The organism is Catellatospora sp. NPDC049609 (assembly GCF_040675365.1).
Lineage (GTDB): Bacteria > Actinomycetota > Actinomycetes > Mycobacteriales > Micromonosporaceae > Catellatospora.
In genome coordinates, this window is the sequence record NZ_JBFAOU010000041.1 from 1 (window position 1) to 51,651 (window position 51,651).

40 protein-coding genes are annotated in these 51,651 nt (G+C 73.3%); 24 read left to right on the forward strand and 16 right to left on the reverse strand.

Annotation, left to right across the window (positions count from 1 at the left end; all coding sequences use genetic code 11):
• Positions 1–131: 131 nt before the first annotated feature.
• The 4 genes from AB0J67_RS14320 to AB0J67_RS14335 form a co-directional block, all read right to left on the reverse strand.
• Positions 132–416: a hypothetical protein gene (locus tag AB0J67_RS14320; RefSeq protein ID WP_363481435.1), complete on the reverse strand. Its 285-nt coding sequence runs from the start codon at positions 414–416 to the stop codon at positions 132–134.
• Between the two features lie 116 nt (positions 417–532).
• Positions 533–1,861, reverse strand: a complete 1,329-nt coding sequence (locus tag AB0J67_RS14325) for a M23 family metallopeptidase (protein WP_363481438.1) — start codon at positions 1,859–1,861, stop codon at positions 533–535.
• A gap of 215 nt (positions 1,862–2,076) precedes the next feature.
• Positions 2,077–4,734, reverse strand: coding sequence for a ricin-type beta-trefoil lectin domain protein (locus AB0J67_RS14330; protein ID WP_363481440.1), 2,658 nt, complete (start codon positions 4,732–4,734; stop codon positions 2,077–2,079).
• A gap of 253 nt (positions 4,735–4,987) precedes the next feature.
• Positions 4,988–5,656, reverse strand: coding sequence for a DUF998 domain-containing protein (locus AB0J67_RS14335; protein ID WP_363481443.1), 669 nt, complete (start codon positions 5,654–5,656; stop codon positions 4,988–4,990).
• Positions 5,657–5,975: 319 nt separating this feature from the next.
• Here AB0J67_RS14335 and AB0J67_RS14340 point away from each other — a divergent pair, with 319 nt between their 5' ends.
• The 8 genes from AB0J67_RS14340 (at position 5,976) to AB0J67_RS14375 (ending at position 16,198) form a co-directional block, all read left to right on the forward strand.
• A complete protein-coding gene (locus AB0J67_RS14340) occupies positions 5,976–6,608 on the forward strand; it encodes a hypothetical protein (RefSeq protein ID WP_363481446.1) in 633 nt (210 codons plus the stop codon).
• Positions 6,605–9,391 carry a M48 family metalloprotease gene (locus AB0J67_RS14345; protein WP_363481449.1) on the forward strand — a complete coding sequence of 929 codons (2,787 nt, stop codon included), beginning with the start codon at positions 6,605–6,607 and terminating at the stop codon, positions 9,389–9,391. Before AB0J67_RS14340 ends, AB0J67_RS14345 begins: the two co-directional genes overlap by 4 nt.
• A gap of 176 nt (positions 9,392–9,567) precedes the next feature.
• Complete coding sequence (locus AB0J67_RS14350) at positions 9,568–9,780, forward strand: hypothetical protein (protein ID WP_363481452.1); 213 nt, start codon at positions 9,568–9,570, stop codon at positions 9,778–9,780.
• Positions 9,781–9,816: 36 nt separating this feature from the next.
• Positions 9,817–10,365 (forward strand): MauE/DoxX family redox-associated membrane protein, encoded by a 549-nt coding sequence (locus AB0J67_RS14355; protein ID WP_363481455.1) that lies wholly within the window; start codon positions 9,817–9,819, stop codon positions 10,363–10,365.
• Positions 10,366–10,378: 13 nt separating this feature from the next.
• The gene (locus AB0J67_RS14360; protein WP_363481458.1) at positions 10,379–10,918 is read left to right on the forward strand and encodes a redoxin family protein; all 540 of its coding nucleotides are present in this window, start codon (positions 10,379–10,381) and stop codon (positions 10,916–10,918) included.
• Complete coding sequence (locus AB0J67_RS14365) at positions 10,915–12,756, forward strand: ABC transporter ATP-binding protein (RefSeq protein ID WP_363481461.1); 1,842 nt, start codon at positions 10,915–10,917, stop codon at positions 12,754–12,756. Before AB0J67_RS14360 ends, AB0J67_RS14365 begins: the two co-directional genes overlap by 4 nt.
• Positions 12,756–13,322 carry a S26 family signal peptidase gene (locus tag AB0J67_RS14370; RefSeq protein WP_363481464.1) on the forward strand — a complete coding sequence of 189 codons (567 nt, stop codon included), beginning with the start codon at positions 12,756–12,758 and terminating at the stop codon, positions 13,320–13,322. The genes AB0J67_RS14365 and AB0J67_RS14370 overlap by 1 nt, the downstream gene beginning before the upstream one ends.
• A gap of 104 nt (positions 13,323–13,426) precedes the next feature.
• Positions 13,427–16,198, forward strand: a complete 2,772-nt coding sequence (locus tag AB0J67_RS14375; RefSeq protein ID WP_363481467.1) for a tetratricopeptide repeat protein — start codon at positions 13,427–13,429, stop codon at positions 16,196–16,198.
• A 106-nt stretch (positions 16,199–16,304) separates the two neighbouring features.
• On the opposite strand, the gene AB0J67_RS14380 is transcribed toward AB0J67_RS14375, so the two are convergent.
• Positions 16,305–19,862 carry a ThuA domain-containing protein gene (locus AB0J67_RS14380; RefSeq protein WP_363481470.1) on the reverse strand — a complete coding sequence of 1,186 codons (3,558 nt, stop codon included), beginning with the start codon at positions 19,860–19,862 and terminating at the stop codon, positions 16,305–16,307.
• Between the two features lie 462 nt (positions 19,863–20,324).
• On the opposite strand from AB0J67_RS14380, the gene AB0J67_RS14385 reads away from it, so the two are divergent.
• The 7 genes from AB0J67_RS14385 (at position 20,325) to AB0J67_RS14415 (ending at position 29,145) form a co-directional block, all read left to right on the forward strand.
• A complete protein-coding gene (locus AB0J67_RS14385; RefSeq protein ID WP_363481473.1) occupies positions 20,325–21,842 on the forward strand; it encodes a sugar ABC transporter ATP-binding protein in 1,518 nt (505 codons plus the stop codon).
• 67 nt (positions 21,843–21,909) lie between these two features.
• Positions 21,910–22,914: an ABC transporter permease gene (locus AB0J67_RS14390; RefSeq protein WP_363481476.1), complete on the forward strand. Its 1,005-nt coding sequence runs from the start codon at positions 21,910–21,912 to the stop codon at positions 22,912–22,914.
• Positions 22,915–22,978: 64 nt separating this feature from the next.
• Entirely contained in the window at positions 22,979–23,989 is a 1,011-nt protein-coding gene (locus AB0J67_RS14395; RefSeq protein ID WP_363481479.1) for an ABC transporter permease, read from the forward strand.
• Positions 23,990–24,022: 33 nt separating this feature from the next.
• Positions 24,023–25,207 carry a substrate-binding domain-containing protein gene (locus AB0J67_RS14400; protein ID WP_363481482.1) on the forward strand — a complete coding sequence of 395 codons (1,185 nt, stop codon included), beginning with the start codon at positions 24,023–24,025 and terminating at the stop codon, positions 25,205–25,207.
• A gap of 118 nt (positions 25,208–25,325) precedes the next feature.
• Positions 25,326–26,189: a sugar phosphate isomerase/epimerase family protein gene (locus AB0J67_RS14405; protein WP_363481484.1), complete on the forward strand. Its 864-nt coding sequence runs from the start codon at positions 25,326–25,328 to the stop codon at positions 26,187–26,189.
• 320 nt (positions 26,190–26,509) lie between these two features.
• The gene (locus AB0J67_RS14410; RefSeq protein ID WP_363481487.1) at positions 26,510–27,616 is read left to right on the forward strand and encodes a hypothetical protein; all 1,107 of its coding nucleotides are present in this window, start codon (positions 26,510–26,512) and stop codon (positions 27,614–27,616) included.
• Positions 27,616–29,145, forward strand: coding sequence for an alkaline phosphatase D family protein (locus AB0J67_RS14415; RefSeq protein WP_363481490.1), 1,530 nt, complete (start codon positions 27,616–27,618; stop codon positions 29,143–29,145). The genes AB0J67_RS14410 and AB0J67_RS14415 overlap by 1 nt, the downstream gene beginning before the upstream one ends.
• Positions 29,146–29,301: 156 nt before the next feature.
• Here AB0J67_RS14415 and AB0J67_RS14420 read toward each other — a convergent pair whose 3' ends face one another.
• Together AB0J67_RS14420 and AB0J67_RS14425 are read right to left on the reverse strand one after the other, a co-directional pair.
• Complete coding sequence (locus tag AB0J67_RS14420; protein WP_363481493.1) at positions 29,302–29,493, reverse strand: hypothetical protein; 192 nt, start codon at positions 29,491–29,493, stop codon at positions 29,302–29,304.
• Between the two features lie 101 nt (positions 29,494–29,594).
• Positions 29,595–30,518, reverse strand: a complete 924-nt coding sequence (locus AB0J67_RS14425; protein WP_363481496.1) for a LysR substrate-binding domain-containing protein — start codon at positions 30,516–30,518, stop codon at positions 29,595–29,597.
• Positions 30,519–30,604: 86 nt separating this feature from the next.
• On the opposite strand from AB0J67_RS14425, the gene AB0J67_RS14430 reads away from it, so the two are divergent.
• Complete coding sequence (locus AB0J67_RS14430; protein ID WP_363481499.1) at positions 30,605–31,909, forward strand: aspartate aminotransferase family protein; 1,305 nt, start codon at positions 30,605–30,607, stop codon at positions 31,907–31,909.
• A 15-nt stretch (positions 31,910–31,924) separates the two neighbouring features.
• Here AB0J67_RS14430 and AB0J67_RS14435 read toward each other — a convergent pair whose 3' ends face one another.
• The gene (locus tag AB0J67_RS14435) at positions 31,925–32,485 is read right to left on the reverse strand and encodes a CGNR zinc finger domain-containing protein (RefSeq protein WP_363481502.1); all 561 of its coding nucleotides are present in this window, start codon (positions 32,483–32,485) and stop codon (positions 31,925–31,927) included.
• Positions 32,486–32,573: 88 nt separating this feature from the next.
• Between AB0J67_RS14435 and AB0J67_RS14440 the strand changes: the two genes are divergently transcribed.
• Together AB0J67_RS14440 and AB0J67_RS14445 are read left to right on the forward strand one after the other, a co-directional pair.
• The gene (locus tag AB0J67_RS14440; protein ID WP_363481504.1) at positions 32,574–33,020 is read left to right on the forward strand and encodes a VOC family protein; all 447 of its coding nucleotides are present in this window, start codon (positions 32,574–32,576) and stop codon (positions 33,018–33,020) included.
• An 8-nt stretch (positions 33,021–33,028) separates the two neighbouring features.
• Positions 33,029–33,895, forward strand: a complete 867-nt coding sequence (locus tag AB0J67_RS14445; RefSeq protein ID WP_363481508.1) for a pyridoxamine 5'-phosphate oxidase family protein — start codon at positions 33,029–33,031, stop codon at positions 33,893–33,895.
• 181 nt (positions 33,896–34,076) lie between these two features.
• Here AB0J67_RS14445 and tnpB read toward each other — a convergent pair whose 3' ends face one another.
• Positions 34,077–35,408: an IS607 family element RNA-guided endonuclease TnpB gene (gene tnpB, locus AB0J67_RS14450; protein ID WP_363481511.1), complete on the reverse strand. Its 1,332-nt coding sequence runs from the start codon at positions 35,406–35,408 to the stop codon at positions 34,077–34,079.
• Positions 35,409–35,799: 391 nt separating this feature from the next.
• Positions 35,800–36,849 (reverse strand): class I SAM-dependent methyltransferase, encoded by a 1,050-nt coding sequence (locus tag AB0J67_RS14455; RefSeq protein ID WP_363481514.1) that lies wholly within the window; start codon positions 36,847–36,849, stop codon positions 35,800–35,802.
• Positions 36,850–36,967: 118 nt separating this feature from the next.
• Here AB0J67_RS14455 and AB0J67_RS14460 point away from each other — a divergent pair, with 118 nt between their 5' ends.
• The gene (locus AB0J67_RS14460) at positions 36,968–39,076 is read left to right on the forward strand and encodes an alpha/beta fold hydrolase (protein WP_363481517.1); all 2,109 of its coding nucleotides are present in this window, start codon (positions 36,968–36,970) and stop codon (positions 39,074–39,076) included.
• Here the strand turns inward: AB0J67_RS14460 and AB0J67_RS14465 are convergent.
• On the reverse strand, positions 39,039–42,203 hold the full coding sequence (locus AB0J67_RS14465) for an AAA family ATPase (protein ID WP_363481520.1): 3,165 nt from the start codon (positions 42,201–42,203) through the stop codon (positions 39,039–39,041). The two genes, AB0J67_RS14460 and AB0J67_RS14465, sit on opposite strands and share 38 nt — an antisense overlap.
• A 145-nt stretch (positions 42,204–42,348) precedes the next feature.
• Between AB0J67_RS14465 and AB0J67_RS14470 the strand changes: the two genes are divergently transcribed.
• Complete coding sequence (locus tag AB0J67_RS14470; RefSeq protein ID WP_363481523.1) at positions 42,349–43,266, forward strand: ABC transporter ATP-binding protein; 918 nt, start codon at positions 42,349–42,351, stop codon at positions 43,264–43,266.
• Positions 43,263–44,102, forward strand: a complete 840-nt coding sequence (locus tag AB0J67_RS14475; RefSeq protein ID WP_363481526.1) for an ABC transporter permease subunit — start codon at positions 43,263–43,265, stop codon at positions 44,100–44,102. The genes AB0J67_RS14470 and AB0J67_RS14475 overlap by 4 nt, the downstream gene beginning before the upstream one ends.
• Before the next feature lie 52 nt (positions 44,103–44,154).
• On the opposite strand, the gene rox is transcribed toward AB0J67_RS14475, so the two are convergent.
• Entirely contained in the window at positions 44,155–45,582 is a 1,428-nt protein-coding gene (gene rox, locus AB0J67_RS14480; RefSeq protein WP_363481529.1) for a rifampin monooxygenase, read from the reverse strand.
• 302 nt (positions 45,583–45,884) lie between these two features.
• Here rox and AB0J67_RS14485 point away from each other — a divergent pair, with 302 nt between their 5' ends.
• A complete protein-coding gene (locus AB0J67_RS14485; protein WP_363481532.1) occupies positions 45,885–46,982 on the forward strand; it encodes a nucleotide disphospho-sugar-binding domain-containing protein in 1,098 nt (365 codons plus the stop codon).
• 77 nt (positions 46,983–47,059) lie between these two features.
• Here AB0J67_RS14485 and AB0J67_RS14490 read toward each other — a convergent pair whose 3' ends face one another.
• Entirely contained in the window at positions 47,060–47,503 is a 444-nt protein-coding gene (locus AB0J67_RS14490; protein WP_363481535.1) for a DUF6188 family protein, read from the reverse strand.
• A gap of 274 nt (positions 47,504–47,777) precedes the next feature.
• Here AB0J67_RS14490 and AB0J67_RS14495 point away from each other — a divergent pair, with 274 nt between their 5' ends.
• Positions 47,778–48,194, forward strand: coding sequence for a hypothetical protein (locus AB0J67_RS14495; RefSeq protein WP_363481537.1), 417 nt, complete (start codon positions 47,778–47,780; stop codon positions 48,192–48,194).
• Here AB0J67_RS14495 and AB0J67_RS14500 read toward each other — a convergent pair.
• Together AB0J67_RS14500 and AB0J67_RS14505 are read right to left on the reverse strand one after the other, a co-directional pair.
• The gene (locus AB0J67_RS14500; RefSeq protein WP_363481540.1) at positions 48,176–48,757 is read right to left on the reverse strand and encodes a dihydrofolate reductase family protein; all 582 of its coding nucleotides are present in this window, start codon (positions 48,755–48,757) and stop codon (positions 48,176–48,178) included. The two genes, AB0J67_RS14495 and AB0J67_RS14500, sit on opposite strands and share 19 nt — an antisense overlap.
• Before the next feature lie 66 nt (positions 48,758–48,823).
• On the reverse strand, positions 48,824–49,663 hold the full coding sequence (locus AB0J67_RS14505) for a helix-turn-helix domain-containing protein (protein WP_363481543.1): 840 nt from the start codon (positions 49,661–49,663) through the stop codon (positions 48,824–48,826).
• A 130-nt stretch (positions 49,664–49,793) separates the two neighbouring features.
• On the opposite strand from AB0J67_RS14505, the gene AB0J67_RS14510 reads away from it, so the two are divergent.
• Positions 49,794–50,666, forward strand: a complete 873-nt coding sequence (locus AB0J67_RS14510; protein ID WP_363481546.1) for a hypothetical protein — start codon at positions 49,794–49,796, stop codon at positions 50,664–50,666.
• 13 nt (positions 50,667–50,679) lie between these two features.
• Here the strand turns inward: AB0J67_RS14510 and AB0J67_RS14515 are convergent, their stop codons facing one another.
• Positions 50,680–51,507 (reverse strand): alpha/beta hydrolase, encoded by an 828-nt coding sequence (locus AB0J67_RS14515; protein ID WP_363481549.1) that lies wholly within the window; start codon positions 51,505–51,507, stop codon positions 50,680–50,682.
• Positions 51,508–51,651 lie beyond the last annotated feature (144 nt).

Here is a 51,651-nt window from a genome sequence, read left to right on the forward strand (position 1 = left end):
CGGTCATCGGCCGCGACCCCGAGATCCGGCGCGTGATCCAGGTGCTGTCCCGGCGCACCAAGAACAACCCGGTCCTCATCGGCGGTCCGTTCGTCGCGCCGCCCCCAAGGGCGGAGGCGGGCGCGTGCGGTCTACTCGATCCGCTCGCCGCGCATGATCGTGCGGGCGACGGCGCGCAGCTGCGTCTCGTCGGGCTGGAAGCCCTCCGCGATGTCCTCGTGCAGGGCGCCGCGTGCCTCTTCGAGCAGCTGCCGCGCGACCTCGTCCTCGCTCTGCCCGTCGTAGCGCCCGGCGACCACGGTGGCGGCGTGCTTGAGGGCGGACGTCAGCTGGTCCTCCAGCGGCTCCTGGAGCTTGTGCTCCACGGGGTTGAGCTGGCTGCCGTCGAGAGACACGTGCAGATCGGCCATGATCATGCCTTTCAGGATCCGGGCCGCGAGCATACCCACTGGTGGCGCCGCCAACCGGGATCGACACCAGCGCGTCGGCAAGCGGCACCGTCCGCACGTCCGGGGTCGGTCCCGCGCGGTGGTCAGTTGCTGTAGATGTACTTCACTCCGGAGACGGCCATGGCGCTGGCACGGGAGGCGGGTATGCCGGTGGAGAGGTTGCGCCAGCCCATGTGGCTGCTCGCCTCGTGCACGTACCCGCCGGCGACCGTGTAGATCAGCTTCTCGCCGTTGTTGTTGGCGGCCGCGATGGACCCGCCGGACACGCCGGAGATGCCGGTCCACACGCTCGCCCAGCCGGCGTTGCTGGCCGCCTCGTACACCGAGCCGCCGTTGAGCACGTAGAGGATCTTCACGTTGCCCACGGCGATCGCGGACACCGCCGATCCGGGCACGCCGGTGTTGAGGTTGCGCCAGCCGTTGGCGCTGCTCGCCTCGTGTACGTAGCCCCCGACGATGCTGTAGATGTACTTCACGCCGTTGAGCTTGATCACCGAGATCGAGCCGCTGGAGACCCCGCCGATGCCCGTGTTGAGGTTGCGCCAGCCGTTGGCGCTGTGCGCCTCGTGCACGTACCCGCCGACCACGGTGTAGATGTACTTGACGTTGTCGAGGTTGAGCGCGGCCAGCGCCGCGCCCTGCGCGCCCTGGATGCCGGTCCACAGGTTAAGCCAGCCGGTGCTGCTCGCGGCCTCGTGGACCTGGCCGCCCTTGATGGTGTACAGGATCTTCGTGCCGCCGACCTCGATCGCCGCCGTGGCCGTGCCGGTGACGGGACCGTTGCCGCCGCCGACGCCCAGCGCCCGCCAGCCGTTGTTGCTCGCGGCCTCGAACACCTGCAGCCCGCCGTTGCAGTTCGCGCTGGTCACGTTGCGGGGTGCGGAGACGGGGCCGTTGACGTAGATCGGCCCGGTGGAGGCGCTGCCGTCGGAGGTGATCCCGGACGGCGAGCCGTTGAAGTAGGCCTCGGTCTTGCCGCCGTCGCGGGTGACCTCGTAGTGCAGGTGGGGGCCGGTGGAGTTGCCGGTGCTGCCGACCCAGCCGATCGGCGTGCCGCCGTCGACCCAGCCGGAGGTCACGGTGGCGGGCTGGAGCATGTGCATGTAGGTGGTGCGCCAGCCGCCGCCGTGGTCGAGGGTGACGTAGTTGCCGGCGCCGCTGCCGTAACCGCGGGCGGCGACGGTGCCACCGGCGGCCGCGAGGATGATGCGGCCGCTGCTGCCGCCGCCAGTGAAGGTCATGTCGATGTCGTAGTCGTCGTGACCGGAGTAGGTGGCCAGCCGCCAGGTCTCCCCGCAGGCGAACGGCAGCTGGAAGAAGGGCATCGGCCCGGCGGCGCGGGCCGGGCCCGCGCCCACCGCGAGCAGGGTCGCGCACACGCCGGACAGGGCGCGCAGCAGTGTTCTGGACAAAGGGGGGCCTCTCGTGACCGCGCGGCCGGGGGCGGCCGCGAACACCGAAGGGGACGCGGCGTATGGTCGGCGAGCGCCACACGCGGCCGGATCTTACGGCCGTCGATCTACATTGGGCGCACAGTCGCCGTACAACCGGCGCCGGCTGGGCCCCGTCGGGGTTCGGGCGGCGGGGCCGGTGACGGCGCGGGGAGCGCCGCCACCGGCCGCACGCATTACTGCTTCAGGAACTGCTGCGCGGGGCTGCCGTTGCAGTCCCACAGCTGCAGGCGGGCGCCGTTGGCGTTCGACCCGTTGGGGGAGTCGACGCAGCGCCCGGACTGCGGGTTGCGCAGCGAGCCGTTGGCCTGCGGGATCCATTGCTGCGCGCCGCCGCCGTTGCAGTCCCACAGCTGCAGGAGCGTGCCGTTGGCGGTGCCGTTGCCGGTGGCGTCCAGGCAGCGGCCCAGCGTCTGCAGGGCGGTGCCGCTCCAGGCCCACTTCTGGTCCACGGCGTAGGACTGGCAGTCCCACAGCTGGACCGCGGCCCCGTTGCCGCCGGTGTCGTCGGCGGCCACGTCCACGCACTTGCCGCCCGGACCGATGATGTTGCTCGGCGCGGTCGAGCCCCCGCCGACGCGGAACACCTGCGCCGCGCTGCCGTTGCAGTCGTACAGCTGCAGACGGGCACCGTTGGCGGTGGAGCCGCTGGGCGAGTCGAGGCAGCGGCCGGACTGCGGGTTGCGCAGCGAGCCGTTGGCCTGCTGCACCCACTGCTGGGCGCCGCCGCCGTTGCAGTCCCACAGCTGGATCAGCGTGCCGTTGGCGGTGCCGTTGCCGGTGGCGTCCATGCAGCGGCCGAGGGTACGCAGCGCGCTGCCGTCCCAGGTCCAGCGCTGGTCGCCGGAGGTCGCCTGGCAGTCCCACAGCTGGACGGCCGCGCCGTTGCCGCCGGTGTCGTCGGCGGCGACGTCCACGCACTTGCCGCCGGGGCCGATGATCCGCTGGCCGGGCGGCGGGCTGGTGTTGAGCGCCTTGGACGCGGCGATGATGCCCTGGTTGGCGGCGCGCACCCGGGCCGCGTCGAACTTCAGGATCTGCCGGTCGTACGTCCAGAAGCCGTTGACCTCGCCCTCGACGTCGAACGGCTGCGTGTAGACCAGGCCGGACAGGCCGCGGGTGTACATCAGGTTCGTCGACGAGTTGATCAGGCCCACGTACCGGTCGGTGATGGACTGGGTGCTGGTGTGCATCTCGTACGCCCCGAAGTTGCCGTTCGGGCTGTACTCGTGGCCGGGCGTGCGCAGGCCCATGCCACCGTACTCGCCGAGCACCGCGACGCGGGTCGCCGTCGGGGTGGGCGAGTCGGGTCCGACGTACATGTGCCAGTCCATGATGTCGCCGTTGCCGGGGTCGCCCTTGGACGCGCAGCAGTTGTAGCCGCTGTGCCCGTTGACCAGGCGGGTCGGGTCCTGGTTCTTGACGTTGGTGATGATGCGGCTGGTGTCGGCGAGGTTCCACTCGCCCCAGCCCTCGTTGAACGGCACGTACACCACGACGGCGGGGGAGGAGCGGTGCTCGTCGACGAGCTCGCGCAGCTCGGCCTCCCACTGCGCCTGATGGGTCGTGTTGCCCGGGTCGCCCTTGCTCGGCATGTCCTGCCAGACCAGCAGGCCGAGGCGGTCGGCGTGGTAGAACCAGCGCTGCGGCTCGACCTTGATGTGCTTGCGGACCATGTTGAAGCCCAGGTCCTTGATCTTCTGCAGGTCGGCGGCCAGCGCCGCGTCGGTGGGCGCGGTGTACAGGCCGTCGGGCCAGAAACCCTGGTCCAGGGTGCCGTTGTGCATGACGAACTGGCCGTTGAGGGTCGGCATCAGCTTGCCGTTGACCACGGCCTTGCCGACCTCGCGCATGCCGAAGTAGTGCATGGTCTGGTCGACCGTCGTGCCGGCGCTGTTGCGCAGCGACAGGCGCAGGTTGTAGAGGAACGGGTCGTCGGGCGACCAGCGCCGGGCGCTCGGCACCGGCACGCTGAATTCGGTGAAGCCGCCGGTGGCGGTGCCCACCACGGTGGTGCCGTTGAGCGCCTCGGCGTACACCGTGTGGCCGGTGACGGTGCCGCGGGTGAACACGCGTACCCGCAGGGTGTTGTTGCTCAGGGTGGGGTAGAGGTCGGCGCTGTAGATCGACGCGGTCGGGGTCGGCTCCAGCCAGACCGTCTGCCAGATGCCCGAGGTGGGGATGTACCAGATGCCGCCGGGGCTGCGGACCTGCTTGCCGCGGGCCGGATTGCTGCCCTCCGCGCCGGAGTCCGTCGGGTCGAACACGCGCACGATCAGCTCGTTGGTGCCGCCGTTGAGCTGCGGGGTGATGTCGAACTCGAACCGGTCGTAGCCGCCGGTGTGGGTGCCGACCTGCACGCCGTTGACCCACACCGTGGTGCGCCAGTCCACCGCGCCGAAGTGCAGCTGCACCCGGCGGCCGGACCAGCCGGCGGGCACGGTGAAGGTGCGCCGGTAGGTCAGGTAGTAGCGGTTGTCGTTGGCGGGGCGCTTGATGCCCGACAGCGCGGACTCGACCGGGAACGGCACGTTGACCCGCTCGGGCAGGGTCTGGCCGAAGACGGGGGCGGTGTTGGCGGTCGACTGGCTCAGCTGCCACTCGCCGTTGAGGTTCTGCCAGTCGGGGCGGGTCATCTGCGGGCGCGGGTACTCCGGCAGCGGGGTGCCGTTGAGCGCCTGGCTGGTCCAGGGCGTGGTCAGCGGCGAGGGCTGGGCGGGGGCGGCCGCGGCCGGGACCGCGGAGGCGGCCAGGCCGCCGATGGCGGTGAGGATGCCGAGGGCGCCGCTGAGGGTGGCGGACAGCAGGCGCCGTCGAGGACGTGTGCGGTGCATGAGGACTCCCAGGATCGTTGCCGGTCCTGATGAGGCGTACGCCGAAAACCTCATCGTGGTCGTGGGGGTGCGGCGCGGTTCCGGTGGGAGGCGCCGCCGTCACTGGAGCTCGCAAGCTCTATAACGTTATTTGCAGCTAATTGATACTCGTACAGATACACGAATGTCAAGGTTTCGACATAGCGTGGACACAATCCGGCGCGACTGGGAGCGCCCATCGGCGCTTTCGCGGGCGTCGGGCCGGGCTCCGGCGCTAGCGGTCGGCTGCCGCCGCCTCATGCGCGATCTCGGGACGCGGGGCGCCGTCGCCGGCACCGGGCGGGCGGCGCAGCGTCAGCAGGCCGGTGACCACGATCCAGGCCACCACCGGTGCCAGCGCCACCCGTTCCAGCACCGAGGTGAACAGCCCCCGCCCGATCGCCAGCAGCCCGAAGACCAGCGCCAGCGCCAGCGGCAGGGTAACCCCGAAGAACACCCGCGCCGTCCGGCGCAGCACCGGTTGCAGCGAGATCAGCGACACGGCGCCCATCGCCACCACCGCCAGCCCCACGGCCAGCACGCTCGCTCCGGCGTGCACCAGATCGGTGGGCGTCGACGGCTCGTACGGCGGCAGCGGGCACCCGGGCGTGCAGGACACCGCCGAGGAGACCGCGCCGAAGAAGGCCGCGGGAACCAGCAGCGCGAACACGAACGGCACCAGCCGCCGCAGCGCCACCCCGAGCAGGGCCAGCGAGGCGGCCAGGGCGAGCACTCCGGCCCGGTAGATCCCGTCACGCGGGCTGGTGGCCACCCCGCCCTCGCTGATGTAACCCCGGGTCCAGGGCTCGGGCAGCACGCCGAGCGCGTACATCACCGCGCCGGTGCCCGCGACGGCACACGCGGCCGCGACCCACGCGGCAACCCGGGACCTGTCCGAAATCATGATCCACCCTAGCCCCCGGCCCGGCGCACCGGCACATCGCGCCGCCCGGGTGCGACGCACCCGACAGTCCCCCGCGCACCCCTGGGTGCCGCATGGTGGGTGCTGCCAAGATCGCGCTGCCAAGATCGCGTCGATCTTGCGCGAAGTGTTGGGGATATGCCGGAATGGTGCGTGTCGTCCCCACAGTACGCGCAAGATCGGCGCGGGATAGGGGGTGCGGGCCGATCGTCCAAAGTGCACCGGGCGGGTGGGTGGATCCGTGGTCCGGGTGGGGGAACGTGTCTTCCGCGGGGTTCGGGGGCGCGGTTAGGGTCGATGGGTGACGAGCCCGCCCGAGCGCCTCACCCTCCGTACGCTGCTGCGCCACATCGTCGCGACGCGGTCGCCGGGCGAGCTGCACGACGTTGATCTGATCATCGACGCGGCCGCGGCGGCACCGGGTGCGTCGATGCGGGCGGCGCGCCGGCACGCGGACCCGACCGCGTCGGGGCCGGACCTCGTGCAGGAGGTGCTCACCAACGTCTACACGAACTTGATCAGTGACGCCGTCCTGCTGGTGGCGGGCGGACTGCTCGCCCGGACCGCCGCCCGGCTGCGCGGCAGCCGGCTGCTGCGCTGGCTGCCGCGCCGGCGCGTCGGGCCCGACGACGCCCTGCCGCCGCTGCCGGACGCGGCCGTTCCCAATGCCGTGCGGCTCATCGAGCGGGGAGCGCTGGCGCGCGGCGTCGCGGCCGATGACGCGCGGGCGATCGCGGAGATCGCGGTGGCGTTCTGGCGGTCGGGTCCGCTCGGGCCGGACGCTCCAGCGCCGCCGGGGCCTGCTGCGACATCGGCGCTGGGGTCTGCGGTGCCGGCGGTTCCGCGGGCCGCCGTGCCGCCCGCCCCGCGGCCTGCCGTGCCACCGGTCGCACGGTCGGACGGGCGGTCGTCGCCGGAGCAGACCGGGTCGTGAGCAGCCGGCAGCTCGATCCGTTCCGCCTGCCCGCCGCGACGACGTCGCGCTTCCTGCTGCTCGTCGCCATCGTGATCGGGGCCGGTGCGGCGGGTGCGGACCTGCTCAGCGGCGGCTTCCAGGCGTGGCCGCGGCGGTACGTGGAGTGCGCGGTCGTCGCCGACCAGGCCGTGGCCGGCCCGGAACGGGGCCCGCTGGTCGCCGCGCAGGCCGCCGCCCACGTCGCCGGCTTCCTGGACTGCTACCGGGGCGTCAGCACGCTGCGCACGCTGGTCGGCATCGGCGGCGCGGCCGCCCTGCTCGCCGTGATCGGCCTGGCGTACGCGGCATACCCCCGCCTGTCGATCCGGCGGCGCGGGCTGGTCGCGTTCCGGCCCGGCGCCTACCCGGCGGCCGACCGGGAGATCCGTGCCGTGCTGGCCGAGCCCGGCCTGCTGCCCGCCGGGTTGCGGGTGCTGGTCAACCCGTTTCGCGACTCCCGCGCCGGGCGGGCGTTCGGCCATCGCCGCGTCCCCTGCCTCGCGCTCAGCCGCGGCCTGGTCCGGGACGGCGCCGACCCGGCGCAACTGCGTGCCGTGCTGCGGCACGAGCTGGCCCACTGGACCAACCGCGACGTCGCGCTGACCGCGTTGACCGTGGTCAGCGGCTGGCCGCTGGTCGTGCTGGCCGTCGTGCTGTGTGCCCGCATGTGGTCCTGGCAGGGCGCGGGCGCCTGGCCGCTGATCTGGCGCTGGGCGGCCGTGATCGCGCTGGTCTTCGCCGTGCGCGCCGCGGTGATGCGGGCGCGCGAGCACTACGCCGACGTCCGCGCGGCGCAGGCCAACACGGCGGCGGGCGACGCCGCGTTCCTGCCGGCCGCGTTCGCCGATCCGGCCCGCGTCCCGGGCCGGTGGCCGCGATGGAGGCGCGCCGGGCGGCTCTACGCGTACCACCCTTCGGCTGATGCCCGCGAAGCCGTGGTCGGGGCGCCCGAGCGGCTGTTCCGCGCCGGGTTCGGCGAGGCGCTCGCCACCGGCCTGACCGTCGGCGTGCTCTGGGGATACGCCCTGCTGGCGGTCTCCAACATCACCGCCGTCGGGCGCTTCTACACCGACAAGGTCACCGCGTTGCTGCTGGCGCCGCTGATCGTCTGGGTGGTCGGCACGAGCCTGTGGCGCGAGACGTTGCGGGCGCGCGTGCTGGGCCGGCCGCCGCGCCTGGGCGTCCTGCCGGGCTTGGGCCTGGGCCTCGGTCTGCTCGCCGGGCAGCTGATCGCCCCGGCGCAGACCAGCCCCTGGCTGTCGGTGGCGGTCGTCCGGCGCGACTACGTGATGGCGCTGGTCGCCGGGCTGGTGCTGGTGGCCGCGTGCCTGCTGTTCACCCGGTGGTGCGTCGCGGCCGCCGGCGCCTGGCTGCCGGCCGGGGGCGACGGCGGCAACCGCGCGCGGCGCATGGCGCATGTGGTCGGCACGTTCGCGGTCGCCGCCGGGCTGGCCGACTGGAGCGGGCTCGCGGTCAGCCTGAACAACGGCGCTTCCGCGGGCGACGCCCTGTACGGCCTGGTCTACTTCCTCTACGAGCCGAGCGCCTGGATCCCCGTCCTCGCCGCCGCGGCCTTCCCGGCCCTGGCGGGCCTGCACGGCCTCCGCATGTTCCTGCTGCTGCCGCCGCTGGTCTGGGGCGCGTTCCTGGGCCTGCTGGAGGTGGCCGTCCCCGGCGGCCTGCTGACCCCGGCCGTGGGCCTGGCCCGCGACCTGCCGGTGGTACGCGAACACGCGCTGCTGACCTGCCTGGCCCTGGCCGGGCTGCCGAGCGTGTTCCTGGTGCGCTGGGTGGGCGCACTGCCGGCCGTCCCGGTGGCAGCCGCGTCGGCCTGGCTGTGGATGGCCGGGGCGGTCGCCGCCGGGCGGGTCTCGCCGTGCGCGGCTGGCAGCTGCACCTGGCAGGACGCGGTGCATGCGCTGGGCGTCGCGGGCAGCGAGTCCGTGGTGGCGGCGCTGGTCGTCTCGGCCGTCGTGGCTGTCGTCCCGCTGCTCGCCTGGTCGGTGCGGGAAGCCGTCCGGCGGACCGGCCGCGCGACCCGCGACGACCGCACGACCCGCGACGACCGCACGACCCGCGACGACCGGGCGGTGCTCGACGACCTCCTGGCCCACGTCGACCGCTCGGCTTCCGTCGACGTCCCGGCCCGCGTCGACGTCCCGGCCCGCGTCGACGTCCCGGCCCGCGTCGACGTCCCGGCCCGCGTCGACGTCCCGGCCCGCGTCGACGTCCCGGCTCGCGTCGACGTCCCAGCGCTCGTCGACCGTGCGGCGTTCGGTGACCACGTGGCGCTGGACGGTCGCCCGGCGGCTCGGGTCCGTGCGGTGCCCAAGGCGCGGCGCGGGCTGGTCGTCGCCGTGGTCCTGCTGATGTCCGCCGTCGGTGCGGCGGCGCTCGGGGTGGAGTACCGGACCAGCCGCCCGGGAAGCGGGGTGGGCTCGGACGCGGCCACGATCGCGCGGTTCGTGCGGGAGGCGGAGGCGCGGTATGCGGACGTCCGAACGCCTATCCCGTTCGTCACCGCGTGTCGGGACTGGACGACCGCGACGCAGCAGGCGAACGCGACGGTGGACGAGTTCGCACAGCGGCGGCTGACGATGGCCTCGGAGCTGATGCGTACGGACTCCGGGACGCTGCGCAGGATCGGGTTCCGGCTCGGCACGGCGTTCATGAGCGACGACGGGCACGCCGCCCGCGAGGCCGAGACCGCGGCGGACTACTTCTGCGCTGACGTGTTCCTGTCCTATCCGCCGGGCGGCTAGCACAGGCATCCTGACCTGCGGATCAAGGATTCGACAAGGACTCGGCAAGTCTGCCGGGCGAGGCTTTCGGAGTCGGCACGGCCGGAGGGGGGATCCACCGGCCGGCGACCCCGCTGGGGTGCGCCGACGCCGTGGCGCCGGACCGGCCGGCGCCGTCCGACCCATCGGAGAGTCTGATGACCAAGCTCCTCGACCGCGTCCTCGGCATGGCCGCGGCCAAGACCGCCGCCTCGGCCGGCTGCCCGCCGGACAGCTGGACCGAGTGCTACACCCGCCAGCAGCTCGGCCCGAGCAGCTGGGAGACCTGCACCCGCACCGTGACGCAGACCGGCAGCTGCGGCGTCAGCTACGGCCCGTCGACGTGCCGCTGCACCAACTACTACTGCTGATCGGCTCGTCCGACCGACCGGGATGAGGCTGCCGTCGTGTGGTTCGCGCTGGTGACCGTCGAGTTCATGCTGGGCGGGGCGCTGCTTGCCGCGGGGGCGAGCAAGCTGCGGTCCCGCGCCGCGGTGCGCGACTTCGCCGCGTCGATCCGCGCGCTCGACCTGCTCCGGGGGCGTGCGGCGGCGGCGCTGGCCGTCGCCGTGGGGGTGGCCGAGGTGGGGGTGGCGGCGCTGGTCGCCGCTCCCACCTCGGCCGGGGCGGTGCCGCGGTGGGCCGGACCGGCTGGCGCGCTGGTGCTGCTGGTCGCGTTCACCGTGGTGGTCGCGCGGGCGGTGGCCCGCGGCTCGGGCGCGTCGTGCCGCTGCTTCGGCTCCTCGGGCGGCCCGCTGCGCGCCGACCACCTGTGGCGCAACGCCATCCTGATCGTCGCCGCCGGCTGTGCGCTCGCCGGGTGGTGGCTCGCGCCCGCGACCCCGGCCTCGGTCGACGCCTGGCTCGGGACCGCGTTCGCGGCCGTCGCCGGTGTCGGCCTGGCCCTACCCGTCGTCTACTGGGACGGCGCCCGCTTCCTGGCGGGCCGGTCCTGAGGAAGGAGCATCCGTGTCGACCGGCCTGCTCGTCGCGGTCGTGGTGCTCGCCGCGGTCTGCGTCCTGAACCTGGCCCTGGTGCTGCGCCTGAGCACCCTCGTGCGCCGGCAGGGGGCGGCGCGTGCCGCCGCCGACACCCCGGCGACGCTGCCGGCGCCCGGTGCCGCGCTGCCCGCCTTCGCCGGGGTGGGCGCCACCGGTGTGCCGGTCTCCTCGGCCGACCTGGCCACCGGCACCGTCCTGGTGGCATTCCTGTCGGCGACGTGCGCGCCGTGCCGGGAGAGCCTGCCCGACCTGGCCGCGACCGCGACCGGGCTGCGCGAGACGGTGCCCGTGGTGGCGGTGGTGTCGGCACCGTCGCACGTGGACCCGGCCGACATGATCGCGGCGCTGGCCGGATCGTGCGCCGTGATCGTCGCCGACGGTTACCACGACCCGCGCTTCGCCGGCTTCGGCGTCGGCAACTATCCGACGTTCCTGCGCTACGACGACGGCGTGCTCGGCGCCGCCGCGCACCTGCTGCCGGAGCTGGCTCTGCCGGTGCCGGCGTGACCGCGGGCACGGTGGGCTGGCCGGGCAGGGCCGAGCTGGCCGGGCGCGCGCGTACGGCGTTCACGGTCGGCTGGGGCGCGTGCCGCGGGCTGAACGTGGCCGACGTCGCCGTCGCGCTCGCCCAGGGCGGCGCCGCCGTGCTGCTGGCATGGCTGAGCAAGCTGCTGATCGACGGGCTGGGCGCCGGCGCGGACGGGCGCACGCTGTGGCTGGCGGCGGGAGTCGCGGCCACCACGCTGGCGGTCGCCGTGCTGACCCAGCTCGACCAGTACCTGGCGCCGCTGCTGCGCCGCGCCGTCGCCGCCGACGTGCAGGCCCGGCTGTACGCGAAGGTGAACGCCTTCGTCGGGCTGGGCCCGCTGGAGGACCCGCGGCTGCACGACCGGCTGCGCCTGGCGCAGCAGGCGGGGGAGGCCGCGCCGCAGCAGGTGATCAGCGGTGTCGCGGGGCTGCTGCGCGGGCTCGTGCAGCTCGGCGGGTTCGTGGCGGCGCTGTGGGTGCTGTGGCCGCCGATGGTCGCCGCCACGGTGCTGGCCGCGGTGCCCGTGGTGGCCGCCGACGTCCGCCTGGCCGGCGGGCGCGCCGCGACGCAGCTGACGACCTCGCCCGGCTACCGGCGCCGGCTGTTCTACCGGATGCTGCTGACCGACCGGGCGGCCGCGATGGAGAGCCGCCTGTTCGGCACGGGCACGTTCCTGTTCGACCGGATGGCCGACGCGACGGCCCGCACGGACCGGGCCGAGAACGCCCACGACACGCGCGTGCTGCGGCTGCGGTGCGGCTCGGCGGTGCTCGCCGGCCTGGTCACCGGGGCCGCGCTGGTGTTCGCCGTGGCACGTGCCGCGCAGGGCCGGCTCACCCCGGGCGACGTGCTGCTGTTCACCGCCGCCGTCGGCGGGGTGCAGGCCGCGCTGCTGTCCACCGCGTCGGTGCTGACCTCCACGTACGAGGCGCTGCTGCTGTTCGGCAGCTACCGCGACGTGGTGCGCGCGCCCGACGACCTGCCCACCGGCGCGGCCGAGCTGCCGCCGCTGGGCACGGGCATCGAGTTCCGGGACGTGTGGTTCCGCTACGAGGACGGTCCGTGGGTGCTGCGCGGCGTGACGTTCACGGTGCCCGCGGGGGCGGCGATCGGGCTGGTGGGCGCCAACGGCGCGGGCAAGAGCACCCTGGTGAAGCTGCTCTGCCGCTTCTACGACCCGCAGCGCGGGCAGATCCGCTGGGACGGCGTGGACATCCGCACCGTGCCGCCGCAGGAGCTGCGCGCCCGGCTCGGCGCGGTGTTCCAGGAGTTCGTCCGCTACGACCTCAGCGCGGCCGAGAACATCGGGCTCGGCGCGCTGGAACACCTGCACGACCGCGAGCGCATCGACGCCGCGGCGCGGCTGGCCGGGGCGCGGCCGTTCCTGCAGGCGCTGCCGTCCGGGTACGACACCCTGCTCAGCCGCCTGTTCTTCAGCGACGACCAGCAGGCCCACGGCGGCGGGACCAACCTGTCCGGCGGGCAGTGGCAGCGCGTCGCCCTGGCCAGATCCGTCATGCGCACCGACGCGGAGCTGCTGATCCTCGACGAGCCCAGCTCGGGGCTGGACGCGGTCGCCGAGCACCAGGTGCACACGGCGCTGCGGGAGTACCGCCGGGGACGCACCTGCCTGCTGATCTCGCACCGGCTGGGCACGCTGCGGGCCGCCGACCGCATCGTGGTCCTCGACGACGGCCGGGTGACCGAGTCCGGCAGCCACGACGCGCTGCTGGCCGCCGGCGGCGGGTACGCCCGCCTGTTCGCGCTGCAGGCGGACGGCTACCGGGACCGGCCCGCCGACCCGGTGCCGGCCTGATGACGGCCGCCCTGCCACCGGCCGCCCTGTCACCGGCCGTGCTCGTGCAAGCCGGTCCGGTGCTGGACGGTCTCGCGCCCGGCGGCTCCGTGCCGGGCGGTCTGGTGCCGGTCTGCCTGGTGGCCGCGGGCCTGGCGCTGGTCACCCTGGTCTGCGTGGCGCGCGTGCGGCTGGTGCGGGTCACCGTCTCGGGGGGCAGCATGGCACCGACCCTGGCGCACGGCGACCGGCTGCTGATGGTCCGGCGGCGGGTCCGCGCCCGCGACCGGGGCGCGGTGGTGCTGCTGGCCGCGCCGGAGGACGCCACCGCGCAGGTCGAGCTGGGCCCGTGGCGGGTCAAGCGGCTGGTGGCCCTGCCGGGGGACCCGGTGCCCGCGGTCGTCGCGGCGGCGCGCGGGCTCCCGGCGGGCGGCGTGGTCCCACCTGGCGAGATCCTGGTGCTGGGTGACAATCCCCGCAGCGAGGACAGCAGGCACTGGCACCGGGTGCCGATCGCGCTGGTGACCGCGGTGGCCCGCCGCTCGCCGCCGCCACCGGGCCGAGCGGGGGCGCGAAAGTCCACATAGGCCTGTCGCCGGTGCGCCGTATGCTTTCGGCGGACATCGACGGCGGCCCAAATCCCATACACGACGTTCCTCGTGGCCGCCCCGGGCATGGGGGAGCCGCGCTGGTGGAGCTGCGATTGCTGGGCCCGGTCGAGCTGTGGGACGGCGGCCGGCCGGTCGACCTCGGCGCGCCCCGGCAGCGGGCCGTGCTCGCCGCGCTGGCCTGGGACGCGGGCCGCCTGGTCCGCACCGACGAGCTGGTCGACCGGGTGTGGGGCGACGAGCCGCCGGCCCGCGCCCGCGAGAGCCTGCACTCCTACGTCGCCCGCATCCGCAGGGTGCTGGCGGACTGCGCGCAGCCCGCACCGGTCCGGCTGGCCAGCCGCTCCGGCGGCTACGTGCTGGAGTGCGCGCCGGAGCTGGTGGACGTCCACCTGTTCCAGGCGCTGACGGCGGCCGGGCCCGGCCACCCCGACCCGGAGCGGCTGCGCCAGGCGCTGGACCTGTGGCGCGGCCGGCCGCTGTCCGACGTGAGCGGCCCGTGGGCCGACCGGGTCCGGGCCGGTCTGGACCGCCGGCATCTCGACACGGTCCTCGCGTGGGCCGACGGGCAGACGCGCCGGGGCGACACCGCCCCGGCCGTCGCCGCGCTGTCGGACCTGTCCGCGCAGCATCCCCTGTCCGAACCGGTGACCGCGGCGCTGATGCGGGCCCTGCACGCCGCCGGGCACGGTGCGGAGGCGCTGCGCCAGTACGCCGCCCTCGCCGCGCGGCTGGCCGAGGAGCTGGGCGCCGACCCGGGCGCCGAGCTGCAGGCGGTGCACCGGTCGATCCTGCGCGGCGAGCCCCCGGCCGCCGTCGAGCCGGCCCCGCCCGTCGCGTCGCCCCCGACCGTGACCGGTCCGGCGATGCTGCCGCCGGACGTCTACGGCTTCACCGGCCGCGAGGCGCAGCTGGCCCGCCTCGACGCGGTGCTGGCCAAGTCGGCGCAGCAGGCCACCGCCGTGGTGATCGGCCTGGTCACCGGCACGGCGGGCGTCGGCAAGACCACCCTGGCCGTGCACTGGGCGCACCGCACCCGCGACCGGTTCCCCGACGGGCAGCTCTACCTGGACCTGCGCGGATTCGCGCCGGGCAGCGCGGTCCCGACCGCCGACGCGGCGCGGCGGCTGCTCGACGCGCTGTCGGTGCCCTCCCGGCGGCGGCCGTCCGAGGTCGACGCCCAGCTCGACCTCTACCGCAGCGAGCTCGCCGGCCGGCGCGTGCTGGTGCTGCTGGACAACGCGCGCGACGAGGCACAGGTGCGGCCGCTGCTGCCGGGCAGCTCCACCGCCATGGTGATCGTGACCAGCCGCAACCGCATGCCGGGCCTGATCGCCACGAACGGTGCCCAGCCCGTCGCCGTCGACCTGCTCAGCGACGACGAGGCCCGCGCGCTGCTGGCGTACCGGCTCGACGACGGGCGCGCGGCCGCCGAGCCGCGGGCCGCCGAGCACATCGTGCGGCGCTGCGCGCGGCTGCCGCTGGCCCTGGCCGTCGTCGCGGCCCGGGCCGCCCAGCACCCGGAGTTCCCGCTCAGCCGGTTCGCCGCGGACCTGGCCGGTCCGCAGGCCGGGCTGGACGCGCTGACCGGCGACGACACCAGCACCGACGTCCGTGCCGTGCTGTCGTCGTCCTACCGCGCCCTCGATCCCGCCGCCGCCCGGCTGTTCCGGCTGCTCGGCGTCTGGTCGGGCCCGCAGGTGACCCTGCCCGCGGCGGCGAGCCTGGGCGCGCTGCCCGTCGCGCAGGCCCAGGTCCTGCTCGCCCGGCTGGCCCAGGCGCACCTGCTGACCGAGGTCGGCACCGGCCGGTACGTGCTGCACGACCTGCTGTCGGCGTACGCGGCGGAGCTGGCCCGGCACCGGCTCGACCCGGACGGGCAGCGCCGGGCGCTGCGCCGCCTGCTGGACCACTACCTGCACACCGCGCAGGCGGCGGCGCTGGTGCTCTACCCGCAGCGCGACCACGACCGGCTGAGCCCGGCCGAGGAGGGCACCGTGCTGGACCCGCCCGCGACGCTGGAGGCCGCGTTCGCCTGGTTCGACAGCGAGATGGAACTGGTGGCGGCGGCGGCCCAGCAGGCCGCCGCGAGCGGGTTCGACCAGCACGTCGGCTTGCTGGCCCGCGCCTCGTCCACGTTCCTGCACCGGCGCGGCCGCTGGCACGAGCAGGCCGTCCTGCAGACGGCCGCGCTGCACGCCGCGCGGCGGCTCGGCGACGCCCCCGCCGAGGCGCGGGCCAACCTCTCGCTCGGGCACACCGCGACGGCGCTGGGCCGCAACGAGGAGGCCCTGATCCACTACGCCCGCGCGACGGCGCAGTACTCCGCGCTCGGCGACCTCGACGGGCAGGCGCAGACCCACTTCCACCTGTCCTGGATGCAGGAGCGCGCGCAGCGCCTGGACGACGCGCTGCACCACGCCGAGCAGGCGTTGCGGCTGTCGGTCGCCGCGGGCAGCCGGGCCGGGCAGGCCGACGCGCTCAACTCGGTCGGCTGGTATCACGCGCTGCGCGGCGACCACGACGGCGCCATCCGGCACTGCCGGCAGTCGCTGGAGCTGCACCAGCTGCTCGGCAACCGGTCGGGCCAGGCCAACGCGTGGGACAGCATCGGCTACTCGCACGCGCGGCTGGGCCGCCACCGCGAGGCCATCACGCACTACCGGATGGCGCTGGAGCTGTTCCAGCAGGTCGAGTCGACCATGGACGAGGCAGAGGTCCTCGACCACCTCGGGGACGCGTACGCGGAACTGGGCGAGCACTCGCAGGCCCGGGAGTCCTGGGCGCGGGCCCTGCGGCTGCTCGATCCGCTGGACCATCCGGACGCGGCGGCGATCCGCGCGAAACTCGCCTGACGGCCCGGTGCGCGTGGCCGGTCGTGCGCCCGGCGGGCGGGACCGCGAAGTCCCGCCCGCCGGTCACGCCGGCCCGGCCACCCAGGTGTGACCGGGCCGGCGGGTCTCATACCTGGGTGAGCCGCCACATCTGGTTGGACCCGGTGTGGCAGGTCCACTGGATGAGCGCGGCGTTGTCGGCGGTGGAGGCGCCGTTGACGTCCAGGCACTTGCCGCTGTGCACGGCCTTGAGCTGGTAGACGCCCGCGGTCGAGGTGGTCACCGCCTGCCACTTCATGTTGTTGTTCGTGGTGCAGGTCAGCTGCACCATCGTCGCCCCGTCGGCGGTGGACCCGCCGCTGGCGGCCAGGCACTTGCCGCTGTGCAGCGCCTTGAGGTAGACGTAGCCGCTGCCCGCGTCGACGGCCTGCCAGCGCTGGTTGTTGGCCCCGGTGGCCGGCCACTGCACGACGGCCGCGTTGTCGGCGGTGGACACGCCGCTGACGTCGGCGAGCTTGCCGCTGTGCTGGGCCGTCAGGGTGTACGTCTTCCCGGCGATGCCGCCGGTCGGGTTGGTGCCGACCCCGGCTCCGGCGAAGGTGAACGAGTCGAGGTCGAAGCCGTTGTTCGAGCTCGTCTTGAACACCATGTACAGCTGGTGGGTGCCGGACAGCGCCGCCACGTTCACGGAGGCCTGCTGGACGTAGGTGTCCCAGCCGCCGGTCGCCGCGACCGGGTTGGTCGCCAGCAGGGTGCCCGTCGGCGAACCGGCGCGCAGTTCGATGCTGCCGCCGCCGCTGGGCGAGGAGACCCGGTAGCTGACGCTGGTGATGCCCTGCAGGCTCATCGGGTTGAACATGATCCAGTCGTTGTTGCTGATGTCGCCGATGCGGTTGCCGCTCTGGGCGCCCGCCTGCGCGACCACCCGGATCCCGGACTGGCTGGTGAAGTACTCCGCCTGCTTGTGCTTGGGCTGCAGGACGACGTTGGCGTAGCCGGTCAGCCGGGCCACCGAGCCGTTGCCGTTGTCCTGGTAGCGGGAGTTGAGCAGGTAGAACAGGTTGGCGCCGTCGGGGTGCCCGCCGAGGTTGCCGGTGTTGACGGTGCCGGTGCAGCCGGGCAGGTCGGTGGTCGGGTGGGCGTGGTCGTCGTGCCCGAGCGCCGGGTTGGTGAACACCTGGGTGCAGTTGATGGTGCCGTCCTGCGCGTCGGTGACGCTGACGCTGTAGGCGACGTTCTGCCCGAAGTCGAGCATGCCGCCGTTGGGTGGCGACGTGATCGTGACGACGGGGGCGTTGTTGCCGACGGTGATCGGCACGTTGACGAACGACGACCGGCCGGTGGTGTCGGTGACGGTCAGCTTGGCGGTGTAGTTGCCGTTCGTGCTGTACGTACGCGTCGGGTTGGCGGCGGTGGAGTCCGTGCTGCCGTTGCTGTCGAAGTCCCACGCGTAGGAGATGGTGTCGCCGTCGGGATCGGCCGAGCCGGCGCTGGAGAACACCACGTTCAGCGGGGCGAGGCCGTTGGTCGGCGTGGCGGTGGCCTTGGCGACCGGGGCGCGTCCGCCGTGGATGTAGTCGATGCGGTAGAGCCCGGAGTCGTTGTTGCCGCCGCCGAACTCCGAACCCCATTCGAGGACGTACAGCGAGCCGTCGGGGCCGAAGCGCATCGCCATCGGCTTGATGAAGCCGCCACCCGGCAGGAACGGGTTGATCTTCACCAGGTTGCCGGAGCTGTCGAAGTGGATCTCCTTGATGTAGTTGCGGGCCCACTCGTAGAAGAAGTGCACGCCGTTGTAGTACGCCGGGAACTTCGTCGCCGAGGTGCTGGCGGCGTTGTACCGGTAGACCGGGCCGCCCATCGGCGCCGAACCGCCCTCACCCATCTCCGGGAAGGACGGCGAGACGCCGTAGCCGTACCAGATCTGCGGCTGGACCAGCGGCGGCAGCGTGCGCAGGCCGGTGTTGTTCGGCGAGTCGTTGACCGGGGCGTTGCAGTTGAACTTCGCCCCGACCACGCCGGTGGTCGGGTTGTACGGCGCGTACGGCTGGTTGTTGCCGTGGCAGAACGGCCAGCCGAAGTTGCCCGCCTGCTTGATGACGTTCAGCTCGACCAGGCCCTCCGGGCCGCGGTTGGTGGTCGCGCCGCCGCGGTCGGGGCCGTAGTCGGCCAGGTTCACCCAGCCGGTCTGCATGTCGACCTCGAACCGGAACGGGTTGCGGAAGCCCATCGCGTAGATCTCGGGCTTGGTCTGGGCGGTGCCGGGCGCGAACAGGTTGCCGCTGGGGATGGTGTAGGTGCCGTTGGCCTCCGGGTGGATGCGCAGCAGCTTGCCCCGCAGGTCGTTGGTGTTGCCCGCGCTGCGGGCCGCGTCCAGGAAGCTCTTGCCCGCCCGCCAGTCGAGCGGCGCGTAGCCCTGCCAGGCCGGGTCGAGGTTGGGCGGGGTGTCGTCACCGGTGGACAGGTAGAGGTTGCCGCCCGGCCCGAAGGCCAGGTAGCCGCCGGTGTGGCCGGGTTCGCTGAAGGTGCGGTCGCGGTACGCCGGCACGCTCAGCAGCACCTGCTCGCTGGCCAGGTCGAGGGTGTCGCCGTTGATCGTGAACCGGGACAGCCGGTTGACGTCGGTGCTGCTCGACTGGGGTGAGTAGTACAGGTAGATCCATCTGTTGGTGGCGAAGTTCGGGTCGAGCACCATGCCGACCAGGCCGTCCTCGCCGCCGGTGTACACCGCGAGCTGGCCCGACGTCACGGTCTGCTGCTGGGCGGGCTTGAACACGGCGAGCTTGCCGCCGCGCTGCACGTAGAACACCCGGCCGTCGGGGGCGATGTCCATCGCCATCGGGTCGACGGTGTTGGAGTCGAGGGTGACCTTCTCGAAGTTGCTCCACACCGTGCCGCCGCAGTCGCCGGCCAGGTTGCCCGCGGCGTAGCGGACGCCGCCCAGGATGTGGTTGCGGAAGTTCGTCTCGCTGTACGACGCGTCGTCGTGGCCCATCGCGGTGGCCCACACCTTGCCGCCCTCGGCCTCGCGGCACCAGGAGATCGGGTGGTCGGGGCCCATCGCCCGGCTGCCCGGGTTGTACGTGCGCTCGTCGGCGGTGACCAGCACGTGCACGTTGCCGCGCGCGTTGACGTCGAAGTTGTACCACTCCTCGGTGCGCTGCCAGTTGTCCGGCAGGTGCGCGGTGGAGGGGTGGACCTTGTCGGCGACCCGGGCCCAGCCCTGCAGCGAGCCGGGGGAGTGCTCGGGCATGTGCGCGCCGCCGTTGATGGTCGCGTCCCACCACGGGAAGGTCGTGTCGATGCCCATGTCGGTGGCGTTGTGGATCGCCACGATGCCCTTGCCGCTGCGCAGGAAGTTCTGCGTGGCGGTGCGCTGGGCGTCGTTGTCGAAGACCATGCCGGAGGTCTGGAACATCACCAGCACGTCGAAGGTGTTGAGGTTGGCTGTGTTCAGGACGGTGGAGTCCTCGCTGAACACGACCTCGAAGTTGTTGGCCGCGGCCAGCTGGTTGAACATGTTGACACCGGCGGCGATGGATCCGTGCCGGTAGCCGGCGGTCTCACTGAACACCAGCGCGCGGAACGCCGGTGCGGCCGAGGCGGTGCCCGTGGGGAGCACGCTTACGGCTACTGCGGTGGCCAGCGCGAGGAACGCGCCAAGGACAGGTCTGCGGCGGCTCATGCCGTCTCCTTCAGGACCGGAAAAGGACGGGCGGGTCGTCATGCGTCCGCCGCGACGCATGACCGTGCTGCGCTCCGATGCCGAGGGCAGGGACCCGGCATCGACATGTGTCGGTTCCGTTACGAGAGCGCGAAGCCGAGCATGGCGTGAGCCAGCGGGGGCCGTCAATATCCTCTCGGTGCCAGTTTCAAAAGAATCACCGAAAGTTTGTTGTCCGCCAGGCAAAACTAAGGGCCGCGCGTGAAGAAGTTGTGGAACGTTCCACATCGTGCCTGCTAAATCAATCAATGCCGAACCGTGACCTTTTCCGGCTTGTTACGGGCTTGCTAGATCGAGCGTCAACGTTTAACGTCCGACGCCAAGACTTCCGATCTGGACAGCAAAAGTTCTTGCTCCGCCAACGAAAGTGCACCGGCCCGCCGGGAGCCTCCCGGCCCAGCCCGAAACGATCGAGGAGGTGCGGTGCGGTCAGACGGCGACAGCCCCCTGCTGCGCATGCGGGGGGTCGGCAAGGCGTTCTTCGGGGTGCGCGTGCTCGACGACGTCGACCTCGACCTCCACGCCGGACAGGTGCACGCGCTCGTCGGCGAGAACGGCGCCGGCAAGTCCACCCTGATGAAGATCGCCAGCGGGGTGTACCAGCCCGACGCCGGCACCATCGAGCTGTCGGGACGGCCGACCGCGCTGCCCGACCCCCGCGCCGCCCAGGCCGCCGGGATCGGCATCATCCACCAGGAGTTCAACCTCCTGCCGGAGCGCACCGTCGCCGAGAACGTCTTCCTCGGCCGCGAGCCGCTGCGCCGCGGCCTGGTGGACCGCCGGGCCATGCAGGCCCGCACCGCCGAGCTGCTCGCGGGCATCGGCGAGGCGGCGATCGCGCCGCAGGCCAAGGTCGGCCGGCTCAGCGTCGCCCAGCAGCAGGTCGTCGAGATCGTCAAGGCGCTCGCGCTGGACGCCCGGGTGCTCATCATGGACGAGCCCACCGCGTCCCTGGCCGAGCACGAGGTCGAGCTGCTCTACGCGCTCGTCCGGCGGCTGCAGCAGCGCGGCATCGGCATCCTCTACGTCTCGCACCGCCTCACCGAGGTGTTCGACCTGTCCGACCGGATCACCGTGCTCAAGGACGGCCGCCGGGTGACCACTCTCGACACCGCCGAGGCCACCGCCGACACCCTGGTCCGGCACATGGTCGGCCGCGAGCTGTCGCACTACTTCCCCGAGCGCGCCGCACCCGGCAGCGCCGGCGCGGCGCGGCTGCGGCTGTCGGCTGCCGGCAACGGCCGCCTGCGCCCGGTCGACCTGGAGCTGCGCTCCGGCGAGGTGCTCGGCGTCGGCGGGCTGCAGGGCTCCGGCCGCTCCGCGCTGGCCCGCGCCGTGTTCGGGATCGACGGCTTCCGCACCGGACAGATGCTGCTCGACGGCGTGCCGGTGCGGGTGCGCTCGCCCCGCCAGGCGGTGCGGGCGGGCATCGCGTACGTCACCGAGGACCGCAAGGGCGAGGGCCTCGCGCTCAGCCAGTCGGTGCTCGACAACGCCCTGCTCGCCCAGCGCGCCGTGCGGCCGCGCTGGTTCGCCCGCGCCGCCCGCACCACCACCGTGCGCGAGCTGCTCGACGCCGTAGAGGTGCATGCCGCGGGCGCCGACCAGGAGATCCGCTACCTGTCCGGCGGCAACCAGCAGAAGGTGATCCTGGCCCGCTGGCTGGCGATGACGCCGCGGGTGCTGCTGTTCGACGAGCCCACCCGGGGCATCGACGTCGGCGCGAAGGCCGCGATCCACGACCTGATCCGCAGGCTCGCCGCCGACGGCGCGGCGGTGCTGATGATCTCGTCGGAGCTGCCCGAGCTGATCGGGATGAGCGACCGCATCGTCGTCATGCGCGACGGCGCCGTCGCGGGCGAGCTGCCCGCCGGGGCGAGCGAGGAGGCCGTGATGGGCCTGGCCACCGGGGCCGCCACGAGCACGGAGGTGCCCGCATGAGCGAGCGCAGCGAGCGAGTCAGGCAGGCACGTCCTCATGCCGCCGACCAGCGCAGCGAGGAGAAGGCATGAGCACCGACACGGCACGCGCCCGGCTGCGGCTGCCGAGCCTCGACGCGACCAACGGGGTCTGGGCCGCGCTCGCGGCCGCGCTGATCCTGGGCGGCATGCTGGTCGCCCTGGACGGCGGCTCGCTGTTCACCGAGGCCGGCACGATCAGCCTGCTGCAACGGGCCGCCGGGCTCGGCATCGTCGCGGTCGGGCAGACCATCGCCATCCTCGCCGGATCGCTGGACCTGTCCGTGGCGTACGTGATCAGCCTGAGCTCGCTCGTCGCCGCCGAGACCATGGCGGGCGCCGACGGCATGGTGCTGCCCGCTATCGCCGCCGTGCTCGCCGTGTCCGCCGCGATCGGGCTGCTCAACGGCCTGCTCATCACCAAGCTGCGGATCAACGCGTTCATCGCGACGCTCGGCGTCGGCCTGCTCATCAAGGGCTACCTGGAGCAGGGGTACGCGGGCCCCGCGGGCAGCGTGCCGGCCTCCTTCCAGCACCTGGGCTACGACCGGATCGGCCCCGTGCCGCTGTCGTTCCTGCTGTTCCTCGCGGTCGCCGCCGCGGCGTGGTTCACGCTGCGCAGCACCCGCTACGGCCACCACCTGATCGCGACCGGCGGCGACCTCGACGTGGCCCGGCTGTCCGGGGTGCGCACCGACCGGGTGCTGATCCGCACCCACGTCATCTGCTCGCTGTGCGCCGGCATCGCGGGGCTCTACCTGGCCAGCCGGCTGGGCGCGGGCGCGCCGCGGGTCGGCGCCGAGGGCGGCTACGACCTGGAGTCCATCGCCGCGGTCGTGCTCGGCGGCACCGTGCTGGCCGGCGGCCGGGGCGGGGTGGCCGGCACCGTCGGCGGGGTGCTCCTGCTGGCCGTCATCGACGGGGTGTTCAACCAGCTGGAAGTCGACTCCTTCTTCAAGCAGATGGTGCGGGGCGTGGTCATCGTCGCCGCGGTCGCGGTGTACGCGCTGCGCCTGCGCCGCACCTCCGACCGGCGGAAGGCGGCCGTCGCATGAGCGAGCACCGCGAGCGAATCGGGGGGCGTGCCGATGCCGCCGACGAGCGCAGCGAGGAGAAGGCATGAGCACCGAACTGGTGACGCCGACCGGCTCCGCCCCCGTGAAGTCCGGGCTGGGCGGCGGCGGGCGCAGCGGCTGGGGCGCGGGCAGCATCCGGCCCGTGCTGATCATCCTGGTGCTGCTGCTGGTCGCGGTCGGCATCCGCCAGCCCGACTTCTACGACCCGCCCGTGCTGCTGGCGTTCCTCAAACGTGCCGCCCCGCTGATCATCCTCGCCGCCGGGCAGTACTTCGTCATCGTCGCCGGTGACTTCGACCTGTCGGTCGGCTCGCTGGTCACCGCCGAGGTGGTGATCGCCGCCCGGCTCATCGACGGCGACCCGGCCGCGACCTGGCCCGTCGTCGCGCTGCTGCTCGGCTTCGGCCTGCTCATCGGCCTGGTCAACGGCCTGGTCACCACGCTGCTGCAGGTGCCCTCGTTCATCACCACCCTCGGCATGTACCTGGTGCTCGTCGGCGCGGTCTACACCTGGACCGGCGGCTCGCCGCGCGGGGCGCTGTCGGAGGAGTTCCGGATGCTCGGCCGCCGGGGCATCGACGGGGTGCCCGTGCTCGGGCAGCTGCCGTACGCGGTGCTGGTGCTGGCCGGGGTCGCCGTGCTCGCGGTGCTCGCGATGCGCTCGGACTTCGGCAAGGTGCTGCTGGCCGTCGGGGACAACCCGCGCGCCGCCCGGCTCACCGGTGCCCGCACGGCCCGGGTGCGCACCGTCGCGTTCCTGGCCAGCGGCGCCTGCGCGGCCGTCGCGGCGATCCTGCTCGGCGGCTTCGGCGGGGTGTCGTTCCAGGTCGGGCAGGGCCTGGAGTTCACCGCCATCACCGCGGTCGTGCTCGGCGGGGTGGTGCTCGGCGGCGGGCGCGGCTCGGTCGCCGGGGCCATGCTCGGCGCGCTCACCCTGCAGACCCTGCTCACGCTGCTGAACCTGCTCGGCGTATCCGGCGCGCTCAGCTCCGCCGTGCAGGGCCTGATCATCCTCGCCGCCGTGGCGGTCGGCACGCTGCGCCGCCGTACCTGAAACGCCCTGAATCCGCACCAGAGAGGAACGCGCATGAGGAGAAGCACACCCTTCCTGCTGGCCGTTGCCACCGCCGTGGCGGTGGTCGTGGCCGGCTGCACCAGCGACGTGCCCGGCGCGTCGCCCAGTGCCGGGCCCAGCGGCGCCGGCACCGGCGAGACGTCGAAGTTCTTCGTCCAGGCCGACCACGACAACGAGCTCGCGCTGCGCACCAAGAGCGCCACCGGGCCCGCGGACAAGCCGTGGGAGCAGGCGCTCGACCCCAAGACCGTGGACACCGCCAAGTACAAGAAGGCCGGTCCGTACCACCTGTGCTTCTCCAACGCGGGCGTCGGCAACCCGTGGCGGCAGGTCGGGTTCAAGAACATGCAGGCCGAGGTGAAGCTGCACCCGGAGATCAAGACGTTCACCGTGGCCGACGCGGAGAGCAAGGACGACAAGCAGATCTCCGACATCACCGACCTGCTCGGCAAGGGCTGCGACGCGCTCATCGTCTCCCCGAACACCACCGCGACGCTGACCCCGGCGGTCGAGCAGGCCTGCGCCAAGGTGCCGGTCATCGTGTTCGACCGCGGCGTCAACACCAAGTGCCCGGTCACCTTCATCAACCCCATCGGCGGGTACGCGTTCGGCGCGACCGGCGCGGAGTTCCTCGTCGAGAAGGTCAAGCCGAAGGGCAAGATCCTGGCGCTGCGCATCCTGCCCGGCGTCGACGTGCTCGAAGCCCGCTGGGGCGCGGCCAAGGTCGTCTTCGACAAGTCCGACCTGGACGTGGTCGGCGTCGAGTTCACCGACGGCGACGCGGCCAAGACCAAGTCCATCGTGACGAACTACATCCAGCGCTTCGGCGACATCGACGGCATCTGGATGGACGCCGGCGCCACCGCCGTCGCCGCGGCCGAGGCGTTCGAGGACGCGGGCAAGCCGTTCCCGGCCATCGTCGGCGAGGACCAGCAGGACTTCCTCAAGATGTGGCAGGACAAGAAGCTCACCGCGATCGCCCCGACCTACCCCACCTACCAGTGGCGTACGCCGGTCATCGCCGCGCTGAAGATCCTCGGCGGCGAGGCCGTGCCCAGCCCGTGGAAGCTGCCCCAGCCGACCATCACCTCCGACAACCTGGGCCAGTACGTGCAGAAGGACATGCCGCCGCTGCACTACGCGATGTGCGGCTGCGCGACCCTGCCCGGCTACCCCGGTGACTGGGGCGGCAAGTAGCCCTGCGCCGGACCGGCGGCCGCCCCCTACCCCCCACGGGGCGGCCGCCCCCGCTCACGACCAGCCGAACGTCCCGGGACGGCCGCCGCCGGCACCCGGCAGTGGAATGAGGTGTGCTGTGTTCGCCGTCGGCGCCAACCCGTGGATCTGGACCTCCCCGGTCGACGACCGCGCCCTGCGCGAGCTCGTCCCGCGCATCGCGGCCTGGGGCTTCGACGCGATCGAGATCCCGGTGGAGAACCCGGGGGACTGGTCGCCGGAGGCCGTACGCGACCTGCTCGCCGAGCACGGGCTGGCCGCGGCGGCGGTGCTCGCGGTCACCCCGCCCGGCCGCGACCTCGTCTGCACCGACGCCGCTACCGTCGCCTCCTCGCAGGCCTACCTGCGGGGGCTCGTCGACGCGGCGGCGGTCCTCGGCGCGCCGAGCGTGTGCGGGCCGGTGTACGCCGCCGTCGGGCGGCTGTGGCGGATGTCGGCCGACGAGCGCCGCGACTGCTACCGGCAGCTGCGCGACGCGCTGGACCCGGTCGCCTGGTACGCGGGGGAGCGGGGCGTCGCGATCGGCATCGAGGCGCTGAACCGGTACGAGACCTCGGTCGTCAACACCATGGCGCAGACCCTGGAGGCGATCGACGGGCTGCCCGGCAACGTCGGCATCATGCTCGACAGCTACCACATGAACATCGAGGAGTCCGATCCGTACGCGGCGGTCACGCTCGCCGGGCCGCGGATCGTGCACGTGCAGGTGTCCGGCAGCGACCGGGGGGCGCCGGGGCGCGACCACCTGGACTGGCCGCGGTGGCTGGGCGCGCTGGCCGGGACCGGATACCGCGGTCCGATCTGCATCGAGTCGTTCACGGGCGAGAACGAGGTCATCGCGGTGGCCGCCGCGATCTGGCGGCCGCTGGCCCCGAGCCAGGACGAGCTGGCCACGGCCGGTCTGGCCTACCTCCGCAAGGTCACCGCCGACCTGCGATCCTGACCGTCCCACCGCGGCCGTGTGGTGCGGCCGTGTGGTGCCAAGATCGCGGGTTCGTGCCAGAACGCGCAGTCACAGCCATTTTTCGACACGAATCACCGATCTTCGCAAGGCTCCCCGGCCGCCGGCAGCGGGGTGTGGCTGCGGAGATTGACGATAGTGGATTAATTGGCTTATGCTGCCGAGGGCGTAGCACCGTGTGGCCGGTCGGAGATGTGGTTCGCCGGGCAGTGGTCGTCTGGGCTTGGTGCGGCGGTCACGTGCCCGTCGCCGCCGCGACAGCACGCGCGGGCATGCTGCTCTGCGATCTGCCAGGAGGCGTGATGCAGACAGGGAATCTGATCGTCAACCCGGGCGCCGACGCGAGCACCGGCGGCACCGGACAGCCGACCCCGGTCGTTCCGGGATGGACGGCGATCGAGGGCGCGGCGGCCGTCATCACCTATGGCGCGAGCGGCTATCCGACCTCCGGCAGCCCCGGACCGGCCGACCGGGGCGCGAACTTCCTCGGCGGCGGCGACTCCGCGCGCACGAGGCTCACGCAGCAGATCACGCTGCCGATGACGGCGCAGATCGACGCGGGTGCGGCCCGGTTCGACGTCGGCGGCTGGCTGGGCGGCTACGCGGCCCAGGACGACGGCGTACGCCTGTCGGTGGAGTTCCTCGACGCGGCGGCCCGGCCGCTGGGCGTGGTGGTGCTCGGCCCGGTCACCGCGACCGAGCGCGGCGGCGCCACCGGGCTGCTGCGGCGCGCCCAGACCGGCACCGTGCCGCCGGGCAGCCGCACCGCGCGGGTGCTGCTGCTGTTCACCCGTGACGGCGGCACCTCGAACGACGGTTACGCCGACAGCCTGTGGCTGACCCTGTCCTCGGTCGGCGCGAACCTGCTCGCCAACCCGGGCGGCGACGCGGGCCCCGGCGGCACGGGCGGTCCGACCGCGAGCATCCCCGGCTGGACCCACCTGGAGGGCGGCGCGGCCGTCATCGCGTACGGGACCAGCGGCTACCCGACCTCGACCAGCCCCGGACCGGCCGACCGCGGCGTGAACCTCCTCGGCGGCGGCACCGCGGCGCGCAGCCGGCTCGGGCAGAGCGTGACGCTGCCGGGCACCGCCGCGATCGACGCGGGCACCGCCCGCTACGACGTGGCCGCCTGGCTCGGTGGGTACGCCGACCAGAACGACACCGCGCAGCTGTCCGTGGCGTTCCGCAACGCGGCCGGGCAGACCCTGGCCACGGTCGTGCTCGGCCCGGTCACCGCCGCGCAGCGCGGCAACACCACCGGGCTGCTGTCGCGCACGGCGACCGGCACGGTGCCCCCGCTCAGCCGCACCGCCCAGGTCGAGCTGCTGTTCACCCGCTCCGGCGGCACCTCCAACGACGGCTACGCCGACTCCCTGTCCCTCACCGTCACCCCCGGAGGTGCCTGATGGCCCTGCGCCGCCGCGCCCTGCTGCAGGCCGCCGCCGGAGCCGGTGCGCTCACCGCGGCCTGGCCGCTCACCCACGCCCTGGGTCCCGACGCCGCGTACGCCGCCGCGGCGGCGCTCGGCGCGAGCTGGGATCCGGCCCCGTTCACCCTCGGCGTGGCCTCCGGCGACCCGCTGCCGACCAGCGTGGTGCTGTGGACCCGGCTGGCGCCGGACCCGCTGGCGCAGGTGCAGCCGCTGCCGGACATCGTGCAGGTGGACTGGTTCGTGGCCACGGACGCGGCGATGTCCAACGTGGTCGCCTCCGGCTCGGTGGCCGCGTCGGTGCTGCTCGGGCACAGCCTGCACGTGGTGGTGGACGGGCTCACTCCCGGCCGGCGCTACCACTACCGGTTCCGCGCGCTGGGGCAGTACAGCCGGACCGGCCGGACGAAGACCGCGCCCACCGGTGCGGTGAACCTGGTCCGCTTCGCGTCGCTGAACTGCCAGCACTACCAGTCGGGTGAGTACCCGGGCATGCGCGACCTGGCCGCCGACGCCAACCTCGACTTCGTGGTGCACCTCGGCGACTACGTATACGAGGGCTCGGAGCTGGGCACGGCCTACACCCTGACCGACTACCGGCGGCTGCACGCGCTCTACAAGGGAGACCCCCTGCTGCGCGACGTGCACGCCGCGCATCCGTTCTACCTGACCTGGGACGATCACGAGGTCGTCAACGACTACTCCGGCTCGCGGGGCGCGGCGACCTTCGTGGCCCGCCGCTCGGCCGCGTACCAGGGCTGGTACGAGCACCTGCCGCTGCGGCTGGAGGGCTCCGACACCGCGCTGCCCGACCCGCGGATCCACCGCCACCGGCGCTGGGGCGACCTGCTGGAGCTGGTCATCCTCGACCTGCGGCAGCACCGCTCCGAGCAGAACGTCGCGGGCGGCACCATCCTCGGCGCGGCGCAGAAGCAGTGGGTCAAGGACCGGATCAGCCAGCGCTCCGGCGGCTGGCACTGCTGGGTCAACTCGATCTTCCTGAGCCAGCAGCGCAACCCCGACGGCGGGTACCTGTTCACCGACCAGTGGGACGGGTTCCGGGCCGAGCGGACCGAGCTGCTGACCTACGCCCAGCAGCAGGGCATCGCCGACTTCGTGACCATCACCGGCGACTGGCACAGCGCGTTCGTGCAGGACGTCCGGCCCGACTTCGACAACCTCGCGTCGCCGGTCATCGGCACCGAGTTCGTCGCGCACTCGACCACGTCGAGCGCGTACTCGGCGAGCTGGAACGCGGCCAACGGGCCACGGCTCGGGCAGGCCAACCCGCACCTGCAGTACTTCGAGGGCAACCGCTACGGCTACGACCTTTACGAGGTGACCCCGCAGCGGTGGACCACCCGGCTGCGGGTGGTCGGCGACCGGACCGACCCGAACGCCGCCGTCACCACCCTGACCAGCTGGCACGTGGACCGCGGCCGCGCCGGAGCCTACGAGGACCCGGCCACGAAGGGCTCCGCCGCCCAGTACCGCCGCAACCCCTGACCGCGCCCGGCGACCCGCGGCGCGAAGACGCGCCCGGCGGGGCGGCGCGAAGATCGCTGATTTGGGTCAGGAGATGGAGCCCCACCGCAGTTTCTGACCCGAACCGGCGATCTTCTGCCCCGGCGCCGGTGAGCGGCACCGACGGGAGGCGCTCGCTCAGGCGCCGTCGCGTTTGCGCCAGCCGAGCAGGGCCAGCACCACCCCGACGACCATCGTGATCGGGCCGATGACGGCCCACGTCGTGTCGCCGCTCATCGCGCTGCCGCCGAGCATGTTCAGACCCTGCAGGGTCCACACGCCGCCGGCCAGCACCAACAACACGCCGATGATGATCAAGGTAAGCCGCATGGCTGTCACGCTACGCGAGTCGCCCCGGTGAAGACAGGCACACGGGCTCGGCGGCGATGAGTAGGCTGAGGTGGACCAGCGCCGCGGCCGCCCGGCGTGCGTCAGGTGGCGCCGTGCGCCGACTGGTCGGGGCGCGCCGCTGCCAGGGCGCGCAGCTCGTCCAGGACGATCCGGCTCGCCTCGGTCAGCGCCGACCGGCTGCGGACGGCCGCGTACACCTGACGGGTGAGCGGTTCGCGCAGCGGCCGGGTGGCGACGTGATACCTGCCGTCGACGGCCAGCTCGGGTAGCAGCGAGACCGACAGGCCCGCTTCGACGTGCGCCAGCAGCAACTCGTAGCTGCCGAACCGGCCCGCCACGATCGGCTCGAAGCCCGCCCGCCGGCAGCTTCCCGTCACCAGGTTGGACAGGTACGTCCCCGGCAGGTCGACGGCCCAGGCCGCCGTGGCGTAGTCGGCCAGGTCCGCCGGTGTCCGCGGCCCCGCCTGCGCCTGCGGTGTCACGAGCACGATCGCGTCGGCGAGCAGCGGGATGGTGAACGCGTCCGGGTCGAGCGGCACCGACCCGTCGATGAAGTCGGCGGTCACGATGATGTCGCACTCGCCGCGCCGCAGCGCGGGGTGGCTGGCCTGCGGGTCGAGTTCGGACACGGCCAGCTCGATGCCGGGGTGCGTCGCGCGCAGCCGGGTGGCGAGCGGGATGACCAGGGTGCGCACGGCGCTGGAGAACGCGGCCAGCCGCACCGGCCCGGCCGGCTGCCCGGAAAGGCCGCGCAGCTCCTCCTCGGCCACCCTGACCTGGTCGAGGATGACCCGTGCGTGCCTGGCGAGGGTGCGCCCGGCTTCGGTCAGCCGCACCCGGCGGCCGTCGCGTCGCAGCAGCTCGGCGTGCGTCTCGGTCTCCAGGACCGCGAGCTGCGCCGACACCGCCGACGGGCTCAGGTGCAGCGCTGCCGCGACGGCCCGCACCGTGCCGAGGCTGTCCAGCAGGCTGAGCATCTCCAGCCGGGACGTGTTCAGCCGCATCAGGGCCCCCTTGTGCGCAGATCCCGTACAGGCTAGCCGCAGATCGGAGCTTTTCGTGCACAGCGGCGGTCCCTATCGTGAGCTTCATGACGACGACCGAGCAGTTCTGGTCCGACGCGGAACGACACCTGGTGCGCTACGGCGGCACGTTCACGCCCGAGATCATCGAGCGGGCGGCGGGCAGCTACGTCCACACCGCCGACGGCCGCCGCATCCTCGACTTCACGTCCGGGCAGATGAGCGCGATCCTCGGCCACTGCCACCCGGCGATCGTGGCGACCGTGCAGCGGCAGATCGCCGGTCTCGACCACCTGTTCAGCGGCATGCTGTCGCGGCCCGTCGTCGACCTGGCCCGCCGGCTCGCCGGGACGCTGCCCGCGCCGCTGGACAAGGTGCTGCTGCTGACGACCGGTGCCGAGTCGAACGAGGCGGCCATCCGCATGGCCAAACTCGTCACCGGCAAGCACGAGATCGTCGCCTTCGCCCGGTCCTGGCACGGCATGACCGGCGCCGCGGCCGCCGCGACGTACAGCGCCGGGCACCAGGGCTACGGGCCGACCGCGCCGGGCAACTTCGCGATCCCCACGCCCAACGCGTACCGGCCCGACTTCACCACCCCCGACGGCGGACTCGACTGGCGGCGCCAGCTCGACCACGGCTTCGCCATGGTCGACGCGCAGTCGTCGGGCAGCCTCGCGGCGTGCCTCGTCGAGCCGATCCTCAGCTCCGGCGGCGTCATCGAGCCGCCGCCCGGCTACCTCGCCGCGCTGGCCGACAAGTGCCGCGAGCGCGGCATGCTGCTCATCGTCGACGAGGCGCAGACCGGGCTGTGCCGGACCGGCACCTGGTACGCGTTCGAGCGCGACGGCATCGTGCCCGACATCCTCACCCTGTCCAAGACCCTCGGCGCCGGGCTGCCGCTCGCGGCGGTGGTCACCAGCGCCGAGATCGAGCAGCGGGCGCACGAGCGCGGCTACCTCTTCTACACCACACACGTGTCGGACCCGCTGGTCGCCGCCGTCGGCAACACCGTGCTGGACGTCCTGCAGGAGGAGAAGCTGGACCTGCGGGCGCGGGAGCTCGGCGGGTTCCTGCGCGCCGGCCTGCTGCAGATCCAGCAGCGGCATCACGTGGTGGGCGACGTACGCGGCCGCGGCCTGATGCAGGGCGTCGAGCTGGTCGTCGACCGCGACACCAAGCAGGGCTCCGACGTGCTCGGCGCGCAGGTCACCCGCCGCTGCCTCGAACTCGGCCTGCACATGAACGTGGTGCAGCTCAAGGGCATGGGCGGAACCTTCCGCATCGCGCCGCCGCTGACCGCGACGCAGGAGGAGCTGGCCCTCGGCCTGGAGATGCTGGACCAGGCGATCGGGGAGGCCGCGGCAGGCTGACCGCGTCCCGTCCGATCATGCGGCCGGCGTCGGTCTCGCCTGCTTGTGGCGGTCGTGGTGGCGGGCCACCCGGGCCCGGTTCCCGCAGGCGTTGCTGCACCACTCGCGGTTGGGGCGGTCGCGCAGGAACAGCAGTACGCAGCCCGGTGCCCCGCACACGCCGACGCGGCCTTCGGCGAACAGCACCACCGCGTCGGCGGCCACCTCGGCGAGCGCGCCGGTGACGGCCGCCGCGCCGTGGCGCGACGTCAGGCGCGGTGCACCGTCGTGCACGTCCAGCTCCTGCCAGCGCGGCGCGGCCCGTACCGCGGCGTTCAGGCGTTCGAGCTGCGCCGGGTCGGGAGCCTGCCCGCTCGCGGCGGCGGAGGCGACGGCACGGATGGCCGCTCGAAGATCTCGGGCGGCCGCCAGCTCTTTGCGGCCGACAGCCGCGCGGGAGCGGGCGTCGACGCGCACGGCGAGCAGGTGGTCCACCCGTCCCAGCCACGCGGCGAGGTCCGCCGGCGTCTCCAGCGCGTCGCGGAGTCCGCCCTGGTCGGCGTAGGTGGTGTTGGCGAGTTCGAGCGCGGGACGCATGGTGTTAATGGTAACTCGCCTTGTACCCATTACATCCACCGTGCTAGCTTCTAATGGGCAGTATTCAACAAACCATTAGGAGCACGTTGTGAGCTCGGGTATCACCACCGGCCACGTCGGCCTGAACGTCACCGACCTCGACCGGTCCGTCGACTTCTACCGCCGGGCGCTCGGCGTCGACGTGGTCGGCCGTTCCGACGCCGACGGCCGGCACTACGCCTTCCTGGGGCGCGACGGCGTACTGATGATCACGCTGTGGCAGCAGAGCGGCGCGCCGTTCGCCGCAGACCGCGCCGGGCTGCATCACCTGTCGTTCCAGGTCGCCGACGTGGCCGCGCTGGAGCAGGTGGAGCAGCGGGTTCGCGAGCTCGGCGCGGACATCCGGGACGACAGCGGCCTGCCCGGCGAGTCCGCCGCCGCCGGGCAGCTCTTCTTCTACGACCCCGACGGCATCCGCCTGGAGGTCTACGCCGAGCAGCGACCCGCCCGCCCGGCGGCCACCGCTGACGCCGCTCCCGCCTGCGGATTCTTCTAGGAGTGATGATGAGAACACATCCCGGTGAGGTGTACGTGCAGCGCAGGGCCGGCTACACCCGGACCGGCCTCGGCTCGGCCGGGGTGGGCGTGCGGCTGCCGGAGGTCGCCCGCCAGTTCCTCGCCCGGCAGCGCATGCTCGTGATCGGCGGCCACGACGCCGAGGGCTCCTTGTGGGCGAGCCCGCTGTACGGCCCGCCGGGGTTCGTACGTGCCGAAGGCGAGCGGACTGTCATCGTGGAGGCCGCAGCCGACCCCGACGATCCGCTGCACGCGAGGTTCGCGGATGAGGCAACGATCGGCGCGATCGCGCTCGAGCCGGCCACCCGCCGCCGGATGCGGGTCAACGGCACCGGCCACCGGCAGGGCGACCGGCTCGTCATCACCGCTGACCAGGTCTTCGCGAACTGCCCCCGGCACATCACCGCCCGCGAGGTCGAGCGGGAGGTCGTCGCGACGGCACCGGCGGTGCGCGCGGACCGGCTCTCCGCCGACCAGCTGCGCCTGATCGCCGAGGCGGACACCTTCTTCATCGCCACCGCCGCCGACGGGCACGGCGTGGACGTGTCGCATCGCGGCGGCGAGACCGGATTCGTCACCGGCCACGACGCCACGACACTGTCCTGGCCGGACTACGGCGGCAACGCGATGTTCATGACGCTCGGCAACCTGCACCTGCAACCGCGCTGCGGCCTGCTGTTCGTCGACTGGACGGGCACCCGGCCCGCACTGCGGCTCACCGGCCGGGCGACCGTCGACTGGGACCCCGACCGCGCCGCCGCGCACCCCGGTGCCGCACGCATGATCGACTTCGCGGTGGAGCAGGTGGTCGAGGCCTCCGGTCCCGCCCTGGCCTGGCGACCGGTGGACGACTGAGCAGGTCGGTGGCCCCCACCGGGTGCCACCGAGCAGGCTCGACGTCACGGGGTGAGGATGCTGATGCCGATCATGCGGGCGCCGGTCTCGGTGCGCGGCTGGTGCGTGCTCCGTTGCAATTGAGTGATCTCTGGTGAGCCGCTCGTGTTGCAGTCGGCCGTTGCCGGCCGACGGTCCCCGTCTAACCCACCGGGTGATGGTGCGGGGTGGTCGCTTCACAGCCACCTGCCACCACGGGGGTGGTCTTATGGTCGGCTCCACGGCCGTTTAGCGTCTCCCGGCCACTCCGGGCGACGTACTGCTGCAGGTTGACCGCGGCATTCAGGTCACGGTCCAGGCACAGCGGGCAGTGTCGGCAGGTGTAGGTCCGTTCCCGCAGCGGCAGTTTGGGTTTCACCGCGCCGCAGGACGAACAGGTCTTCGAGGAGGCGAACCAGCGGTCGGCCACGACCACCCGCCCACCCTGCCAGCCGGTCTTGTACTCCAACTGCCTGCGCAGGGTCGCCCATCCCGCTTCGGCGATGTGCCGGGCCAGCTTGGCGTTGGCCATCATCCCCGCGATGTTTAGGTCTTCGACGACCACGGTGTCGTAGGTCGCCGCGAGGGTCGAGGTGAGTTTGTGCAGGCCGTCGGCGCGCAGGTTCGCGACCCGGGCGTGCGTTCTGGCCAGCCGTGTCCTGGCCTGCCGCCAGCGGCGCGAGGGCCGCTGCCCGGTGCGCCGGTCGGGTCCCTGCCTGCGGGACAGGGTCCTGGCAGCGCTGCGCAGCCGCCCGGACGCGGCGGCCAGGTGTCGGGGGTTGGCCACGACGTGGCCGGTCGACAGGATGGCGAGGTGGGTGAGGCCGACGTCGACACCGACGCTCTGCTGCGGCCGCTGCGGCCGCTGCGGGATGCGGGTGACCTGCACGGTGAACGACACGTGCCAGCGTCCGCCGGTGTGCCGGACGGTGGCCGACATGATCCGGGCCGTGCCCGCGTGCAGGCGGCGGGCGAGTTTGCGGGTCGACTCGTGGGTGCGGATCCGGCCCAGTCTGGGCAGGGTGACGTGGTGGCGGGTGTCCTCGACGCGGATGGTGCCGGTGGTGAACCGCACCGAGGGCACCGCCCGCCGCCGTGACTTGAAGCGCGGGAACCCGATCCTGGGTCCGGCACGGCGGCCGGTCCGCGACGCCGACCAGTTGCCCAACGCTCGGGCCAGGCCGTCGAGGCCGGTGTTGTAAGCCTCCTTCGAGCACTGCTTCCACCAGGGTGCGACTTCGGCCTTGGCAGTGTTCCACGCCCGGCGTAGGGCGGGCAGGTTCCAGCCCAGCGCAGGTGTCAGCTGTGGGTCGGTCAGGCCGTAGGTGCGTTCGGCGGCGCGCTGGTCGAGGTTGGCGCGCACCGCGGCCAGGGCCCAGTTGAACGCGAACCGGCCGGCACCGGCGTGGCGGTGCAGGTCGCGGTCCTGGGCAGGGGTCGGGTCCAGGGCGAAACGGTACGCCTGCACCACCAGCCCACCCACCACATCGGACACGTCCCACACACTAGACACCGGGTACGACAGGCCAACACCACAGAACGCCCACTCCAGCTGGCCGGGGACACCAAAGCGCAACCCGGCACACCAAAGATCACTCAAACGCCAGCAGTTCAAACCTCGGGCGAACACCACGTAACTGCCCAGCCGCCGTCCCCGGTCGATGAACTCGCCGACACGACGTAGTAGCGATCTGGTGCACACGACGCCCGCCGCCTACCGCCGCTCCTTCGGCCGACCCGCCGGCACGTGACGTCTCCCCTCGGGATCACCGCACGAACGGACGGCTGTGGCCTCGTGGCGAGCCCGGGGACGAGGCGTCGCCCTCGCGGTGCGACGTCTCGTCGTCTCCGGGCTCGCCGGACTGACATGATCCGCCGGACGGGACCTAGCGCCGCGCCTCGTACACGTTGTTGAACGGGGTCTGCGCGGCGCGCCGGAAGCGGGTGAACCCGGCGTCGGTCACCACCTGGCGGATCGCCGCCTCGCCCGCCTGCGCGCCGAGGGAGTAGCCGCCCGGCTGGGACAGCGCGTTCGGCACGCACAGGAACGTCGAGAACCCGTAGTACACCTCGCCGACCGGGTTCAGGTTGTCGGCCGGCGCGTCACCGGCGGCGGGCTCGACGATGAGCCAGGTCCCGTCCGGTGCCAGCGCCTCGCGGATGTGCCGCGCCGCGCCCAGCGGGTCGCCCATGTCGTGCAGGCAGTCGAACGTGGTCACGAGGTCGTACCCGGTGCCGCCGAACGACTGGGCCGACGCCGTCTCGAACGTGACGCGCTCGCCGAGGCCCGCGTCGGCGGCCCGCTTGCGGGCCAGCTCGATCGACCCGTCGTGGTAGTCCGACCCGTGGAACTCCGAGGCCGGGTACGCGTTGCCGAGCAGCACGGTCGACGCGCCGAGCCCGCAGCCGACGTCGGCGACCTTCGCCCCGGCGCGCAGCCGCTGCTCGACGCCGTCGAGGGCGGGGATCCAGGCCGACACCAGGTTGCCCAGGTAGTTGGGCCGGAAGAACTGCTCGCAGCCGACGAACACGTTCGCGTCGTGCTCGTGCCAGCCGAACCCGGACCCGCTGCGGAACGCGGCCACGATGTGGGGCAGCGCCCGCAGGCTGCCCACGGCCAGCCGGAACGCGCCGGGCGCGAACAGCACGCCGTCCGGGTTCGCCAGGCCGAACGCCTGCTCCTCGGTGAGGGAGTACGTGTCGCCGTCGACGGTCACCCAGCCGGCGGCGGCCTGCCCGCGCAGCCACTCGGCGACGTAGCGGGGGTGGGTTTCGGTGCGGGCGGCCAGCTCCTCGGCGGTGGCGGGCGCCTCGGCGAGGGCCCGGTAGAGCCCCAGCTCGTCGCCGAGCACGATGTTGCCGGCGGCCATCGTCGCGCCGAGCGCGCCGACGAACCTGCCGATGAACTCGTTGAGCCGGTCCTCGTTGATCGCCATGCTCTGTCTCCTCAGGGTCGTGTCGGACTTCCGGGAGCGTGCGCGCGACGGTTGCGCGGCCGTTGCAACGGCCCTGCAATGGGAGGTCGGAGGATCGTCGCGGGGAGAGGAGGCGGCCATGCGGGCGCGGTATCCGGACAGCGAGGGTTTCGTCGAGCGGGACGGGGTGAAGGTCGCGTACGAGGTGCACGGGTCGGGTGCGACGACGATCCTGCTCGCGCCGACGTGGGCGGTCGTCGACTCGCGCGTGTGGAAGGCGCAGGTCGCCTACCTGGCGCGGCACTTCCGCGTGATCACCGTCGACCCGCGCGGCAACGGCCGCTCCGATCGGCCGACCCGCCCCGAGGCCTACCGGGACGTCGAGTACGCCGAGGATCTGGTCGCGGTCCTGGACGCCGTCGGCGTCGACCGGGCCGTGGTGGTCGGGCTGTGCAGCGGCGCGTGGTTCGCGGTGATCGCCGCGAGCCGCCACCCGCAGCGGTTCCTGGGCCTGGTGGCGATACCGCCGGCGGCGCCGTTCCTGACCGCGCCGCTGCCGCACCGCGTGCAGTTCGGCTTCGACGACGTGCTGGACAGCGACGAGGGCTGGGCCCGCTACAACCGGCACTACTGGCGGCGCGACTTCCGGGGCTTCCTGGAGTTCTTCTTCGCCGAGCTGCTGCCCGAGCCGCACTCGACCAAGCAGCTGGAGGACTGCATCGAGTACGGGTCGCAGACCGACGCGGAGACGCTGCTGTACGAGATGGAGACCGACTGCTACGTCGCCGACCGCGCGGGCACCGAGGCGCTGCTGCGCACGATCGGCTGCCCGGTGCTGGCGGTGCAGGGCGAGCAGGATCGGTGCCAGCCGCTGGAACGTTCGGCGCGGTTCGCCGAGCTGACCGGCGGTGAGCTCGTCGTGGTGCCGGGCGGCGGCCACCTGCTGCCGGTGCGGGCGCCGGTCGCGGTCAACCGCTGGATCCGCGAGTTCGCCGAGCGGGTCGCCCAGCCGCCCGCCCGGCCCGCGGTGCGGCGGTGGACGCGGCCGCTGGACCGGCCGCGGCGGCTGCTGTACCTGTCGTCGCCGATCGGGCTGGGCCACGCCCGGCGCGACCTCGCGATCGCGGACGCGCTGCGCGAGCTGCGGCCGGGCCTGCGGATCGAGTGGCTGGCCCAGCATCCGGTGACGGCGATGCTGCGCCACCGCGGCGAGTACGTGCACCCGGCGTCGGACTTCCTGGCCAACGAGTCAGCGCACATCGAGGCGGAGGCGGGCGAGCACGACCTGCACGCGTTCCAGGCGATCCGCCGGATGGACGAGATCCTGGTGGCGAACTTCATGGTCTTCGCCGACCTGGTCGACGGCGAGCCCTACGACGCGTGGGTGGGCGACGAGGCCTGGGAGCTGGACTACTTCCTGCACGAGAACCCGGAGCTGAAGCGGGCCGCGTACGTGTGGCTCACCGACTTCGTCGGCTGGCTGCCGATGCCCGGCGGCGGCCCGGCCGAGGCGGCGCTGACGGCCGACTACAACGCCGAGATGGTCGAGCAGGTCGCGCGCTTCCCGCGGCTGCGCGACCGGTCGCTGTTCGTCGGCAACCCCGACGACCTCGTCGCCAACCCGCTCGGGCCGGGCCTGCCGAGCATCCGCGACTGGACGCGGCAGCACTTCGACTTCACCGGCTACATCACGGGCAGCGCGCCGGTCGACCGGGAGCAGGCACGGGCCGAGCTGGGCTACCTGCCGGACGAGCGGGTGTGCGTGGTGGCCGTCGGCGGGTCCGGGGTCGGGTCGCACCTGCTGCGGCGGGTGGCGGCCGCGTACCCGCTCGCCCGGGCGGCGCTGCCCGACCTGCGGATGATCGTGGTCGCGGGGCCGCGCATCGACCCGGCGTCGCTCGGCGTGCCCGCCGGGGTCGAGGTGCGCGGCTTCGTGCCCGACCTGCACCGCCACCTCGCCGCCTGCGACGTCGCGATCGTGCACGGGGGGCTGACGACGACGATGGAGCTGACCGCGGCGGGCACCCCGTTCGTGTACGTGCCGCTGCGCAACCACTTCGAGGAGAACTTCCACGTCCGGCACCGGCTGGCCAACTACCGCGCCGGGCGCTGCCTGGAGTACGACGAGCTGACACCCGAGCGCATCGCGCAGGTGCTGGCCGAGGAGTCCGCGCGGCGCGGCGCGTACCGGCCGGTCGAGACCGACGGCGCTAGGCGGGCAGCGGAGATGGTGGCCGAGCTGCTCTGAGCGCCTCGGCCCGCACCGCGGCCCACCCCGGCTGGGCGGTCGCGGCCAGCAGCGGCGCCAGCACCGCGCGCGCCCGGTCGGGATCACCGGCCGCGAGCCAGGCACGGGCGATGCTGAGGTGGACGTCGGCGCCGATCATCCAGGCGTACCCGGACGGCGTGTCCACCCTGGACAGCAGCGTGTCGGCCTCGGCGAGGATCTCGGGCGACCCGGTCAGCTCGGCGAGCGGGCCGAGGCAGCGCAGCACGTGCAGCTCCCCGCCGGGCTGGCGGTGCCGGCGGCCCTCGGTGAGCACCGCGACCGCCGCCTCCCGGTCGCCGGTGCGGGCCAGCGCGGCGGCGTGCAGCGCGCACGCCGACGCCCGCCACCACACGTGCGGCGACCGGGACGTGGCGGCCATCGCCCGGCGCCCCTCGCGCAGCGCCGCCGTGTCGTCGCCGGCCAGGCCGTGCACCCAGCCGAGGTGCGCGACGAACCAGCCCTCGTACGCCGTGTACCCGGTCCGCCGGTTGAGCTCGATCGACTCCTCGATCCGGCGCAGCGCGACGTCGTACTCGCCCGCCGCGATCGGCGGGAACGCCGACTCGAACACCGCCCACTGCAGCCGCCACAGGTCACCCTGCGCGCGCAGCAGCGGCAACAGCTCCGCCAGCACCCCCTCGAGCGCGGCCACGTCCCCGAGGTACGCGTACGCGGCCTTGAGCCCGTCGAGGGCCGCCGCGAGCGACCGGCGCTCGCCGCCCGCGTGCCCGCACTCGACCGCGCGCCTGCCGAAGGCGATCGCGTCGGTGAACCGCAGCCCGTTGGCCGCGATGATCGCCAGGCGGCCCAGCAGCCGCGCCTCCATCGCGTGGTCGCCGAGCCCCGCGGCCAGCCGGCGGGCGGCGTCGAGGCGCTCGCACGACTCCGCGGCGGGCCGGCCCAGCGCCACCGGCACGTCACCGGCCGCGGCCAGCAGCGTGCGCATCTCCAGCCGCCGGTCACCGGCCGCGCGTGCCGCGACGACGGCGTCCTCCAGGTCCACCATCGCGGACGGGTAGTCGGCCAGCGCCTCCCGGGCCGTGCCGCGCGCGACGAGCGAGCGGCCGAGCAGCTCGTCGTCGCCCAGGGCGCGCGCCGCGTCGACGGCCCGGCCGAACAGCACCGCCGCGTCCGCGGTCGCCAGCCGGCGTACGGCCTGCTCCCCGGCGAGCAGCCAGGCCCGCGCCGCGCGCCGGTGGTCCCCGGCCGCCGCCGCGTGCTGGGCCATCGCCTCCGGCCGGTGCCCGAGCCGGTCGGCGGCGAGCCGGTGCCAGGCCGTCCGCGTCGGCAGCGGCGTCGAGGCGTAGAGCACCTCGCGGATCAGGTCGTTGGCGAACTCGTACGTCCGGTCGGCCACCGCGAGCAGCCCCGCGGCCAGCGCGCGCTCGCAGTGCCGGGCCGCGTCGGGCACCGGCAGGTTCAGCAGCCGCCCGACGAGCTCGGGCGGGACGCTCGCGCCGAGCACCGCCGCCGCCCGCAGCACCTCCTCGGTCTGCGGACCGGTCCGGGCGACCCGGGCCAGCACCGCCGCCTGCAGCGACTCCGGCACCCCCGCCTCACCCGCCGCCAGGGCCCGCAGCGACTCGACGACGAACAGCGCATGCCCGTTCGTACGCCGGGCGATGTGCTCGGCCAGCGGCGCCTGCCCCGCCGCGGCCGCCAGCTCCGCTACGGCGGCGGCCGGCAGCGGTCCGACGTGGACGGTCTCGGCCACGTCGCCGAGCGCCTGCGTCACCTGCTCGCCCTCGCCGGTGCGCACGGTGCCGACGACCAGCAGCCGGGCGAGGCTGACATGGCGGGCCAGATAGTGCAGCGCCTCGATGGTGGCCAGGCCCGCCTGCTGCAGGTCGTCGAGCACGAGCACGGTCGGCGCCCGCCCGCCCAGCCGGGCCAGGAACCCGCCCACCGCCTCGTACGCGTGCCGCCGCCGCAGGTCGTCGCTGACCAGCGCCGGTTCGGGCGGTGCGCCGAGCACGGCCGCGACCTGCGGCACGAGCCCGGCCAGCACGGCGGCGCGGTCACCCGCGAGTTCGGCCAGCGCCCCGGGAGCCAGCCGCGCGGCCCAGCCGCCGATCGCCTCGACCAGCGGTTGCAGGAACAGTGATCGCTCGGTCTCGTGGCAGCGGACCGTCAGCGCGGTCCCGCCGGTGGACAGGGCCAGCTCGGCCGCGTACGCCGCCAGCCGGGTCTTGCCCATCCCGGCCTGTCCGGCCAGCAGCACCAGACCGGGACGGCCGGCGACCGCCGCGGTCCAGGCGGCGGTCAGCGCGGCGGCCTCGGTCCCGCGCCCGGCGAGCACGGCGGCGGGCGGGCCGGTCGGTGCGGCGGCCGGAGGAGCGTGCGCATCGGACTCCTGCTCGCGCAGGATGTCCAGGTGCAGCGCCCGCGTCTGCGCGGCGGGCTCGGTGCCGAGGTCGTCGGCGAGCCGATCGCGCAGCGCGGCGTAGGCGGCCAGCGCGGCGGCGGGTGAGCCCAGCGCCACCTGGGCGCGCATGAGCAGCCGGTACGCCGCCTCGTCGTACCCGTCGGCGTATGCCGCGGCCTGCGCGAACTCCAGCGCCACGGCGGCCTCGCCGACCCCGATCGCGCCCTCGGCGGCCGCGTGCCGCGCGCGGCGGACCAGCGCGGCGGCCTCCACCCGGCACGGCTGCGCCCAGGCCGCGTCGGGTTCGTCGGCGAGCACGTCGCCGGCACCGAGGATCGCCGCCGCGCGGGCCGCGGCCGCGTACGCCAGCCCCGGCTCCCCGGCCTGGGTCCGTCGTTGGGCCTCCGCCAGCAGCCCGGCGGCGTCGTCGAGGTCGACGCGCAGCAGGCCGAGCCGGTAGCCGTCGCGGTTTCCCGTGATCGCCTGCCCGCCCAGCACGGCGCGGACCCGGCTCACCAGGGTGGCGATGTTGGCCGCCGGGTCGCGGGGCGGGCGGTCGCCCCACAGCACCTCGCCGATCCGGTCGACCGACACGGGACCGCCGCGTTCGACCGCGAGCAGCTTGACCAGCAGCCGGGCCTTGCGGCTGCCGAGATCCGCCGGCCCGCCGTCGCCGACCACCGCGAACGCGCCCACGAGCCGCAGCCGCGGGCCGCCCGAGCCGGGTCCGTGCGGGTCCATACGGCATGGGTACGTCGCCGCGCCCGTCCCGGCAAGCGGTTTGTAGCGTTCGCGACCATGGGACCGGGTTCGTCCGGCTCGGCGATGGTGCAATCGTGACGTAATCGTTCTGGTCGGGCTTGACCCGGCCCCGCACACTGTCCGGATGGGCAATGTGATCACCGATGGTGAGATCGTCGTGTCCGGCCTGACCAAACAGTACAAACAGGTCAGAGCTGTCGACGGACTTTCTTTCACCATCAGGCCGGGGCGCGTCACCGGCTTCCTCGGACCTAACGGCGCAGGCAAGACCACGACTTTGCGGATGATCCTGAACCTGGTGTCACCGACCGCGGGCAGCGCGACCATCGGCGGCGTCCGCTACGCCGACCTTGCCGAGCCGCTGCGTTCGGTCGGCGCCGTGCTGGAGGCGTCCAGCGCGCACAAGGGCCGCACCGGCCGCAACCACCTACGCGTGATCTGCGCCGCCGCCGGGCTGCCCGCCTCCCGCGCGGACGAGGCGCTGGAGCTGGTCGGGCTCACCCCCGCGGCCAAGCGCAAGTTCAAGGGCTATTCCCTGGGTATGCGCCAACGGCTCGGCATCGCCGCGGCGATGCTCGGGGACCCGCGGGTGCTCATCCTCGACGAGCCCGCCAACGGGCTGGACCCCGAGGGCATCCGCTGGATGCGCGACCTGCTGCAGAAGCTCGCCGGTGAGGGCCGCACGGTCCTGGTCTCCAGCCACCTGCTGTCGGAGATGGAGCTGCTGGCCGACGACGTCGTCATCATCGCCGCGGGCCGGCTGGTGGCGCAGGGCCCGGTCGCCGACGTGATCGGGCAGGCCGGCAGCGTGGGCAGCGTACGCGTGCGCACCCCCCGACCCGACGCCCTGCTGGCCGCGCTGGACGGGGCGGCGAGCAGCCGCACCGAAGACGGTGCGCTGGTGCTGACCGGGGTCACCGCCGAGCAGGTCGGCGACGCCGCGCTGAGTGCCGGCGTGGCCGTTCACGAGCTGGTCACCGAGCGCCCCGACCTGGAGCGCGTCTTCCTCGACCTCACGGCGGGCAAGGAGGCGATCCGGTGAGGCTCATCCGCAGCGAGTTCCTGAAGATCCGTACGACCAACGTGTGGTGGCTGTTCGCCGTCGGCGCGCTGGGCCTGCTGGTGCTGGCGTTCGCGATCAACGCGCTGAACATGCACTTCGGTGTGCTGGCGCCGCCGCCCGAGGCGACCGAGGGCATGCCGCCCGAGCAGGCCGAGGCGCTGTCGGCGATGGCCGAGCCCGTCGCGCTGACCTCGTACATGGTGACCTCGGGGCAGTACTTCGGGCTGATGTTCGTGATGCTGCTCGGCATCATCACGGTGACCAACGAGTTCCACCACCAGACCGCGACCACGACGTTCCTGGCCACGCCGCACCGCACCGCGGTGATCCTGGCCAAGGCGGCGGCGGGCGGCGTGTTCGGCATCGTGCTGTGGCTGGTGACCACGGCCCTGACCGTGCCCGCGACCCTGATCTTCCTGAACTCCGAGGGGATCACCCCCGCCCTGGGCGACGGGGAGGTCGTCCGGGCGATCCTGCTCAACGGCCTGGCGTACGCGCTGTGGGCGCTGATCGGCATCGGCGTCGGGGTGCTCATCCGCAGCCAGATCGGCGCCACCATCACCGCGATGGTCATCTACACGGTCGGCACGATCGCGGTGTCGATCATCGTGAACGTGCTGACGAGCCTGCTGGAGTGGGACTGGCTCGCCAACGTGCAGTGGGCCATGCCGTCGCTGGCGTCGAACCTGATGACCAGCGGCACGGACCTGCCGGGGCAGCCGCACTACTGGGTCGGCGCGCTGGTGCTGATCGGGTGGGCCGTGGTCACCGGCCTCATCGGCACGCTGCTGACGCGTACTCGCGACGTGTCCTGAACGCCCGGCCGGGCCCGCTCCTGTCGGGGAGCGGGCCCGGCCGCAAGCGTGGTCAGCCGACGGGTGCGCCGAACCACCGGGGCAGCACGCCGGACAGCTCCGCCTGGTCGTCGCCGGCCCAGGCCACGTGGCCGTCCGGGCGCAGCAGCACCGCGGGCACGTCGAGCTCCTCGCTGACGTCGACGACGTGGTCCACCAGATCCTCCCAGCCGGCGACCGAGAGCCTGCCGGTCTGGTCGAGCAGCAGGCCGCGGCCGCCGCGCATCAGCTCGTAGAGCCGGCCCTGCTTGAGCCGCACATCGCGCAGCCGCCGCCCGAGCAGCTCGTGGCCCTCGCCGAGGTCGTAGCGGACGCCGATCGCGGTGATCTTCTCGATCAGGTGCCGGTTCACGTCCTCGAAGTCCATCAACTCCGCCAGCAGGCGGCGCACCGCGCCGGGACCCGGCTCGGGTGACAGCAGCTCGGACTGGGCGCGGGTGGTGCTCAGCACGTCCGCGGCCACCGGGTGCCGCTCGGCCTGGTAGCTGTCCAGCAGGGCCGCCGGCGCCCAGCCGTTGACCTCCGCGGCGAGCTTCCAGCCGAGGTTGAACGCGTCCTGGATGCCGAGGTTCAGGCCCTGGCCGCCGATCGGCGCGTGGATGTGCGCCGCGTCACCGGCCAGCAGCACCCGGCCGACCCGGTACCGCTCGGCCTGCCGCGTCCCGTCGCCGAAGCGCGACAGCCAGCGCGGCGAGTGCACGCCGAAATCGGTCCCCGCGACGGCCTGCATCGCCGCCCGCAGCTCGTCCAGGGTCGGCGGGACCGTGCGGTCCTCGGCCACCGTCCCGGCGGGCGTGACCACGCGGAACGCCCCGTCCCCGAGCGGCATGGCGCCGAAGCCGTGCCGCGTCTTCGCGACCTCGGCCGTCACGGCGGCCATCTCCTCGGGCGCCGCCGTCAGCGCCAGCTCGCCCAGCAGCCACTCGGTCCGGGCGGGCTCGCCGGGAAAGCCGACGCCGATCAGCTTGCGCACCGTGCTGCGGCCCCCGTCGCAGCCGACCAGGTAGCGCGCCCGCAGCCGCGTGCCGTCGGCCAGCTCGGCGGTCACCCCGCGGTCGTCCTGCGCCAGCCCCACCAGCTCGCAGCCGCGCCGCAGCTCGACGCCCAGCGCGACGGCGTGCTCGGTGAGCAGGCGGTCGGTGACCGGCTGCGGGATGCCCAGCAGGTACTGGTGCGCGGTGTCCAGCCGGTCCGGCGCCGGCCTGATGATGCCGGCGAACGCGCCGCGGAGCGGGTACTGAACGCCGTGCTCGAGGAACCGGTCCAGCAGGCCGCGCTGATCCATCACCTCGATGCTGCGCGCGTGCAGCCCGAGCGAGCGCACGATGCCGGTCGGCTCGGCGTCCTTCTCCAGCACGAGCACGTGTACGCCGTGCAGCCGCAGCTCGGCGGCCAGCATCAGGCCGGTCGGCCCGCCACCGGCGACGATCACGTCGATCATCGAACCCCCATTCGACAAGGTCCTGCGTGGCCGACAGTTCGAGAAAACACACGAAACTGGCGAATCCCTGATTTCCGCAGGTTTTGGCCTCGGCCGGAGATTCTGCACCATGACCCGGGTCTTGCGGCAAGACCCCCGGTGCGGTATAAGTTAAGAGTGGCAGGGAGCGCGGTCTCCTTGCCTTTCGTTTTTTTACCGCCTTTTGTCTTGTCCTCTCGCCCTGGGTGCTGCCCGTCCGCTGTGGACGGCGGCATACCCGGCCCGTCGACCGGCGCCGAGCGTCGTTCCGTTCTAATGGGTCGATGCGAGTCCTGATCGTTTCCGCGCCGCTGCAGGGCCATCTGCTGCCACTGCTCCCGCTCGCCTTCGCGTGGCGGGACGCCGGCCACGACGTGCTCCTCGCCAGCGGCGGCGACGCCCTGAGCGTCGATCTCGGTGGGCTGGCGGCGTACGACGTCGCGCCGGGGTTCGCGTTCGGGCGGATCGCCGTGCGGGTGATGCTGCGCCATCCGCTGCTGGCCCGCAGGGAGTGGGCCGGGCGCGGGGGCACCGCGGTCGTCGGCGAGCTGTTCGGCGCCGCCAACGCCGGGTTCGTGGACGCGGTGGTCGCGCTCGCCGAGCGGGAACGGCCCGATCTGGTCGTCTACGAGCCGCTGGGCGTGGCCGGGGCCGTCGCGGCCGAGCGCATCGGGGTGCCCGCCGTCCTGCAGGAGAACAACCTGTTCCCCGGTCCCGAACTCGTCGCGGCTGTCGCGGCGAGCAGGCCGATGGCCCGGCACCCGATCGGCACACCGGCGGCGGTGATCACCGTGTCGCCGCCGAGCCTGACCGGCCCGAGGCCCGGCCTGCCGATGCGGGCGGTGCCGTACTCCGGCGGTGGGCAGGTGCCGGACTGGCTGCTGAGCACCGGGGACCGGCCCCGGATCGTCGTCAGCCGGAGCACCGTCGCCGGTCCGGGCGGGGGCGACCCGACGGCGGCGATCATCGCGGCCGCGCCCGCGGTGGACGCCGAGATCGTGCTGGTCCGGCCGCCGGGCAGGCTGCCGCGGCTGCTGCCGGACAACGTGCGGACGGTCGGGCGGGTGCCGCTGGACCGGGTGCTGCCGTACGCGGCGGGATACGTGCACCACGGCGGGGCGGGCAGCGTGCTGGGCGGGCTGGCGGCGGGCGTGCCGCAGCTCGTGGTGCCCGGTCCGGGCGACCGGCGGCACAACGCCGAGGCGGTCGAACGGCGCGGTGCGGGCCTGGCCGCGCAGGCGCGGTCGATCACGCCGGAGCTCCTGAACCGGCTCGTCTCCGACGCGGCACTCAGGGACGCCGCGGGCGAGGTCCGCGACGAGATGGCCGCGATGCCCGCGCCCTCGGACGTGGTGCTCAAGCTGGTCGGCCTAGGTCGATGACCCGACTCGCCGCCGACACGGTGTGGCTCCGTTGGGGTGTGGCTGATGGTCAGTGGCGCTAAGGCCAGGCGTGCCATCTACCGGGTCATATCGGGGTGGTCGTTCCTGGTCCGGGCCGTTCCCAGCGGGTCTCGCCGCCTGGACCGACGGTGATGGGGTCGATGCCGTATCCGTTCAGGTGCCAGGACTCGTACGCGGCGTCCGGGCTGACAAAGATTGCGGAGGTGTCGGCGAAGTCGCAGGTGCAGGGCGCCGCGGTCGTCGACCTCGACGGCGGCGATGGTGCCCTGGAAGAGGTCGAGGACGGGGGCGAGCGCGCTGCCCGTGCCGGGATCCAGTTCGTGCCATTCGCCGTCGGCGTCGCGGAGCAGGAACGGGGTTTCGATGACCAGTTCGGCGTCGACGCGATAAGGGCTGCCTCCCTCGTCGTCGTGGCCCTTCCCGCTGACGGAGATCCGTACCTGGTGGTCGAAGGCGATGCGGTCGACCCGGCACGCGATCAGCTCGACCGGAACCTTCATCGTGACTTCCGCTCTTGGAGTGGTGATCGCATCCGCCGGGATAGCAGCGGCACATGCCGATCGAGGTGGCGACGCTGATCAGATAGTGCTGGCGTCGAGCTGTTGGCGACCTTGCTGTGAGGGCACTCGCAGGCCGTGGGGCGTATCAACAACGGCCGCGTTCTCGCGGAGCATCGTAGTCCCGCCGAAGCGGCCAGCCCGCAGGCGACGCGCTGACTTTCTGCTGACCCCCGACGGGAACGCCTCCCGACCCGCCAGCCGGCAGGATGGCCCCGTGCTGGGTAGAAGGCGACGCAAGGCGCAGGCGGCGAGGCAGGCGGCCGCGGACCTGCTCTGTCACGCCCTGGTCGAGATCCGCACGATGGCGTACCTCCGGCAGGACCCCGGTGACCCGACGGCAGACTACGCCGAGCGTATCCGCATGATCGCCGATGTTTGCGAAAGCCTGCCAGGCTCGCTGGCCCACAAGGGCCGATGGCGTACGGATGTGCCGCCGTTCCTCTACCTGTGGTTGACGGCTTCGGAACCGAAGCGCGCCTGGCTGCGAAAACAGTGGACGCGAATCGGCTACGACTTCAGCGAACTCGAAGCACGTCCCGGCGGCGGCGTCTGGACCATGGACGATGTCTTTCCCGAGCGGCGCCACCGGCCTGACGCCTCCGCTCAGATCAGTCAACGGCGCACCCGATAGCGCAGGTGAAGCACCCGGTCGCCCTGAATCACCACGTCAGGGTCCGCCAACAGGTGCTGCGCGTGGACCGACCCGAAGTAGCGCCTGCCGGACCCGAACACGACGGGTGCCACGTCCATGCGCACCTCGTCGATCAGGCCCGCGGCAAGCATCTGGCCACCGACGTCGCCGGCGGCGACCTCGACCGTGCGGTCACCGGCAAGCTCCTGCGCCTTGGCCATGGCCGCCTCGACGCCGTCGACGAAGTGAAACGGCGCCGCGGGGTCCCAGCCCTCGGGCGCCGGCCGGTGCGTCACGACGACCACGTGGTCGATCCCGCCCGGAGGCTTCCCGTCCCAGCCGTCGGTCAGGTCGAAGACGCGGCGGCCGGCGATCGTCACCCCGATCTCGTTCCAGTACGGCCGGGTGTAGTCGTAGGACGTCTGCGACACCTGCAGGACGCCGCTCTCGTCCAACGGGACGTCACCGCTGGTCAGCCAGTCGAACAGCGGTCCGGGCTGATCATTGTCGTCCGCGATGAAGCCGTCCACCGACACCGAGCTGTACATGACCACCTTGCCCACGGGGCTCTCCTCTGCTTGGGGATGCCCTCAAGCTAGCGTGTCGTGAGCTGCCGCTCTTGTAAGAAATCAATCGGCCGGCAGCGGCCAGCCGTCCAGCGCGTGGCCGGGATGCTCGCGCAGGAACCGCCGCCGGACCTCGACGTACCGGGTCGGCGTGAGCCCGGTGAACGCCCGGAACTCGTGGCCGAAGTGGGCCTGGTCGAAGTAGCCGGCGCTACTGGCGAGGTCGGCCCAGTCGACCGGCTCGGCGGGGTCGATCGAGAGCACGGTGGTGGCGAAGCGGTAGCTGCGGGCCAGCCGCTTCGGCGTGACGCCGATGAGCTCCTTGAACCGCTGTGCCAGATGAGTGCTGCTGACACCGGCTGACACCCGCAGCTCGTCGATGGCCACCGCCCCGCTGGTCGCCGCGATGACCCGGCTCGTGTGGCGGACCAGCCCCAGGCCGGCGGTGTCGCGCAGCCGCCGCATCAGCTCCTCCTCGAGCAGCGTCAGCATCCGGTGCGGTCCGTCCGCCGTGGCCAGCCGATCTCGCAGCTCGGCAACGGCGGGCCGGCCCCAGACCTGCTCCAACGTCACCGGCCGGTCACACAGCTCGGCTGCGGGCAGCGGCAGGAACGGCGCCAGTCCCCACGGCTTGACGTGCACGCCGACCGACCGGGTCCGGAGCGGGTAGCCGAACTCCCATGCGCGGGTGGGCGTGGTGATCACGCAGCCGTCGGCGTACTCGGCCGTCTCGATGTCGGTGCCGGCGCGGATGCGGAACGGCGCCCCGAGGTTGACGATGAGCAGCGCCGCCGGGCTAGGCGGCAGCGTCAGCCGGGCGTACGGCGGCGCACCCGCCAGGTAGTAGAGGTCGTCGATCAGCCCGTCCAGCGGCGGACGCGGCACTCTGGACACGTACTCCACGCCCACAGCATCGCCGACGCCCCGCCGGCATCGCGCGCCGGGGCGATTCCGCATGCCGATGGGCGGGGGCCACTGATCAGCCCCGGGCAGCACCCGATGTCGAGTGGTCGACTTCAGGTAGGTTGCCCGCGTGGATCCCTGTCTGCACCTGGCCCTGCTCGAGTCCGACTTCCTGAACGACGCGGTCGCCGCGGTACGTGAGCTTCCAGTCGAGGAGCTGAAAGCCCGCTATGCCGAGGTGCTCGCGCTGGAGGTCTCGGCCGACGCGGACCGGGCCTGCTGGACGGATGAGGCGGACCTGTGGGAGGCGCTGCCTGACGGCGCCGACGGCACGATCCGGTCGCTGGCCGGCCTCGAGGGTTTTCCCGGGCTGCGCACGCTGTACCTGCGCGAGTCCGAGGTCGGCGAGCTCGGGCCGCTCACCGCGCTACCCGAGCTGAAGCTGCTGTGGCTCGGTGTGCCACCGGACGCGGACCTGGCCCCGCTGCTGGCGTGCGACCGACTCAAGCGGGTGCGCATCGGCTGTGCGGGCGTGCTGCACCCAGCGGGCCACGACGTGCTCGTGGCGCTGGCCGCGCGCGGTGTCCAGGTGGACAACTTCCTGCCCGACCCGATCGAGGCGGCGGCGCCGTTCGGTGATCCGATCCTGAAGCTGGCGGTGCTCGACAGGCTGCGAAAGTCGGTCGAGCTGCCGCCGACGTACTTCTTCGACGAGTTCGCCTTCGACGAGGGCAACCTGGCCCGGCTGATGTCGGTCGCTATACCCCAGGCAGCGCTCGACACCGTCGAGACCCTCAGCTGGCTCGGGGGCGGACACGCCACCGCGCACATGGTCTGGCAGCAGTGGGACGGAGAGTCCGACGAGTTCTGCATCCGGTCGCTGGCGGGCGTGGAGGCGCTGCGCAACCTCCGCGAGCTGGCGGTCACCCCGCTGGCCCTGCTGCCTGAGCATCAGATCGAGCAGCTGCGGGCGCATGGCATCACGGTCAGAGAGTGGGGCTGAAACGGTGTGCAGCTCACCCGGTCACGGGCAGTCCCGCCAGGAATCGGGAGATGGGCCGGACGAACTCGTTGTGGGCGGTGGCCGGGGCGTCGTGTGACGCTCCCGGGACGATCAGCGCCTGACCGTGGGGGATCGCCTCGGCGAGCGCACGGCAGTTCTCCGCGAAGTGTTCCGGGCTGCGGGTCCCGGCCGCGAGCAGGACCTCGGCGGTGATCGGCGTGTAGTCGCCGGGCGGCCCGTCGTGCTCGTGGATCCGGCGCAGCTCCCGCACCGTGGCGGGCAGCAGCTCCGCGCGGGCGCGACCGCGCGGGGTGCGCAGCAGGATCCGGTTGACCGGCAGCGCCAGGCCGAGCGGCAGTCTGGCGGCCACGGCGTCGGGCTGCGTCCCGCGGTCCAGCAAGGTCAGCGCGAGCGCGTGGTCGCCGTCGCGGACCGCGTCTTCGAGCGGGTCGAGGAAGTCCGCGGCGGGGCGGCCGAGGACGGACAGGCTCGGGTCGAACACCGCGACCCGCCGCAGCGGCAGGCTCAGCGCCGCCCGCAGCGCCAGGAAACCGCCGCTGCCGTGCCCGAACAGGTCCTCGGCGCCGGTGTGGGCGAGCACCGCGGACAGGTCGGCGAGGTCGGTCGCGACGGTCCCGTCCCCGCCGGGCGGGGCCGCCTCGGGCAGTCCGCGCCGGTCGTAGAGGTGCACCGTGAACCGGTGCTCCAGCGCCTCGGCGAGCGGGTGGTAGTGCCGCTGCGTGACGCCGCCGGCGTGGAGGATCACGACGCCGGGTCCGGTGCCGGTCGTGTGCACCGCGATCGGCGCGCCGTCGGCTGACCTGATCCTGTCGACCCGCATCGAGTCCTCCTCCACGGTGCGCCGTGCCTGCAATGTAGGGCGACGGCGGGATGAAGGACAAACCGGGTGCGGCCCCGGCCGGGTCGCGGGCCCGGACGACAGGATCGTCCGGGAGATCGGAAGTGCGTAGGGTAGTGAAAGAGT

Bases quoted from the DNA above. Each gene is read 5' to 3' on its own strand.
- AB0J67_RS14350 (WP_363481452.1), top strand. From the start codon at position 9,568: ATGACCAAGCTCCTCGACCGCGTCCTCGGCATGGCCGCGGCCAAGACC.
- AB0J67_RS14390 (WP_363481476.1), top strand. From the start codon at position 21,910: ATGAGCACCGACACGGCACGCGCCCGGCTGCGGCTGCCGAGCCTCGAC.
- AB0J67_RS14410 (WP_363481487.1), top strand. From the start codon at position 26,510: ATGCAGACAGGGAATCTGATCGTCAACCCGGGCGCCGACGCGAGCACC.
- rox (WP_363481529.1), bottom strand. From the start codon at position 45,582: ATGATCGACGTGATCGTCGCCGGTGGCGGGCCGACCGGCCTGATGCTG.
- AB0J67_RS14370 (WP_363481464.1), top strand. From the start codon at position 12,756: ATGACGGCCGCCCTGCCACCGGCCGCCCTGTCACCGGCCGTGCTCGTG.
- AB0J67_RS14460 (WP_363481517.1), top strand. From the start codon at position 36,968: ATGCGGGCGCGGTATCCGGACAGCGAGGGTTTCGTCGAGCGGGACGGG.
- AB0J67_RS14415 (WP_363481490.1), top strand. From the start codon at position 27,616: ATGGCCCTGCGCCGCCGCGCCCTGCTGCAGGCCGCCGCCGGAGCCGGT.
- AB0J67_RS14485 (WP_363481532.1), top strand. From the start codon at position 45,885: ATGCGAGTCCTGATCGTTTCCGCGCCGCTGCAGGGCCATCTGCTGCCA.
- AB0J67_RS14425 (WP_363481496.1), bottom strand. From the start codon at position 30,518: ATGCGGCTGAACACGTCCCGGCTGGAGATGCTCAGCCTGCTGGACAGC.
- AB0J67_RS14435 (WP_363481502.1), bottom strand. From the start codon at position 32,485: ATGCGTCCCGCGCTCGAACTCGCCAACACCACCTACGCCGACCAGGGC.
- AB0J67_RS14395 (WP_363481479.1), top strand. From the start codon at position 22,979: ATGAGCACCGAACTGGTGACGCCGACCGGCTCCGCCCCCGTGAAGTCC.
- AB0J67_RS14420 (WP_363481493.1), bottom strand. From the start codon at position 29,493: ATGCGGCTTACCTTGATCATCATCGGCGTGTTGTTGGTGCTGGCCGGC.
- AB0J67_RS14320 (WP_363481435.1), bottom strand. From the start codon at position 416: ATGATCATGGCCGATCTGCACGTGTCTCTCGACGGCAGCCAGCTCAAC.
- AB0J67_RS14455 (WP_363481514.1), bottom strand. From the start codon at position 36,849: ATGGCGATCAACGAGGACCGGCTCAACGAGTTCATCGGCAGGTTCGTC.
- AB0J67_RS14330 (WP_363481440.1), bottom strand. From the start codon at position 4,734: ATGCACCGCACACGTCCTCGACGGCGCCTGCTGTCCGCCACCCTCAGC.
- AB0J67_RS14465 (WP_363481520.1), bottom strand. From the start codon at position 42,203: ATGGACCCGCACGGACCCGGCTCGGGCGGCCCGCGGCTGCGGCTCGTG.
- AB0J67_RS14430 (WP_363481499.1), top strand. From the start codon at position 30,605: ATGACGACGACCGAGCAGTTCTGGTCCGACGCGGAACGACACCTGGTG.
- AB0J67_RS14335 (WP_363481443.1), bottom strand. From the start codon at position 5,656: ATGATTTCGGACAGGTCCCGGGTTGCCGCGTGGGTCGCGGCCGCGTGT.
- AB0J67_RS14380 (WP_363481470.1), bottom strand. From the start codon at position 19,862: ATGAGCCGCCGCAGACCTGTCCTTGGCGCGTTCCTCGCGCTGGCCACC.
- AB0J67_RS14470 (WP_363481523.1), top strand. From the start codon at position 42,349: ATGGGCAATGTGATCACCGATGGTGAGATCGTCGTGTCCGGCCTGACC.
- AB0J67_RS14490 (WP_363481535.1), bottom strand. From the start codon at position 47,503: ATGAAGGTTCCGGTCGAGCTGATCGCGTGCCGGGTCGACCGCATCGCC.
- AB0J67_RS14445 (WP_363481508.1), top strand. From the start codon at position 33,029: ATGAGAACACATCCCGGTGAGGTGTACGTGCAGCGCAGGGCCGGCTAC.
- AB0J67_RS14400 (WP_363481482.1), top strand. From the start codon at position 24,023: ATGAGGAGAAGCACACCCTTCCTGCTGGCCGTTGCCACCGCCGTGGCG.
- AB0J67_RS14515 (WP_363481549.1), bottom strand. From the start codon at position 51,507: ATGCGGGTCGACAGGATCAGGTCAGCCGACGGCGCGCCGATCGCGGTG.